Source organism: Patulibacter ginsengiterrae (assembly GCF_056269115.1).
The window spans coordinates 54,852-111,516 of record NZ_JBWDOG010000011.1; the positions used below are offsets into that span (position 1 = coordinate 54,852).

At 74.2% G+C, this 56,665-nt stretch carries 50 protein-coding genes and 2 pseudogenes (2 of these 52 only partly in view); 25 read left to right on the forward strand and 27 right to left on the reverse strand.

Going from position 1 to position 56,665, the window contains the following annotated elements; genetic code table 11:
* The 4 genes from ACVUH9_RS14990 to tmk form a co-directional block, all read right to left on the reverse strand.
* Positions 1–1,823, reverse strand: partial view of a vitamin B12-dependent ribonucleotide reductase gene (locus ACVUH9_RS14990; RefSeq protein ID WP_475758271.1) — the 5' portion only. It extends 1,039 nt beyond the left edge of the window; the window shows 1,823 of its 2,862 coding nt (coding positions 1–1,823); it begins with the start codon at positions 1,821–1,823; its stop codon lies beyond the left edge, outside the window.
* A gap of 365 nt (positions 1,824–2,188) precedes the next feature.
* Positions 2,189–2,824: a hypothetical protein gene (locus ACVUH9_RS14995; RefSeq protein WP_475758272.1), complete on the reverse strand. Its 636-nt coding sequence runs from the start codon at positions 2,822–2,824 to the stop codon at positions 2,189–2,191.
* 149 nt (positions 2,825–2,973) lie between these two features.
* Positions 2,974–3,327 (reverse strand): hypothetical protein, encoded by a 354-nt coding sequence (locus ACVUH9_RS15000; protein WP_475758274.1) that lies wholly within the window; start codon positions 3,325–3,327, stop codon positions 2,974–2,976.
* A 61-nt stretch (positions 3,328–3,388) separates the two neighbouring features.
* The gene (gene tmk / locus ACVUH9_RS15005) at positions 3,389–4,024 is read right to left on the reverse strand and encodes a dTMP kinase (RefSeq protein WP_475758276.1); all 636 of its coding nucleotides are present in this window, start codon (positions 4,022–4,024) and stop codon (positions 3,389–3,391) included.
* Between the two features lie 172 nt (positions 4,025–4,196).
* Between tmk and ACVUH9_RS15010 the strand changes: the two genes are divergently transcribed.
* A complete protein-coding gene (locus ACVUH9_RS15010) occupies positions 4,197–5,348 on the forward strand; it encodes a DNA polymerase III subunit (RefSeq protein WP_475758278.1) in 1,152 nt (383 codons plus the stop codon).
* Between the two features lie 181 nt (positions 5,349–5,529).
* Positions 5,530–6,789 (forward strand): hypothetical protein, encoded by a 1,260-nt coding sequence (locus tag ACVUH9_RS15015; RefSeq protein WP_475758280.1) that lies wholly within the window; start codon positions 5,530–5,532, stop codon positions 6,787–6,789.
* A gap of 443 nt (positions 6,790–7,232) precedes the next feature.
* On the opposite strand, the gene ACVUH9_RS15020 is transcribed toward ACVUH9_RS15015, so the two are convergent.
* The 6 genes from ACVUH9_RS15020 to ACVUH9_RS15045 form a co-directional block, all read right to left on the reverse strand.
* On the reverse strand, positions 7,233–8,045 hold the full coding sequence (locus ACVUH9_RS15020) for an undecaprenyl-diphosphate phosphatase (protein WP_475758282.1): 813 nt from the start codon (positions 8,043–8,045) through the stop codon (positions 7,233–7,235).
* A gap of 125 nt (positions 8,046–8,170) precedes the next feature.
* Positions 8,171–9,049, reverse strand: a complete 879-nt coding sequence (locus tag ACVUH9_RS15025; RefSeq protein ID WP_475758284.1) for a PHP domain-containing protein — start codon at positions 9,047–9,049, stop codon at positions 8,171–8,173.
* A 144-nt stretch (positions 9,050–9,193) separates the two neighbouring features.
* A complete protein-coding gene (locus tag ACVUH9_RS15030) occupies positions 9,194–9,892 on the reverse strand; it encodes an MIP/aquaporin family protein (RefSeq protein ID WP_475758286.1) in 699 nt (232 codons plus the stop codon).
* Positions 9,893–10,076: 184 nt separating this feature from the next.
* Positions 10,077–11,894, reverse strand: coding sequence for a bifunctional adenosylcobinamide kinase/adenosylcobinamide-phosphate guanylyltransferase (locus tag ACVUH9_RS15035; protein WP_475758288.1), 1,818 nt, complete (start codon positions 11,892–11,894; stop codon positions 10,077–10,079).
* Positions 11,891–12,541, reverse strand: a complete 651-nt coding sequence (locus ACVUH9_RS15040) for a precorrin-8X methylmutase (RefSeq protein ID WP_475758424.1) — start codon at positions 12,539–12,541, stop codon at positions 11,891–11,893. Before ACVUH9_RS15040 ends, ACVUH9_RS15035 begins: the two co-directional genes overlap by 4 nt.
* A 26-nt stretch (positions 12,542–12,567) precedes the next feature.
* The gene (locus ACVUH9_RS15045; RefSeq protein ID WP_475758290.1) at positions 12,568–13,269 is read right to left on the reverse strand and encodes a DUF362 domain-containing protein; all 702 of its coding nucleotides are present in this window, start codon (positions 13,267–13,269) and stop codon (positions 12,568–12,570) included.
* A 50-nt stretch (positions 13,270–13,319) separates the two neighbouring features.
* Between ACVUH9_RS15045 and ACVUH9_RS15050 the strand changes: the two genes are divergently transcribed.
* Both ACVUH9_RS15050 and ACVUH9_RS15055 read left to right on the forward strand, forming a co-directional pair.
* On the forward strand, positions 13,320–14,045 hold the full coding sequence (locus ACVUH9_RS15050; protein WP_475758292.1) for a histidine phosphatase family protein: 726 nt from the start codon (positions 13,320–13,322) through the stop codon (positions 14,043–14,045).
* An 83-nt stretch (positions 14,046–14,128) separates the two neighbouring features.
* Positions 14,129–14,791: a TetR/AcrR family transcriptional regulator gene (locus ACVUH9_RS15055; protein WP_475758294.1), complete on the forward strand. Its 663-nt coding sequence runs from the start codon at positions 14,129–14,131 to the stop codon at positions 14,789–14,791.
* Here the strand turns inward: ACVUH9_RS15055 and cbiE are convergent.
* Positions 14,748–16,010, reverse strand: coding sequence for a precorrin-6y C5,15-methyltransferase (decarboxylating) subunit CbiE (cbiE, locus tag ACVUH9_RS15060; protein WP_475758296.1), 1,263 nt, complete (start codon positions 16,008–16,010; stop codon positions 14,748–14,750). The genes ACVUH9_RS15055 and cbiE overlap by 44 nt on opposite strands.
* 137 nt (positions 16,011–16,147) lie before the next feature.
* A complete protein-coding gene (locus ACVUH9_RS15065) occupies positions 16,148–17,140 on the reverse strand; it encodes an NAD(P)H-dependent flavin oxidoreductase (RefSeq protein WP_475758298.1) in 993 nt (330 codons plus the stop codon).
* Positions 17,141–17,261: 121 nt separating this feature from the next.
* Between ACVUH9_RS15065 and ACVUH9_RS15070 the strand changes: the two genes are divergently transcribed.
* Entirely contained in the window at positions 17,262–18,848 is a 1,587-nt protein-coding gene (locus tag ACVUH9_RS15070) for a S1 family serine peptidase (RefSeq protein WP_475758300.1), read from the forward strand.
* 68 nt (positions 18,849–18,916) lie between these two features.
* Here the strand turns inward: ACVUH9_RS15070 and cobI are convergent, their stop codons facing one another.
* The 3 genes from cobI to ACVUH9_RS15085 form a co-directional block, all read right to left on the reverse strand.
* Entirely contained in the window at positions 18,917–19,672 is a 756-nt protein-coding gene (gene cobI, locus ACVUH9_RS15075) for a precorrin-2 C(20)-methyltransferase (protein ID WP_475758302.1), read from the reverse strand.
* Positions 19,673–19,773: 101 nt separating this feature from the next.
* The gene (locus tag ACVUH9_RS15080; protein WP_475758304.1) at positions 19,774–20,361 is read right to left on the reverse strand and encodes an LOG family protein; all 588 of its coding nucleotides are present in this window, start codon (positions 20,359–20,361) and stop codon (positions 19,774–19,776) included.
* 65 nt (positions 20,362–20,426) lie between these two features.
* Complete coding sequence (locus tag ACVUH9_RS15085) at positions 20,427–20,813, reverse strand: MarR family winged helix-turn-helix transcriptional regulator (RefSeq protein WP_475758306.1); 387 nt, start codon at positions 20,811–20,813, stop codon at positions 20,427–20,429.
* A gap of 89 nt (positions 20,814–20,902) precedes the next feature.
* On the opposite strand from ACVUH9_RS15085, the gene ACVUH9_RS15090 reads away from it, so the two are divergent.
* On the forward strand, positions 20,903–22,435 hold the full coding sequence (locus tag ACVUH9_RS15090; RefSeq protein ID WP_475758308.1) for an MFS transporter: 1,533 nt from the start codon (positions 20,903–20,905) through the stop codon (positions 22,433–22,435).
* A 100-nt stretch (positions 22,436–22,535) separates the two neighbouring features.
* On the opposite strand, the gene ACVUH9_RS15095 is transcribed toward ACVUH9_RS15090, so the two are convergent.
* On the reverse strand, positions 22,536–23,900 hold the full coding sequence (locus ACVUH9_RS15095) for an MFS transporter (protein WP_475758310.1): 1,365 nt from the start codon (positions 23,898–23,900) through the stop codon (positions 22,536–22,538).
* Between the two features lie 18 nt (positions 23,901–23,918).
* Between ACVUH9_RS15095 and ACVUH9_RS15100 the strand changes: the two genes are divergently transcribed.
* The gene (locus ACVUH9_RS15100) at positions 23,919–24,593 is read left to right on the forward strand and encodes a GntR family transcriptional regulator (protein WP_475758312.1); all 675 of its coding nucleotides are present in this window, start codon (positions 23,919–23,921) and stop codon (positions 24,591–24,593) included.
* 82 nt (positions 24,594–24,675) lie between these two features.
* On the opposite strand, the gene ACVUH9_RS15105 is transcribed toward ACVUH9_RS15100, so the two are convergent.
* Both ACVUH9_RS15105 and ACVUH9_RS15110 read right to left on the reverse strand, forming a co-directional pair.
* The gene (locus tag ACVUH9_RS15105) at positions 24,676–25,503 is read right to left on the reverse strand and encodes a shikimate 5-dehydrogenase (RefSeq protein WP_475758314.1); all 828 of its coding nucleotides are present in this window, start codon (positions 25,501–25,503) and stop codon (positions 24,676–24,678) included.
* A gap of 42 nt (positions 25,504–25,545) precedes the next feature.
* Complete coding sequence (locus ACVUH9_RS15110) at positions 25,546–27,141, reverse strand: cobyrinate a,c-diamide synthase (protein WP_475758316.1); 1,596 nt, start codon at positions 27,139–27,141, stop codon at positions 25,546–25,548.
* Between the two features lie 411 nt (positions 27,142–27,552).
* Here ACVUH9_RS15110 and ACVUH9_RS15115 point away from each other — a divergent pair, with 411 nt between their 5' ends.
* The gene (locus ACVUH9_RS15115) at positions 27,553–28,032 is read left to right on the forward strand and encodes an N-acetyltransferase family protein (protein WP_475758318.1); all 480 of its coding nucleotides are present in this window, start codon (positions 27,553–27,555) and stop codon (positions 28,030–28,032) included.
* Between the two features lie 17 nt (positions 28,033–28,049).
* Here the strand turns inward: ACVUH9_RS15115 and ACVUH9_RS15120 are convergent, their stop codons facing one another.
* The 5 genes and pseudogenes from ACVUH9_RS15120 to cobA form a co-directional block, all read right to left on the reverse strand.
* A complete protein-coding gene (locus ACVUH9_RS15120; protein WP_475758320.1) occupies positions 28,050–28,649 on the reverse strand; it encodes a DsbA family protein in 600 nt (199 codons plus the stop codon).
* Positions 28,650–28,889: 240 nt separating this feature from the next.
* Positions 28,890–29,924, reverse strand: a complete 1,035-nt coding sequence (locus tag ACVUH9_RS15125) for an alkaline phosphatase family protein (protein WP_475758322.1) — start codon at positions 29,922–29,924, stop codon at positions 28,890–28,892.
* Positions 29,921–30,502, reverse strand: a pseudogene (gene cobO / locus ACVUH9_RS15130) (cob(I)yrinic acid a,c-diamide adenosyltransferase); the annotation flags it as partial. The pseudogene cobO and the gene ACVUH9_RS15125, both read right to left, overlap by 4 nt.
* Positions 30,503–30,672: 170 nt before the next feature.
* On the reverse strand, positions 30,673–31,563 hold the full coding sequence (locus ACVUH9_RS15135; RefSeq protein WP_475758324.1) for an energy-coupling factor ABC transporter permease: 891 nt from the start codon (positions 31,561–31,563) through the stop codon (positions 30,673–30,675).
* Entirely contained in the window at positions 31,550–32,365 is an 816-nt protein-coding gene (gene cobA, locus ACVUH9_RS15140; protein ID WP_475758326.1) for a uroporphyrinogen-III C-methyltransferase, read from the reverse strand. The genes ACVUH9_RS15135 and cobA overlap by 14 nt, the downstream gene beginning before the upstream one ends.
* 353 nt (positions 32,366–32,718) lie before the next feature.
* Between cobA and ACVUH9_RS15145 the strand changes: the two genes are divergently transcribed.
* Positions 32,719–34,200: a DNA polymerase III subunit gamma/tau domain-containing protein gene (locus ACVUH9_RS15145; RefSeq protein WP_475758329.1), complete on the forward strand. Its 1,482-nt coding sequence runs from the start codon at positions 32,719–32,721 to the stop codon at positions 34,198–34,200.
* 57 nt (positions 34,201–34,257) lie between these two features.
* Positions 34,258–34,992 (forward strand): precorrin-3B C(17)-methyltransferase, encoded by a 735-nt coding sequence (cobJ, locus tag ACVUH9_RS15150; protein ID WP_475758331.1) that lies wholly within the window; start codon positions 34,258–34,260, stop codon positions 34,990–34,992.
* 10 nt (positions 34,993–35,002) lie between these two features.
* Here the strand turns inward: cobJ and ACVUH9_RS15155 are convergent, their stop codons facing one another.
* From ACVUH9_RS15155 to ACVUH9_RS15170, 4 genes and pseudogenes are all read right to left on the reverse strand, one after another.
* A complete protein-coding gene (locus ACVUH9_RS15155) occupies positions 35,003–37,276 on the reverse strand; it encodes an intein-containing Rv2578c family radical SAM protein (protein ID WP_475758333.1) in 2,274 nt (757 codons plus the stop codon).
* Positions 37,277–37,355: 79 nt separating this feature from the next.
* Positions 37,356–38,105, reverse strand: coding sequence for an energy-coupling factor ABC transporter ATP-binding protein (locus tag ACVUH9_RS15160; protein ID WP_475758426.1), 750 nt, complete (start codon positions 38,103–38,105; stop codon positions 37,356–37,358).
* 288 nt (positions 38,106–38,393) lie between these two features.
* Positions 38,394–39,146 (reverse strand): annotated as a pseudogene (locus ACVUH9_RS15165) (sirohydrochlorin chelatase); the annotation flags it as partial.
* Between the two features lie 46 nt (positions 39,147–39,192).
* Positions 39,193–40,617: an aldehyde dehydrogenase family protein gene (locus ACVUH9_RS15170; RefSeq protein WP_475758335.1), complete on the reverse strand. Its 1,425-nt coding sequence runs from the start codon at positions 40,615–40,617 to the stop codon at positions 39,193–39,195.
* Between the two features lie 383 nt (positions 40,618–41,000).
* Here ACVUH9_RS15170 and ACVUH9_RS15175 point away from each other — a divergent pair, with 383 nt between their 5' ends.
* The 15 genes from ACVUH9_RS15175 to ACVUH9_RS15245 all read left to right on the forward strand — a co-directional run.
* Positions 41,001–42,365 (forward strand): aspartate aminotransferase family protein, encoded by a 1,365-nt coding sequence (locus ACVUH9_RS15175; RefSeq protein WP_475758337.1) that lies wholly within the window; start codon positions 41,001–41,003, stop codon positions 42,363–42,365.
* On the forward strand, positions 42,362–43,462 hold the full coding sequence (locus ACVUH9_RS15180; RefSeq protein WP_475758339.1) for a Gfo/Idh/MocA family protein: 1,101 nt from the start codon (positions 42,362–42,364) through the stop codon (positions 43,460–43,462). Before ACVUH9_RS15175 ends, ACVUH9_RS15180 begins: the two co-directional genes overlap by 4 nt.
* Positions 43,459–45,219, forward strand: a complete 1,761-nt coding sequence (locus ACVUH9_RS15185; RefSeq protein WP_475758341.1) for a thiamine pyrophosphate-binding protein — start codon at positions 43,459–43,461, stop codon at positions 45,217–45,219. Before ACVUH9_RS15180 ends, ACVUH9_RS15185 begins: the two co-directional genes overlap by 4 nt.
* On the forward strand, positions 45,216–46,628 hold the full coding sequence (locus ACVUH9_RS15190; protein ID WP_475758343.1) for an aldehyde dehydrogenase family protein: 1,413 nt from the start codon (positions 45,216–45,218) through the stop codon (positions 46,626–46,628). Before ACVUH9_RS15185 ends, ACVUH9_RS15190 begins: the two co-directional genes overlap by 4 nt.
* The gene (locus ACVUH9_RS15195) at positions 46,625–47,503 is read left to right on the forward strand and encodes a sugar phosphate isomerase/epimerase family protein (RefSeq protein WP_475758345.1); all 879 of its coding nucleotides are present in this window, start codon (positions 46,625–46,627) and stop codon (positions 47,501–47,503) included. Before ACVUH9_RS15190 ends, ACVUH9_RS15195 begins: the two co-directional genes overlap by 4 nt.
* A gap of 273 nt (positions 47,504–47,776) precedes the next feature.
* Positions 47,777–48,616, forward strand: a complete 840-nt coding sequence (locus ACVUH9_RS15200) for an IclR family transcriptional regulator (protein ID WP_475758347.1) — start codon at positions 47,777–47,779, stop codon at positions 48,614–48,616.
* A gap of 14 nt (positions 48,617–48,630) precedes the next feature.
* Positions 48,631–50,154: a dihydroorotase gene (locus ACVUH9_RS15205; protein WP_475758349.1), complete on the forward strand. Its 1,524-nt coding sequence runs from the start codon at positions 48,631–48,633 to the stop codon at positions 50,152–50,154.
* Positions 50,151–50,912, forward strand: coding sequence for an isochorismatase family protein (locus tag ACVUH9_RS15210; protein ID WP_475758351.1), 762 nt, complete (start codon positions 50,151–50,153; stop codon positions 50,910–50,912). Before ACVUH9_RS15205 ends, ACVUH9_RS15210 begins: the two co-directional genes overlap by 4 nt.
* On the forward strand, positions 50,909–51,475 hold the full coding sequence (locus ACVUH9_RS15215) for an amino acid synthesis family protein (protein ID WP_475758353.1): 567 nt from the start codon (positions 50,909–50,911) through the stop codon (positions 51,473–51,475). The genes ACVUH9_RS15210 and ACVUH9_RS15215 overlap by 4 nt, the downstream gene beginning before the upstream one ends.
* A gap of 1 nt (position 51,476) precedes the next feature.
* Positions 51,477–52,643 (forward strand): amidohydrolase family protein, encoded by a 1,167-nt coding sequence (locus tag ACVUH9_RS15220; RefSeq protein ID WP_475758355.1) that lies wholly within the window; start codon positions 51,477–51,479, stop codon positions 52,641–52,643.
* Positions 52,640–53,275, forward strand: a complete 636-nt coding sequence (locus tag ACVUH9_RS15225; RefSeq protein ID WP_475758357.1) for a DUF1989 domain-containing protein — start codon at positions 52,640–52,642, stop codon at positions 53,273–53,275. The genes ACVUH9_RS15220 and ACVUH9_RS15225 overlap by 4 nt, the downstream gene beginning before the upstream one ends.
* Positions 53,254–53,961: a class II aldolase/adducin family protein gene (locus tag ACVUH9_RS15230; RefSeq protein WP_475758359.1), complete on the forward strand. Its 708-nt coding sequence runs from the start codon at positions 53,254–53,256 to the stop codon at positions 53,959–53,961. The genes ACVUH9_RS15225 and ACVUH9_RS15230 overlap by 22 nt, the downstream gene beginning before the upstream one ends.
* Before the next feature lie 38 nt (positions 53,962–53,999).
* On the forward strand, positions 54,000–55,043 hold the full coding sequence (locus ACVUH9_RS15235) for an ABC transporter substrate-binding protein (RefSeq protein WP_475758361.1): 1,044 nt from the start codon (positions 54,000–54,002) through the stop codon (positions 55,041–55,043).
* A 6-nt stretch (positions 55,044–55,049) separates the two neighbouring features.
* Entirely contained in the window at positions 55,050–55,844 is a 795-nt protein-coding gene (locus ACVUH9_RS15240) for an ABC transporter ATP-binding protein (protein ID WP_475758363.1), read from the forward strand.
* Positions 55,841–56,665, forward strand: the 5' portion of a protein-coding gene (locus tag ACVUH9_RS15245; protein WP_475758365.1) for an ABC transporter permease. Its footprint extends 81 nt past the window's final position; 825 of the gene's 906 nt are visible here — the first part of the coding sequence; its start codon is at positions 55,841–55,843; the stop codon falls past the right edge of the window. Before ACVUH9_RS15240 ends, ACVUH9_RS15245 begins: the two co-directional genes overlap by 4 nt.

Consider the following 56,665-nt stretch of genomic DNA (forward strand, 5'->3'; position numbering starts at 1 on the left):
TTGGTGTAGGCGATGATCTGGTCGACTTCCTCGGGCGAGTACCCGAGGACCTGCAGGGCCAGCGGCACCGTGCGGTTGACGATCACCATGTTGCCGCCGCCGACGAGCTCCTTGTACTTGACGAGCGAGAAGTCCGGCTCGATGCCGGTCGTGTCGCAGTCCATCAGGAAGGAGATCGTGCCGGTCGGGGCCAGCACCGTCGCCTGGGCGTTGCGGTAGCCGTGCTCCTCGCCGAGCTTGACGGCGTCGTCCCACGAGCGGCGCGCGGCGTCGAGCAGCGGCTGGTCGTTGGCGGCGTCGTCGGCGATCTCGTAGGAGGCGTCGCGGTGCATCCGCATGACCGCGTTGTGCGGCTCGCGGTTCTCCTCGTAGGCCTCATACGGGCCGATCGCGGCGGCGATCTCGGCCGAGCGGCGGTAGCCGCGGCCGGTCATCAGGGCGGTGATCGCGGCGGCGGTCGCGCGGCCCTTGTCCGAGTCGTACGGGACGCCGTTGGACATCAGCAGCGCGCCGAGGTTGGCGTAGCCGAGGCCGAGCTGGCGGAAGCGGCGGGCGTTCTCGCCGATCTGCTCGGTCGGGTAGCTCGACGGCCCGACGATGATCTCCTGCGCGAGCAGCAGCACGTCGACGGTGTGCTCGAAGGTGTCGACGTCGATCGTGCCGTCGGCACGACGGAACTTCATCAGGTTGATCGACGCCAGGTTGCAGGCGCTGTCGTCGACGTGCATGTACTCCGAGCACGGGTTCGACGCGTTGATCCGGCCCGAGTTCGGGCTGGTGTGCCACTTGTTGATGATCGTGTCGTACTGGATGCCCGGATCGGCGCAGCGCCAGGCGGCGCGGGCCATCTCGTCCATGACCTCGCGAGCCTGGTACTTCGGCGTCACGACCTCCTGGGCGTCGGGGTTGCGGGGCGTGGTCTGCCACTCGCCGCCGTCGACGACGGCCTGCATGAACTCGTCGGAGACGCGGACCGAGTTGTTCGCGTTCTGGTACTGGATCGAGGTGAAGCCGTCACCGTCGATCGACATGTCGAAGCCGGCCTTGGCCAGGGCCTCGGCCTTGTCCTCCTCCTTGGCCTTGCACTGGATGAACTCCAGGATGTCCGGATGGTCGACGTCGAGGACGACCATCTTCGCCGCACGCCGGGTCTTGCCGCCGGACTTGATCGTGCCGGCCCAGGAGTCGGCACCGCGCATGAAGGAGACGGGGCCCGAGGCCGTGCCGCCCTTGGACAGCGGCTCCATCGAGCCACGGATGTTGGAGAGGTTGATCCCGGAGCCGGAGCCGCCGCGGAAGATCCGGCCTTCCTTGGTGTTCCACTCGAGGATCGAGTCCATCGAGTCGTCGACCGAGAGGATGAAGCAGGCCGAGCACTGCGGCGACTCTTCGAAGCCGACGTTGAACCAGACCGGCGAGTTGAACGCGGCGAGCTGGTTGAGCAGGATGTAGGTCAGCTCGGCCTCGAAGGCGTCGCTGTCCTCGGTCGTGGCGAAGTAGGCGAGCGAGCGGCCCCAGTCGGCGATCGTGCCGGCCACGCGGCCGATGATCTGGCGGACCGAGGTCTCACGCGCGGGGGTGTCGACCTGGCCGCGGAAGTACTTCTGGGTGACGATGTTGGTCGCGTTCTGCGACCAGGACTTCGGGAACTCGACGTTGTCCTGGCGGAAGGCGGGGTTCTCCGGGTTGCCGATGACGGCGTCGCGCAGCTCCCACTCGATCGCGTCGAACGGATGCACGCCCGGCTCCGTGAACCGACGACGCACGGTCAGCGCCTGGTCCGCGCGGTGGTCACTGATGAGGGGCGAATTCGCCGAATCCATGCGTGCCTACGATCCTCTGGGGTTGCTCAACTGGTACTGGGCCCGGGAGGTCGGTCAGCGTCCTGAAACATGACGCTGGCCGCCCGGGCGAAGTTCGAATCCCCCCGCCTCGCGCTTGGCGCGTGGGCGACGGAAAGACACCATGACGCAGGCTCCTGACGGAACCAACCCGTTGGTCCGGGCCGGAGCAGGAAAGGCCTGCAAATCGCCGAGATAAAGAATTCTCGGAGGGGCCGGAAGCCGGCCCGCGAAGGGGCGGCGTGCCGGCCGGTCGGCGAGCGGTCCGGAGGGTCGGCCGGCCCGTGGTCGACCGGCGAAGGGTAGCGGCCCCGACGGGATCTGGTCGGGCGGTTGCGAGCGGGGCGTCAGCGCCCGCTGCCGAACCGCATCCAGTCGCTGAACTCGGCCCAGCGGGCGCTGATCCGCCAGCCCGCCTCGCCCATCGCGTGGCCGACCGGCGCGAGCCAGCGGATCCGGCCCGTCGCGGCCACCATGGCCCATCCGAGCAGGGCGGCCAGCACGATCCCGCCCGCGATCGCGGCCCACAGCCAACGGTCGCGGGTGCTCTCGGTCTTGGCCGGCGTCGCGGCCGGGATCGCGCTCGGCTGCGCGGGGGCGGGCTGCGCCCCCGCGGCCGGGTCGGGCGTCTGGGCGGCGCCCGCGGGCGGGGTGGTCACGGCGCCGGGGGTCGTCGGCGTCCCCGGGGCGGTTGCCGCGCCCGCCGGTGGCGTCGCGCCGGCCGCGCCGGCCGCGGGGTCCGGGGTGGTCGTGGTCGTCCCGGCCGCCGCGGCCGCCTGCTCGGCGGCGGCCTTCTGCGCGGCCTTGGCGGCCGCCGCGGGGTCGGCCGCCGCAGCGGGGGGCGGCGTGGTCGTGCTCGCGGGCGCCGCGCTCGCTCCGGTCGCGGGAAGCGCGAGCAGCGGGAGCAGGGCAAGGGTCGTCACCAGCAGCCGGCGCGCCGAACGGACGGGCGCTGCACCTCCGGGACGGGCCTGAGCGGTCATCACTCCGCGATGGTAGCGGCGGATCCTGCGGCACACGCCGGCCGCCGTTGGCCTCGCGGGTGCCGGAGACCGGCGGTGGCGGTGGGCAGGGTCGCTCCGGTCGGCTGCGCGGTACCGCGACGATGCTGCGTCGGTCGACCGGCCGATGGTCAGCCCGGAGGATCGCCCTGCCGTGGGTGGGGCGGGGCGGAGGGGCCGGACCGCGCGGCGTCGAGCGCCTCCCGCTGCGCCTCGGCCACCTGGGCCAGACGGGCGTCGTGCTGCGCGTCACGGCGCTCCAGCTCACGGGCGTGGGCGCTGGCCAGCCGGGCCAGCGTCTGCTCGGCCTGCGTCTGGGCCTCGGCCAGCTCGCGCGCGAGCGCCTGACGTTCGGCGGTGGCCCGTTCGAGCCGGGACTCCAGTCGTGCGACCGCGGCCCGCAGCCGTGCGACCTCGGCCACCGGGTCGGAGCCGGCGTCATCGGTCGGATGCGCGCCGCCGGGGGACGGGGGTCCGTCGTTCACGGTGGCGGCGCTCCCGGCACGAGCGCGATTCTAGGCCGGAACCGGCGCGATCGGGGGTCGATCACCCTCGAGGCAGCAGATCGCCGAGCGCCTCCAGCGCGGCGTCGAGGACCGCGGCCGGGGGCGCCGCGGCGTCGAGGACCCGGAACCGCGCCGGCTCGGCGGTCGCCAGGGCATCGTAGGCGGCCTCGACCCGGGCGAAGAACGGGTCCTGCTCGCGCTCCAGCCGGTCCTGCTCCTCACCGCGGGTCGCCAGCCGTTCGCGGCCGGTCGCGCGGTCGAGCCGCAGCAGCAGCGTCCGGTCGGGGCGGCAGTCTGCGGTGGCCAGCTCGTTGATCTGCGCGACCGCCTCGATCCCCAGCTGGCGTCCGCCGCCCTGGTAGGCCAGCGAGCTGTCGACGAAGCGGTCGAGCAGCACCCAGTGGCCGTCGGCCAGCAACGGGACCAACCGCTCGGCGCAGAGCTGGGCGCGGGCAGCGGCGAACAGCAGCGCCTCGGCCCGCGGGTCGACCTCGAGCGCGGGATCGGCGACCAGCGCCCGGATCCGCTCGCTGAGGGCGACGCCCCCCGGCTCGCGTAGCCGCACGACGGGCAGGCCGCGTGTTGCCAGCGCGTCCTCGAGCCCGGCCGCGAGGGTGGTCTTGCCGGAGCCGTCGAGGCCCTCGATCGTGATCAGTCGTCCCGCGCCGGCCTGCATCGCGAGAGACGGTACTTGCAACCGCAGCCGCGGACCGCGGCGGACCGCGCGATCCCGGTGCCGGACGAGCCGCGGCCCCCGTCGCGGGGTGCCGCCGGCGATCGGCGCTCGCCCGGCTGCGGTGGGCCGGCGGCGATCCCTGCGGCACCGGGGGATCTCTACCATCGGCCGGGTGAACGTCCTTCCCGGCACCGAGCACCAGCCGCACGCGCGGGCGGTGCTCGCTGGTGCCCTGCCCGCCGAGGCGGGCGGAGCCGGCAACCCCTCGCACGCCTACCTCTTCCAGGGCCCGCCCGGCTCCGGCAAGCGGACGGTCGCGCGGGCGCTGGCCGTCGCGCTGCTCAGCGAGCGGGATCCCGGCCAGCCGGCCGATCCGGTCGACGTCGCGACCCGGGTCGCCCGCAACTCGCACCCCGACCTGACCTGGGTCCGGCCGACCGGTGCCGGCGAGATGCGCGTCAACGACGTCAAGGAGGCGGTCGTCGAAGCGGTCTCCCGGCGCCCGTTCGAGGCCCGCCGACGGATCTTCGTGCTCGAGCAGGCGCACACGATGAACGACCAGGCGGCCAACCGGCTGCTGAAGACGCTGGAGGAGCCGCCCGACTACGTCTGCCTGATCCTGCTGTCGGATCGGCCCGGCGAGCTGCTGACGACGATCCGCTCCCGCTGCCAGTCGGTCCGCTTCGACGCCCTGCCGGAGGCGGAGCTCGTCGCACGGCTGGTCGCCGAGCACGGGGTCGATCAGACGACGGCGCTCGCCTGCGCTCGGCTCGGCCTCGGCGACGCCCGCCTGGCGGGGACGTTGGCCGGGCAGGACGGGACCCATCTGCGGGCCGCGGCCGAGGCGGTCGCCCGTCACGCGCTCCACGGCGCGGCCGGGATGCCGCCGTGGAAGACGATGTCGGAGGCGGCGGCCGCCCGCGGCAAGCTGGCGGGGACGGCGGTCGAGGAGGCAGCGGCGGCGACCGCCGAGCGGCTGCCCGACCGCGAGCGCAAGCGGATCGAGCGCGACGCGAAGGACGACGCCAAGCGCGCCGTCCGCCGCGAGCGGACGGCGGCACTCGACCAGGCGCTGCGGATCTGCGGGCTCTGGTTCCGCGACGTGGCGACGGTCAAGATCGGCGCCAGCGCCCACGTGCACCACGCCGATCGGCTCGAGGTCCTGCAGGCCGACGCGGCGGTCGTCAGCGATCCGCACCGGGTCCTGCGCTGCGTCGACCTCGTCGACGAGACCCGCCGGAGCCTGCGGGTCAACGCCAGCGAGGATCTCCAGCTCGACGCGCTGAGCGTGCGCCTGGACGCGGCGCTCGGGTCGCGCCGGTAGCGCGCCTGGTGGGCGGGACCGGCTCGACGCAGCTCGGGCGGCGCGGCGGGGCCGCTGCCGGGTAGGACGGCCGGCGGTCGTGCCGGAGGCAGCTGTCCCGGCCTGGCGCCGCGCGGATCCGACGGTCGGGGCGCGTAGGCTGTCCACAACCCGTTCGGCCTGTGCCTCGGGGTGACACACGATGAGGCGAATCTGGCGCGAAACCTGGAGCTGGCGAGGCGCTCTGGCGCTCGACGAGGTCGAGTACGTCCCGATTCCGGCGGACGCGACCGCTGGCCCGATCGTTCGATCAGCGAGGAGCGACTGGCCGCTGCTGGTCTCGGTCGTCGACGTCGTCGCGCTGCTCGGACCCGAAGCCGGCGGGCCCGACGTCACCACGAGCGTCGCGGCCCTCTTCCATCTGCTCGCGGCACGGACCGGCGGCTACCACGCGCGTCTGCCGCTCGCCCTGCCCGAGGTCCGGCGGGAGCACGCCGCGCTCGAGCAGGAGCACGGCTTCGCCGACTACGCGATCGCGATGGCGCAGTTGGAGGCCACGGGGCTGATCGAGCGGAGCACCTCGCAGCTGGTGCTCGTGCGGCCGTCGTCGCCGACCCCGGCCGAGCTGCTGTGGGCCCGCGACCACATGGATCGGGTCGCCCAGGACCACACCCGGAGCGCGATCGACCGTCACCTGACCCGGATGGCCTGGCAGGTCGAGCGGGGTGGGATCCTGGCCGCCCGCTTCCGCGAGCTGGCGCGCTTCGGCCGGCTGCGGGCCCGGATCCACGACCAACCGGGCGACCCGGGCGACGACGGGCTGTTCGACGTCGGGCCGACCTCGCTGCCGCCGCTCGATCGAGCCGTCAATGCGCTCGCCGACGAGCTGCACGCGGTCCGCGGGTGGGTCAGCGCCTACGGCGTCCGGCAGTCCGACGGCGCGGCGGGACTCCCGTTGACGGCCTACGAGCTCGGCGCCCTGCTGCTCGGGTGGGGCGTCGGCGCGAACGCGGTCCGCCGGGCGACCCGGGCCTCGGGCCTCTGGCTGGTGCTGCTCGGGCACGCCGGAGAGGACGCGGCGCCGTTCGACAGCTCGGTCGCGACCCTCGCGGCCGAGTTGGCGCCGCACCTCGGGCTCGCCGCCGACGGCGACCACCGGGCGACGGTGGCGGCGCTGCTGGCCGATCTGGAGCGGATCGGGGCCGTGGTCTGCGAACGGCCGACGCGCAAGACGCTGCGGGTCACGGTGCTCCGGCCGCCGGCGCCGGGCGACGACCGCGTGCGCCACTTCCTGCGTCAGTGGTCCGCCTGGCGGCTCTCGGCCGACGGCGATCCGGCCGCCGGGATGGGACGGCTGATGGACCTCTCCGGGATCCAGCTGGACCGCGTCCGCAGCTCGTGGGTGGCGCTGCTGGAGCGCCGGCGGCTGAGCGTGACGGTGCTCGCCGACGGTCGCACCTGAGCCTGAGCCGGAGCCGGGTCGGGGGAGGAAGTTCCCGCAGATTCGGGGTGAAATAGTCCGGAACACCCCGAATCCGGTCCGTAGACTGGGGACGACAGAGCGCCGCGCTTCTCCGCATTCGCCCGGGACGTAGAGGGCTGGTTCCGGCGGCTCTGGTGTGGTTCGTCCCGTCCGTCGCCTGTCGCTCCCGCCGCCTGCTCGTCCCGTTGGCGGCGGCGGGACGCGACCTGCGAGCGAGGCCCGGATGATCGATTCCACGAATCCGTGGAATCACCCGTCTAGATGATGGAGTCCACGACCTCGCGGCGTGGTGCGCGTCCGGGACGGCACCTGACGCCACCCGGCACCTCGGTCAGGCTTCCCAGCCTGGCTCTCGGCACCGCGCGACGCCAGGACACCGCCCCGAACGCACCCCACATCCACGAATTCGCGGAATCACCCGTCTAGCTGATCGCGCCGGCCCCGGCCAGGACCAGGACGCCGATCCCGAGGATCACGCGGTAGCCGGTGAAGACCGCGACGGTGTGGCTGGTCAGCCACTTGAGCATCCAGGCGATCGAGGCGTAGCCGGAGACGAAGGCCACGATCGTGGCCACGACCGTCGGACCGAGCGGCAGTCCGCCGTCGCCGATCTTGCGCAGCTCGAAGAGCCCCGAGAGCACGACCGCCGGCACCGACAGCAGGAACGAGTAGCGGGCGGCGGCGGCACGGTCGAAGCCGAGCATCATCCCGGCGGTCATCGTCGCGCCGGAGCGGCTGACGCCCGGGACCAGGGCCAGCGCCTGGGCGAGGCCGATCAGGAGGCCGTCGCGGATCGTGAGGTCCTCGACCTCACGGTCGTGGCGGCCGAAGCGGTCGGCGACCAGCAGCAGGATCCCGAGAACGATCAGCGTCGAGCCGATCAGGTACAGGTTGCGGGCCTCGTTCTCGATCTGGTCCTTGAAGACCAGGCCGAAGATCCCGATCGGGATCGTGCCGAGGAGGATGTACCAGCCCATCCGGTACTCGAGGGTCTTGCGGAGGGTGTCGTCCCGCAGGCCGGCGAACCAGCCGGCCACGATCGACCAGAGGTCGCGCCGGAAGTAGAGCAGCACCGCCAGCATCGTGCCGATCTGGATCACCGCGGTGAAGGCGGAGCCCGGATCCTCCCAGCCGGCCATCGCCGGAACGATCCGGAGGTGGCCCGAGGAGGAGATCGGCAGGAACTCGGTGAGGCCCTGAACGAGGCCGAGGACGATCGCCTGGAAGAGGTCCATTGGCGGGCAAGGCTACTCGGCGGGCCGGGTACGGCGTCACCGGGCCGTCACGCGACGAAGGATCTGCGGACACTCCTCACCCGCGCCCGTCGTCGGCACCCGAGCGGGGCCGCTCGTCGCGGGCGCTAGCCGAGCAGGTCGGCGATCGGGCCGAGCCGCGGCTCGAGCCCGTAGGTGCTGAACGCGCCGAACCGCGAGAAGACCGGATGCTCGGGACCGTGGAAGTCGGCCGAGCCGGTGGTCAGGAGCCCGCGCGAGACGGCGGTCTCGTGGAGCAGCCGCGTCTGGGCCTCGTCGAAGGTGGCGTAGTAGGCCTCGACGCCGTCGAGCCCGAGCCCCCGGAAGCGGTCGATCATCGCGACGACGTGCTCCGGCTGCTCGACGTCCCAGAACGGGTGGGCCCAGATCGCCAGGCCGCCGGCGCGGTGGATCGCGTCGATCGCCTCCCCGATCGTCGGCGTCGTCCGCAGCACGAAGGCCGGGGCGCCCGGGGTGAGGTACGCGACCAGCACGTCGGTCGGCGTACGCAGTCCCTCGGCCGCGATCCGGGCGGCGTTGTCGGGGTGCTCGAAGGCGGCCGCGGCGAGGTGCGGACGGCCGATCGAGCGATCCGCCGCCTTCAGGGCCTTCAGCGCGGCGACGTCGATCGCCCAGCCGCAGTCGCGCATCGCGTCGACCATCGCCGACGCCCGCGCGACCCGGTCCGCCCGCCAGTCGGCGAGCGCGGTCGCCAGCTCGGACGACGTGTGGTCGACGAGGTAGCCGCAGACGTGGAGGTCCTCGCTGCGCTCGTCGAGCGCCGAGACCTCGAGCGCCGGGACCAGCGTCAGGTCCGGCAGTGCGGCGGCGGCCTCGAGGGCCTCGGGCACGCCGCTGACCGAGTCGTGGTCGGAGAGCGCGAGCAGCCGGATCCCGGCCGCGTGGGCGGCCTCGACGACCGCGGCGGGCTCGAGGGCTCCGTCGCTGGCGGTCGAGTGGGACTGGAGATCGAAGGAGGAGGGCATCGCCGCGGACCGCGATCGCGTGTGCCGGCCGGCACACGAATCCGGTCACGGTAGTGCAGGCGACGCCCTCGGCGTCGGACGCGTCCCCTTCGAAGGGGACGCGTCCGGGGGACCGGCCCGTGCACGCGGGCCGGCGACGAGCTCCTAGTCGCGGTCGGGGCGGACCAGGTTGTAGATCAGCGCGCCGACCGGGCCACCGACGATCGGGCCGACGACGAAGATCCAGAAGCCGCTCCACTCGCCGGTGACGAGGTCGGGGCCGAACGTCCGGGCCGGGTTGACCGACGTGCCCGTGACGCGGATCGCGACGAGGTGGATCGCGGCGAGGCTGAAGCCGATCGCCAGCGCGGCGAACCCGGGGGTCACCCGGCGGTCGGTGGCCACGGCGACGATCACGAACAGGAAGACCGCCGTCAGGATCGCTTCCAGCAACAGCGCCGAGCCGTCGGAGAACCCGGGCGAGACGCTGTTGTTGCCGAGCGTCTCGGCGCTCGTCCAGACGCCCTTGAGGGCCAGCGCGGCGAGCGTCGCGCCGACCAGCTGGGCGACGATGTAGGCGGGCAGATCGGCAGCGCGGAAGCGGCCGATCACGGTCAGGGCGACGCTGACGGCCGGGTTGAGGTGGCCGCCGCTGATGTGGCCGGTGGCGTAGATCGCACCGGCGATGCCGAGGCCGAACGCGAGCGCCGTGCCGACCACGCCGGCTGGGTTCGCGACGCCTGGGGCAAGCGCTACCGCGGCGCCGCAACCGAGGAAGACCAGGATGAACGTCCCGACCAGCTCGGCCAATGCACGCTTGGCGATCGGGACCTCGACTGGCTCTTGTTCTTCGATGGTGCTCACGGGACTCCTCCGGGGGGTTCAAGGCGACCGGGCGTACGGTCGTTCAGTGATACCCCGGTTGTGGCCGGCGGAACACGGTTCCTGGTCGTTGCAAGCAGCCGTGCAGTGGCGGAGCCGACGGCGATCGCGCCGTTGCGACCCTCGTCAGGGACGGACGGCCGACCCGGCGGTCGCCCGTTCCGGCTCAGCCGTCGCGCTCGGCGCTGCTGATCACCGCGGCCAGCGACGTCGCCAACCGGGCGTGGAGCGCCGGCGTCCGGACGGCGATCCGCACGTAGCGCTCGTCGAGCGGCGGGAAGCTCGCGCACGGCCGGACGGCGAGCCCCTGACGGTGCAGCCCGCCGACGGCGTCGACGCCGTCGGGCACCCGCACCAGCACGAAGTTCGCCGCCCCGTCCCAGACCTGGACGCCGGCCAGCTGGCGGAGCCGGGCCACGAGGTCGTCGCGGTGGGCGGCGGTCCGGGCGGCGATCCGGGCGCAGGCGTCGGGCCGCTCGGCGTAGGCGCGCAGCAGCTCCAGCGACGGGCTCGGGCAGCTCCACGGCGGACCGGCATCGCGGACCCGCGCGACCAGCGCCGGATCGCCGAGCAGGTACCCGCAGCGGAGGCCGGGCACCGACAACGACTTGGTCAGGCTGCGGAGCACGACCAGCTCGCCGGGACCCTCGTCGCCCTCGTGGAGGTCGGCGAGCGCATCGGCCTCGTCGGGCACGAAGTCGGCGAACGCCTCGTCGACGAGCAGCGTCCGGCCGGGACGCCGCAACCGCAGGATCGCCTCGCGCGGGTCGAGCACCCCGGTCGGGTTGTCAGGCCGGCCGATCGCGACGAAGTCGCACTCCTCGGGGACCGCGGTCGGATCGAGGACCCAGTCGGCCTTCGCCTCGCGCGGGACACGGACGATCTCCGCCCCGACCGCCTGCAGCGCGGCCTCGGCCTCGCTGAAGCCGGGGACGAGCACGGCGGCCCGGCGCGGGCGGACCGCGAGCGCGAGCCGCCAGAACCCCTCGACGGCACCGCCGAGCGGCAGCACGCCGCCGACCGGGCGGCCGTGGCGGGCCGCCAGCGCGGCGGCCGCGGGGCGGTCGTCGGGGTAGCGGCCGGCAGCATCGAGGCCGAGCTGGAGCGCGTTCCGGGCCCAGCCGGGCGGCTCGCCCTGGACCACGTTGACGGCGAAGTCGATCGTGCCGGCCGGGATCATCCGGTCGCCGTGCGGGCGCGGCGCCGGGATCGGCGCGTCCGCAGCCGGCCCGGGGCGCGGCTCGTCCGCGGTCGCGACGGCGTCCGTGGTGGCGCTCTCGGGGATCGGATCGTCGGCGGCCACGGGCTCGCCGGTCATCCTCTCCGGTGCGGAGGACGTTACGGCCGTCGCGGCGGTCGCGGTCGATCCAGCCGACGGCATCGCGGCGACGGCGTCGAGGTCGCGGGGCAGCTCGATCGCGCGGCCGGCGACGACGAGCAGGACCCGATCGGCGCGGGCGGCCAGCGCCTGGTGGGCGGTGCCGATCAGGTCGACCCAGCGGCGGGTCCCGCGGTCGCCGGCGACCGGGGCCATCCCGGCCTCCTCGCCGACGACGACGGTCAGGCCGTCGCGGCCGGTCGCGGCCTCGGCCAGCGCGGCGACGGCGTGCTGGGCGCTCGCCAGCGCGGCGGCCCCGTCGATCGCGTCGGCCGGATCGGGCTGCTCGCCGTCGTCGTCGAGCAGCTGGGCGGCGTGCAGCAGGCCGGCGAGCCAGGCGCCGAGGCCGTCGAGCAGGACCGTCGCGTCGCCCGCGCCGCGCACGCTGGCGGCCGGATCGTGGTCGCCAGCCAGCTCGAGCGTCTCCCAGCTGGCGGGGCGGCGCTGTTGGTGGGCGACGATCCGGGCGGCGTCGCCGTCGGGGCCGGAGGGCGCGGTCGCCAGGTAGTGGACGGGACGCCCCGGCTCGGCGGCCAGCCGTTCGGCCAGCTCGCTCTTGCCCGAGCGGGTGCCCCCGAGGACGAGGACCAAGCGGGGAGAGCTCATGGGCGGGACGGTTCCTCGGCGGAGTGGAAGAGCAGGGCGTGGATCGCGGCGACGGTCACCGGGGTGCCGCCACGCTCGCCGCGGTTGGTCAGGCACGCTACCCCGCTGGCGGCGAGCGCGGCCTTGCTGTCGGCGGCGCCGACGAAGCCCACCGGCAGCCCGATCACCAGCGCGGGGCGGACGCGACCGGCCTCGATCTCGGCCAGCAGCGCGAACAGCGCGGTCGGGGCGTTGCCGATCGCCCAGACCGCGCCGTCGGGGTGGTCGGCGGCGGCGAGCCCGAAGGCGGCGGCCGAACGGGTGCTGCCGGTCGCGCGGGCGACCTCCGCCGCGCGCGGGTCGGCCAGCGGCACGATCGTCTCGCGCGCGGTCAGCCCGGCCGCGGCCATCCGCGTGTCGACGATCAGCGGGGCCCCGGCGAGCAGTGCGTCGCGTCCGGCCCGCAGCGCGTCCTCGTCGAGCACCAGGGTCTCGGCGAAGCTGACGTCGGCGACCGAGTGGACCGTGCGCTCGGTGACCGCGCGCGAGAGCGGCGGCAGCCCCGAGGTGTCGATCCGGGAGCGGAGGATCCGGTAGCTCTCGAGCTCGATCGGGTGCGGCGTGCGGCGCGGACGGCCGCTGGCCGCGCGCTCGGGCGAGCCTGGCAGCGGGGCAGGGTTCTTCGGCGGGAGGGTCACGGCAGGCTGACCTCGATGAAGGCGTCGACGGGGCAGATCTCGAGGCACTCGCCGCAACCGGTGCAGCGGTCGGCCAGCGTCAGCAGCGGGATCCCGCCGGTGACCGCGAACGAGCCGTCGCCGCGGCGAGCGCCGACGGGGACGAGCGCGTGCTCGGGGCAGGTGCCGATGCAGCCGCCGCAGCCGCGGCAGTCGTCGGTCGCGGTCACGATCCGGCGGGCGGCGGGCCGGCCGTCGGGGTCCTCGGCGTCGGCGGCCGGAGCGGCGATCGCGCAGGTCGCGTGGGCGCTGCGGCGCTTGGTGAGCAGCAGTCGCCCGCAGCGGGCGTCACCGTCGCCGGCCACGATCAGGGCCGAGGCCTCGGCGACCGACGGCGTGCCGACGGCGGCGGCCACGACCGCGGACGGGGTGGGGACCGTGACCGCGGCCAGCGCCTCGCCGGGCAGGAACCGCACGGGAACGCCGAGGCGGGCGGCCAGCTCGAGCACGGCGGGCTCGTCGGCCTTGATCTCGGCCGAGACGACCGTCCGTACCTGCGCTCGTCCGTGTCCGGTCTCGGCGAGGCTGGCGTCGACCAGCGCGAGCAGCTCGGCGGGTGGGCAGCCGCGGCTCGCGCCGACGCCGACCGTCAGCGGGATCCCGGCCGGCACGGTGCCGTCGGGGGCGCCGTTCCCGGGGTGGCTGTGGCGGTCGCTCACCGGCCTATCGTGACGGGTCGCCGGTCCGCCGGGTCTGCGAACCTCTCGGCGTGAGCTCCAGCGACGCCCAGCAGCCCCGGCCCGCCGGCCACCCCCAGCGCCTGTTCGAGCTGCCCCCGGACGCCACCGAGATCGTGCTCGTGCGGCACGGATCGTCGGCCGCGGCGATCGAGGGCGAGCCGTTCGCGCTCAACGCCGAGGGCCACGGCGATCCGCCGCTCGCGCCCGAAGGCCACACCCAGGCGCGGTTCGTCGGCGAGCGGCTGGCCGACGAGCCGCTCAAGGCGATCTTCGTCACCTCGCTCCAGCGGACGCACCAGACGGCGGCGCCGCTGGCCGAGCTGACCGGCCTCGAGCCGACGGTCGTCCCCGACCTGCGCGAGGTCCACCTCGGCGACTGGGAGGCCGGCGAGTACCGGGCCCGGATCGCCCAGCGCGACCCGCTGATCGTGCGTTCGTTCCTCGAGCAGCGCTGGGACATCATCCCCGGGGCGGAGAGCAACGAGGCGTTCGGCCAGCGCGTCCGCCGCGGCTTCGACCACGTGGTCTCGATGGTCGGCCCGGGCACCGCGGTCGCGGTCGTCCACGGCGGCGTGATCGCCGAGCTCTGCCACCAGGCGACGTCCAGCGAGCCGTTCGCCTTCCTCGGCGCCGACAACACCTCGGTCAACCGGCTGATCGTCTTCAACGACGGCCGCCTGCGGCTGCGCAGCTTCAACGACACCGCGCACCTCGACCACTACCGTGCGCAGCGGGCCCACGAGCCGCTGATCTGAGCGCGGCGAGCGCGGCCCGGGAGTCGCTTTCAGGATCGCCGAATCGTGAGCGTCGGCGGGGGCCGGCGGGCAGGATCGGGGCGATGCCCCGCACCATGCGCCGCTACTACGGTGGCCTCAGCGCCGAGCAACGCCAGGCCGCGCGCCGCGTGCAGCTGCTGGACGCGGGCCTCGAGCTGCTCGGGACGGCGGGCTGGGCGGCGACCACGATGACGGCGGTCTGCCGTGAGGCCGGCCTGACCGAGCGCTACTTCTACGAGAGCTTCGCGGACCGCGACGCGCTGGCGGAGGCGGTCTTCGATCGGCTCGCGGCGGGCGGGCGCGAGGCGATCGTGGCGGCGCTTGCGGTCGGTGGCGAGGCGCCGCGGGCCCGGGCCGAGGCGGCGATCGGCGGTCTCGTCCGGTACCTGGTCGACGATCCCCGGCGGCTGCGGATCGTCTGCCGGGAGACCCTCTCCAGCACCGTCCTGAAGGACCGACGGCACGAGCACCTGCGCGGGCTGGCGGTGCTGCTCGCCACGCTCGGGCGCGAGGTCTACGGCGAGCATCCGCCGGATCCCGAGGCGGTCGAGCTGCTCGTGCTGATGCTGGCCGGCGGCCTCTCGGAGGCGTTGATGGCGTGGGCCGACGCGCGCACGGCGATCACGCCCGCGCAGGTGACGGTGCGCGCCGCCGACTTCTTCATGGCCGCGGCGGCCCTGATCAGCTACCCGATCGACGCCCGCAGAGGACCGCCACGGGGTTGACCGGCTGGAGCCGGTGGGCGTCGGCGAGCGGGACGATCCGCGAGCAGTGGACGAGCGTCGCCTCGGTCTCGAGCCCGGCGGCGGCCAACGTCGCGAGGACCGGGCCGATCCGCTCGAGCGTGGCGAGGGTCACGACGACCGCCCGCCGGACCCGACCGGCCGCGAGCGCGACGATCGCGTCGAGGTCACCGCCACCGCCGCCGACGAACGCCACGTCGGGGTCGGGCAGCGCGGCCAGCGCGTCGGGAGCGGCGCCGACGAAGGCGGCCAGCTCGACCCCGTGGGTGGCGGCGTTGCGGCGGGCCAGCTCGACCGCGGACGGCTCGTGGTCGAGCGCGATCACGCCCGCGCCGAGGCGGGCGCACTCGACCGCCACCGAGCCGCTGCCGCAGCCGACGTCCCAGACCAGGTCGCCCGGTCCCGGGCCGAGCTGGGCGAGCGCGGCGGCGCGGACCTCGCGCTTGGTGATCATCCCGTCGCGGTGGGCGAAGGCCGCTTCGGGGAGGCCCCAGGCGAGCGCCCCGCGCGCGGGTTGGAGCGCCGTCCGGCGCGCGGCGATCGGGCGATCGGGCGGCCAGGCCAGCAGCACGTTGGGGTCGGCGAAGCTGCCGGCGGCGATCAGGTCCGGGGCGCCGACCGTGATCCGCTCGGCCGGAGAGCCGAGCCGCTCGGCGACGGCGAACGTGCGCGCGGGGGCACCCGGAATCCGCAGGTAGGCGCAGGCGAGGAAGGCGGGGTCGCAGTCGGGCGCGGTCAGGACCGCGACCTTCGGCCCGGCGAGCAGCGCGGCGAGCACGGCGGCGACGCCCTCGGGGCCCCGCGAGTGGGCGGAGACGACCCGGGCGTCGTCCCACGGCAGGCCGACGCTCGCCCACGCGCGCGAGACCGACGACGGAGCGGGGTGGACCACCAGCCGCTCGCTGGCGACCCGCTCGCCGAGCGTGCGGACGATCCCGAACCAGCCGGGGTCGCCGGAGGCGAGCACCACGACCGGCCCGTCGTGCTCGGCGATCCGGTCGAGGACCGGGCCCAGCGGGGCGGTCAGCGCGATCGTCTCGGGCGGGGCCTCGCGGGCCTCGAGCTGCTCGCGGAGCGCGGCCAGGGTCGTGATCCCGGCGGCGACGAGCGTCGCGGCGTCGAGCGCGGCGAGCCCGTCGGCGGTCGCTGGGCGGTCCCCGGCGAGGCCGACGACGTGGATGGCGTTGCGGGGCGCGGTCACGTGCGGGACATGATGACGCCCGGGCGCGGGGCAGGGCCGGACTCGGGGCAATCGCGGACGGCCGTGGTCCGGCCCCGCGGCGCCGCGCTCCGGTCGGGGAGCGCGGACGGCCGCGGCCGCGGCGGGGCCGGCCGCGGTCAGGCCGGCGCGCCCGCGGTGAGCAGCCCGGCCAAGCGGCCGCGGATCAGCTCGTCGGCCTCGGCGACCATCCGGTGGACCAGCTCCTCGACGGTCGGGACGTCGCGGATCAGGCCCTGGACGAGGCCGACCGACCAGACCCCGCGCTCGGGGTCGCCCTGCTCGTAGACCTCGCGCCCACGGGCCCCGGCGACCAGCGCCTGGACGTCGGGGAACTGGCCGCCGGCGTTCAGGATCTCGACGACCTCGCGCGAGACGGCGTTGCTGGCCACGCGGGCGGTGTTGCGCAGCGGGCGGAACATCAGCTCGGTGTCGAGCTCGCTGTTGGCGACGATCTGGTCCTTGACGTTCTGGTGGATCGGCGACTCGACGGTGCAGAGGAACCGCGAGCCCATGTTGACCGCGTCGGCCCCCAGGGCGAGGGCGGCCACGAGACCGCGGGCGTCGCCGATCCCGCCGGAGGCGATCATCGGGATCGTCAGCTTGTCGGCGGCGGCGGGCAGCAGCACGAGGTTGGGGACGTCGTCCTCGCCGGGATGCCCGGCGCACTCGAAGCCGTCGACGGAGACCGCGTCGACGCCGAGCGCCTCGGCCTTCAGGGCGTGACGGACGGAGGTCGCCTTGTGGATCACCTTGATCCCGTGGGGCTGGAAGTCGGCCAGGTGCTCCTTGGGGTTGGAGCCGGCGGTCTCGACGATCTTGACGCCCGACTCGATGATCGCCTGGCGGTACTCGGCGTACGGGGGCGGGGTGATCGCGGGCAGGATCGTGAGGTTGACCGCGAACGGCTTGTCGGTCAGCTCGCGGGTGCGGGCGATCTCCTTGGACAGGTCCTCCGGCGTCGGCTGGGTCAGCGCCGTCAGGCAGCCGAGCGCGCCGGCGTTGGCGACCGCGGCGACCAGCTCCGCGCGGCCGACCCACTGCATGCCGCCCTGCACGATCGGGTGCTCGATCCCGAACGTCTCGGTGAACCTCGTCTTCAGTACGCCCATGCTTCCCTCTCGTGGTGACTGGCTAGTCAGCCAGTATGCGGCATCGTGCGCTGGAGGCGTTGGGCGCTGGCCCTCGGGGGTGATGGCGAGCGGACGCCGGGCAAGCGGTAGGGTCGCGAGCGTGCTTCGCGTGCTCCCCCACTCGCTCTCCCGGCACTCGCTCCCGCTGGCGCTGCTGACGGCACTCGCGGTCTCGGCCGCGCCTGCCGCGGCCGGTGCGGCGGTGCCCTCCGGCGGACCCGGCGTCGTCTTCCGCGCGGCCCCGGCGAAGCCCGACCGGCAGGCGAAGCCGCGGATCGTCGGCGGCCAGGAGGTCCAGATCGCGACCGTCCCGTGGCAGGTGTACCTGCAGATCGACCCCGACAACAACCCCGGCAACGGCTACTTCGAGTGCGGGGGCTCGATCATCGACGCGACCCGGATCGTGACGGCCGCGCACTGCACCTTCGACAGCCGCACCAACAGCCCGTTCGCGGCGAGCGCGTTCACCGTCGCCGCCGGCCGCTCGAACTCGCGCGGGAACCCGGAGGCGGGGGACACGCCGCAGGTCCGGCAGGTCAGCCAGATCCGCCGTCACCCGTACTACGTCTCGCCCGCGGGCGGGGTCGGCTCGCTGACCCAGTTCGCCGACGACGCGGCGGTCCTGACCCTCAGCGCGCCGCTGGCCTTCAACGGCAACGTCCAGCCGATCGCCCTGCCGGCCGCGGGCACCGGCCCGCTCGAGGGCACCGGGATCGCGGTCAGCGGCTTCGGGCTCCAGGCCGACGGTGCCTCGTCGTCCAACAGCAACCTCTACCGCGTCGACCAGACGCTGCTGGACACGTCGGATCCGAACGCGGCCGGGCCGGTCAACGCGCTCTGGCTGGTCGCCAACGGCGCCGGGTCCTCCTGCCAGGGCGACAGCGGCGGGCCGGTCGTGAGCGGCGCTCCGGCGGCGCTGGTCGGGATCGTCTCCAACGGTGCCCGCTGCGGTGCGGGGCAGCTCGACAACTTCACCAACGTCTCCGCGCCGGAGATCCTCGACTTCATCCACGGCAACGATGCGCCCCCGCGGGCGCCGCGCGGGGGCCAGGACGTGCTGCTGTCGGCGCCGCGCACGCCGATCCAGACGGGGGACACCCTGACCTGCAAGGCGGGCACCTGGACCAACGGCCCGAGCTTGGGCTACACCTTCGCCGACACGCGGGCCGGCACCGGGCTCCAGAGCGGTTCGTCGGCGACCTACCGGCTGACCGCCGCCGACGTCGGGCGCACGGTCAGCTGCCGTGGGGTGGCGGCGAACGCGGGCGGGATCGGCCGGACCGCCTGGACGATCGCGACCCCGGCGGTGGTCGCGGCCCCGAAGGTGCGAGTGGCGGCCAAGAAGGGGCTCTCGGCCAAGCTCCGGACGAGCCCGAGCCGGGCTCGCGTCGGGGGCAGCGTCGGCTTCCGGCTGAGCGTCCGCAACACCAACGTCGCGCGGGCGACCAAGCTGCGGGCCTGCGTGCGGATCCCGGCCGGCTTCAAGGTCACCAAGCGTGGCCGTGGGTCGCTGGCCAAGGGCCGGCTCTGCTGGTCGGTCTCGAGCCTCAAGAACACGGTGGCGAAGCGGTTCACGGTGCGGATCGGCCGCACCGGCAAGCGCGGCAAGGTCAAGGCGACGGCGAGCGTGACCGCGAGCGGCTTCAAGTCGGTCTCGGCCCACCGGACGCTGAACGTCGGGCGCTAGGCGATCGCGCGGTCGGGGCGCCACCCGGGCCGCTCGGCACGGCCCGGGTGGCGCGCCCGGTCCCGGGGTCAGATCGCGCGGCCGGTCTCGTCCCGCAGGCGGTCGCCGCGGGTCGCGGTCCGGCGCGGCGGGACGATCACCGTCGAGAGGTAGGGCCCCTGGCGCTCGGCATCGGTGCCCGCCGCGGCGACGGTCTCCCCGTCGACCCCGAGGTGCTCGCCGTAGATCGCCTCGTCGATCCGGCCTTCCTCGGCCAGGATCTCGCGGACCCGCGGCATCCTCCGGCCGCCCTTGTACGCGACGACCGTGTCGGCGCCCCGGAGCGCCGCCCGCAGGGCGTCCTCGCCGGCGGTCAGCGGCATCAGGGTCAGGGTCTCGTTGCCCTCGGTCAGGACGACGCCCGAGCGTGCGGCCAGGTCCTGCATCGCGGTGATCCCGGCGACGGTCTCGATCGTCACCTCCGGGTGCAGGGCGCGAACGGTGTGGGCCATGTACGTGAACGTCGAGTAGACGTTCGGGTCGCCGAGGGTGCAGAAGGCGGCGGTCCCGCCGTCGGCGACGATCGTGGCGATCGCGGCCCCGGCGCGGTCCCAGTTCTCCTGGCGGAGCGAGGCGTCGCGCATCGAGAAGCCGAGCCGCTCGATCTTCGCCGGATCGACGTGGGGGGCGACGACGTGCTCGGCCCGCCCGACCTCGCCCGCCGCCTCGGTGACGGGCACGAAGACCCGGTCCGCCCGCTCCAGCGCCTTCAGCGCCTTGAGGGTCAGGTGGTCCGGATCGCCGGGGCCGACGCCGATGCCGATCAGGGTGCCGGGAGCGCTCATGCCGTCGAACTCTGACGGGCCGGGGCGGACGGCGGCGCGTGGGTGCGGGCCCGGCCGCCGTCCTCGACGGTCAGGGGCGACGCCGGGGCGGGCGCCGGGCCTCAGCGCTCGTCCAGCTCCATCCACTTCTGGACCTCGACCGGCTGCCACGCCTGGAGCCGGGCGACCAGCGACTCCGGGTCCTCGACGCGGATCATCGCCTCGCGGTGCTCCGCGCGCAGGAAGCCCTGGTCGACGGCGTGGTCGAGCAGGACCTCGAGCGGCCGCCAGAAGCTCCCGCTGTCGAGCAGGCCGACGGGCTTGCGGTGGATCCCGAGCTGGGTCCAGGTGGCGGCCTCGACCAGCTCCTCGATCGTGCCGAGCCCGCCGGGCAGGGCGATGAAGGCGTCGGCGCGATCGGCCATCAGCGCCTTGCGCTCGTGCATCGACGCGACGACGTGCAGCTCGGTCAGGCCGGTGTGGGTGATCTCGCGTTCGTGGAGGCTCTCGGGGATCACGCCGACGACCGTGCCACCGGCCTCGAGCACGCTGTCGGCGATCACGCCCATCAGGCCGACCCGGCCGCCGCCGTAGACGATGCCGATCCCCTGGGCGGCCAGCAGCCGCCCGAGGCGCTCGGCCGCGACCGCGTGGGCGGGGTCGCTGCCGCGGTTCGATCCGGCGTAGATGCAGACGGTGCGGAGGGCCATGCCGCCATCGTGGCAGAGCGTCGCCGGAGCGCGGCCGGACCCGGCGATCGGGGCCTGCCGGTCGGTCAGGCGGGAGCGGCCGCGGGGGCGGCGAGCAGCTCGTCGAGCACCCGCCGCTGGGTCGGGCAGGCCTCGGCGTGGCGGGTCCGGCCGGCGTCGGTGATCACCGCGTAGACCCCGCGGCGGTCGTTCGTGCACATCGTGCGGGTGACGAGGCCGTCGGCTTCGAGTCGCCCGACGACCCGGGTCGTCGCGCTCTGGCTGAGGTGGACCGCGTCGGCGAGGTCCTGGATCCGCTGCTTCTCGCTCGCCTCGGCCAGTCGCTCGAGGACCTCGTACTCGCTGACGGAGAGGCCGTGGCCCTGTTGCAGCTCGCGCTCCAGGGCACAGGTGACCGACGCGTGCTGCGCCAGGAGGACACGCCAGGCCTGGACCGTCGGATCGCTTGTCATCGCGACCGCGATTCTACCAGGAGCGGCGCGGTCAATGCGTTCACATTATATTCGCGCCAAGCTAATGCGTCTGCATATACTTCCATCGCATGGCTTCGCTTCCCGACTCCGCTCCACCGGGCGCCGCCGTCGCTGACGGTGGCGCCCGCAACTCCTCTCCCTCCGACGAAGGCATCCACTGGGATGCCCGCACCTGGGGCGCCCTGATCGTCCTCTGCGGCGCGCTCTTCCTCGACGGACTCGACGTCTCGATGGTCGGCGTCGCGCTGCCGTCGATCGGCGCCGACCTCGGCCTCACGGCCGGCACCCTCCAGTGGGTCGTCAGCGGCTACGTGCTCGGCTACGGCGGCCTGCTGCTGCTCGGCGGCCGCGCCGCCGACCTGCTCGGGCGCCGCCGGGTCTTCCTGATCGCGCTCGCGGTCTTCGCCGTCGCCTCGGTGCTCGGCGCGATCGTCGAGGACGGCACGCTGCTGATCGTCACCCGCTTCATCAAGGGCGTCAGCGCCGCGTTCACCGCCCCGGCCGGGCTCTCGATCATCACCACCAGCTTCAAGGAGGGATCCGAGCGCAACAAGGCGCTCTCGATCTACGCCGCCTGCGGCGCCAGCGGCTTCTCGCTCGGCCTCGTCTTCGGCGGGCTCCTGACCGAGATCGGCTGGCGCTTCACCTTCCTGCTGCCGGCCCCGATCGCGATCGTGCTCGTGATCCTCGCCGCGCGCTTCATCGCCCGCGACGTGCCCGATCCCGACGGCCACCGCCACTACGACCTCGCCGGCGCGGCGACGGTGACCGGCTCGATGCTGCTGCTGGTCTACGCGGTCGTCGAGGCGCCGATGCGCGGCTGGACCGACCCGCTCACGCTCGCGACGTTCGCCGTCAGCGCGGCGCTGATGTGGGCGTTCATCACGATCGAGCGCCGGACGAAGCACCCGCTGGTCCGGCTCGGGATCCTTCGCTCCCGTCACATCGCGCACGCCAACCTCGGCGCGATGGCCGTCTTCGGCAGCTACGTCGGCTTCCAGTTCATCGGCACCCTCTACCTGCAGGACGCGCTCGGCTGGTCCCCGCTCCAGACCGCCCTGGCCTTCCTGCCGGCCGGGCTGCTGGTCGCCTTCGGCGCGCCCCGGACCGGCGCGCTGGTCGATCGCTTCGGGTCGCCGCGGGTGATCCTGGTCGGCTTCCTCGGCTTCGCCGGCGCCTACGCGCTCTTCCTGCGGGCCGGCGAGGACCCGAGCTACGTCTCGATCCTGCTGCCGACGATGCTGCTGCTCGGCGTCGGGTTCGCGCTCTGCTTCCCGTCGCTCAACATCCAGGCCACGGCCGGGATCGACGACGACGAGCAGGGCCTGGCCTCGGGGCTGGTCAACACCAGCTTCCAGATCGGCGGGGCGATCGTGCTCGCGCTGGTGACCGCGGTGGTCAGCGCCAAGGGCGCCGAGGGGGCGACCGACCCTGCCGCCGGCGTGATCGCGGCCCTGCACCCCGCGACCCTGCTGGTGATGGGCGTGGCGCTCGCCGGCCTGCTGCTGACCGCCGCGGTGCTGGTGCCGCGCCGTCGGCCGGCCGAGGCCCCGGCCGCCGTCGGCGTCGGCGCGCTCGCCGTCGGCGACCGGGTCGACTGACCGGTACTCGCCGCTCCGGACCCGCCGTTCCTGCCCGCGGCGGACCCCGGAGTCGGCTCCGGACGTCCCGTGTGCTCGCCGCTCGTGCCCGCGGCGGGCGTCAGGCGTGGCGGTCGGCCAACGGCCGGCGGTTGAGCCAGGCGCTGCCGACCAGCCCGATCACGGCGAACGCCAGCACCGGCAGCATCGCGTGCTGGGTGTGGGTCGGGCTGCCGCCGCCGGGGCCGATCAGGGCGCCGACCGCCAGTGAGCCGAGGACCGCGGCCGAGAACCCGCCGCAGTTGACCAGCGCTCCGGCGCTGCCCGTCGCCACCGGCGGGGCCTCGCGGCGGGCGATCTCGAAGGCGAGCATCGACCCGCCGGCGGCGATCCCGGTCGCGACCAGGCCGAGCAGCAGCAGCAGCCGCGGGACCGTCCCGCCCGGCCACAGCAGCAGCACCGCCCAGGCGGTCGTCGAGAGCCCGGGCAGCAGCACCGAGGCGCGGGCCTGCCGGCGGACGTCGCTGCCGACCACGAGCCCGATCGTCGGGCCGGCGACGGCGAAGGCCACGACGGCGGCCAGCAGGTAGCTGGCGGCGGTGCCGCGGCTGAGCGCCTGGGCGTCGACCATGTACGGCACGCCCCAGACCGCGGCGACGATCGTGAACGGCGCGAGCGCGCCCATGTGGAGGAAGAACCCGTGGCGGGTCCCGGGCCGGCGCCAGGCCAGGGCGAGCGTGCGCGCGATCGGCTCGTGGCTGTGACGGGCGGGTGCCGGCACGTGCGGCGGGCGGTCGCGGACGAGCGCCAGCGGCACCAGCACGAGGGCGGCGGTGACGACGCTCGCGAGCAGGAAGGTCGGCGTCCAGCCGAGCTGGGTTAGGCCGGCCTCGAGCGGGACGGTCGAGACCAGCTGGCCGAGCGCGCCGGCGAATCCGGTCAGGGCCGCGAGCAGCGTCTGCATCCGCCCCGGGAACCAGGCGTGCGCGAGCCGCAGCACGTTCAGGAAGGTCAGCGCGTCGCCGATCCCGACCAGGGCGCGACCGGCGAGTCCGGCCGGCATGCTGGTGGCGAAGGCGAAGATCAACTCGCCGGCCGCCATCAGGCCGAGGCCGATCGCGAGCGTGCGCCGCGGGCCGAGGCGGTCGGCGGCGAGCCCCGCGGGGACCTGCATCAGCAGGTAGAGCACGAGCTGGACCGAGGTGAAGATCGCCAGCGAGCCCTGCGGGACCGAGAACCGCTCGGCGGCGTCGAGGCCGGCGACCCCGAGCGCCATCCGGTGGAAGAAGGCGACCAGGTAGGCGGAGGCGGCGACCGCCCAGATCCACCAGGCGCGGCCGAGCTGCTGCCGGAGCCGGACGTCGGCGGCCGACTCCGGGACGGGTGGGCTGGCGGCACCGCCGGCGGACGCGTCCTCCGGGCCGTCCGCGTGGGGGTCGGCGGTGGCCGTGGGGCGGCCATCGCCGATCTGAGGTACAGCTTGCATCTATGTTGGATCTATAGCATGCGGAGCGTGTCGACCCCGCCTGTCCCCGCCTCCCGGAAGGTCTACGAGCACGTCAAGCAGCGGCTGCTCGACGGGACCCTGCGCGACGGCGAGCTGCTCAGCGAGGGGGCCGTCGCCGACGCCGTCGGGGTCAGCCGGACCCCCGTCCGCGAGGCGTTCCTCCAGCTCGAGTCCGAGGGGTTGCTGGCGCTCTATCCGAAGCGCGGGGCGCTGGTCGTGCCCGTCTCCCCGCGTGAGGTCCGTGACATCTACGAGGCCCGGATGCTGGTCGAGGGCCACGGCTTGCGGCGGGCCCTCGAGGGCCCGGTCGAGCGGCTGCTGGGCGAGCTCGACGCGACCCTCGACGAGCAGCGGCGGCTGCTGGAGCGCGACGACCTGGTCGCGTTCACCGCCGCCGATCGGCGCCTGCACCGGGCCTGGGTCGCCGCCGCCGGCAACGACGTCCTGCTGCAGTTCTTCGACCAGCTCCGCGACCGCCAGCAGCGGATCGCCGTGACGATGCTGCTGCACCACGGCTCGCGGGCCCAGCAGCTGCTCGAGGAGCACGAGCGGTTGGTGGCCGCCGTCCGCGAGCGGGACCTCGACGGCTTCCTGGTCCTGCTCGACCGCCACTTCGACGCGGCCCGGGCGGCGCTCGACCGGCCGGCGGTGCTGCTGCCCGAGGTGCGCTAGCCGGGACGATTCCCGCCGGTTGCCCGGTTGCCCGGTTGCCCGGTTGCCGGTCGCCCGTCGGGGGTCGCCGGTCGGCGTCCGGCTAGGTCGCTTCGCGGGCGACGGCCGCAGCCCGCGCGACCTGCTCGTCGCTGGGCCGGATCCCGGTGTAGAGCACGAACTGCTCGACGGCCTGGAGCGCGATCACCTCGGCCCCGGTGATGACCGCCCGGCCGGTCTTGCGGGCGTGGTGGATCAGCGGCGTCTCGGGCGGCTGCGCGACCACGTCGAAGACGGTCTCGGCGGCCTCGATCGCCGCGGCGGGGAAGGCCAGCTCGTCGGCCTCGGGAGCGCCCGCCATCCCGATCGGGGTGACGTTGACCAGCAGCTGCGGGCGGAGGTCGTCGAGGTTCCGGCGCCAGGGGTAGCCGCACGCGGCGGCCAGGGCCGGACCGGCCTGCGGGTTGCGGGCGACGATCGTCCCGTCCGCGAAGCCGGCGTCGCGGAGGGCGGCGGCGACCGCCTTGGCCATCCCGCCGCTGCCCCGGACGACGACCGACGACCCGGGGTCGACGGCGTGCGCCTCCAACAGCCGGGCGATCGCCACGTAGTCGGTGTTGTAGGCGGTCAGGTGGCCGTCGTCGTTGACGATCGTGTTGACCGAGTCGATCGCCGCCGCCGACGGGGCCAGCTCGTCGACGAAGGCGATGCAGGCCTCCTTGAACGGCATCGAGACCGCGCTGCCGCGGATCCCGAGCGCACGGATCCCGCCGATCGCCGCCTCGAGGTCGCGGGTCGTGAAGGCCTTGTAGACGTAGTCCAGCTCGAGCGCCTCGTAGAGCGCGTTGTGGAAGCGGGTCCCGAAGTTCCCCGGTCGCCCCGAGAGCGACATGCAGAGCTGCGTGTCCTTGCTGAGCGGCGGACGGGGCATGCCGACACCGTTGCAGACGGCCGGGAGGCTGTCGACGGCGGATCAGCCCGGGTCGACCGCCGCCCGCACCAGCCGCGACGCCGCCTGCGGGAACGCCGCCCAGTGGGTATGGAGGTAGCTGGCGTGGACCGTCGCGGTCGCGATCCCCTCGGCCCGTTCGCGTCCGCGGGAGCGCAGGGTCCAGGCCGCCGGGTCGGAGGCCTCGGGAGTTGCCGTCGAGTAGTGGAACTCGTGGCCGCGGACCTCCTCGCCGGCCCGCCAGAGCGGCGAGTCGGCCCCGGCGGTCGCCTCGCGGTAGCCGAGCGTCAGCCGCGTGCCGAGCTGGCCGACGCCGTCGAGCACCCCGCACATCGGGCGGCCGTCGAGCTCGCGCCCGAGGTACAGCAGCCCGCCGCACTCGGCGACGACTGCGCGCCCGGCTGCGGCGTGGGCGGCGACCGCGGCTCGCATCGGTTGGTTGGCGGCCAGCGCCTCGCCGTGCTCCTCCGGGAAGCCGCCGCCGAGGTAGAGCGCGTCGGTGCCCGCGGGCAGGGCGGCGTCGTGGAGCGGGTCGACCGGGATGAGGTCGGCGCCGGCGGCCCGCAGCAGCTCGAGGTTCTCGCTGTAGCGGAAGCTGAAGGCCGCCCCGGCGGCGTAGGCGATCAGCGGCCGACGACCGTCGGCGTGCAGCGGCGGGTCGGGGACGGCGGCGAGCCGACGGGTGGCGGCGGGCTCGCGGGGCAGGGCTCCGTCGGCGGGGCGGGCTCCGGTCGGCGGGGGGCCGGCGTGGGCGGCGGTCGGCGGAGCGGTGGTGCCCGCGAAGGCCGCGCCGCCGGGGAGGACAGCGGCGCCCGCGATCGCGGCGACCGGATCCCAGGCGGTCGCGCCGAGCGGCGGCGCGCTGCGGGCCAGCGCGTGCAGGGCCTCGAGGTCGCACTGCTCGGCGACCCGCTCGGCGAGCACGGCCAGCGCCTCGCGGGCTCGGGCGTCGCGCTCGTCGACGGGGACCAGCCCGAGGTGGCGGGAGGGGGTCTCGATCCGGGCGTCGCGGACGAGCGCGCCGAGCACGGGCACGCCGATCGGCTCCAGCGCCTCGCGCAGCAGGTCGGCGTGGAACGGCGAGCCGACCCGGTTGAGGATCACCCCGGCGACGTTCACGGCGAGGTCGAAGTTGCGGAAGCCGAGCACCAGCGCGGCGACCGAGCGGGCCATCGCGGCGGCGTCGACGACGAGGACGACGGGGCTGCGGGTGAGCTTGGCGACGTGGGCGGTCGAGGCCAGCTCGCCGCGGCCGGAGGCGCCGTCGAAGAGCCCCATCACGCCCTCGACGATCGCCAGGTCGGCCGGGCGCCCGCCCGGGCTGGGGCCGGAGAACGGGCCGTTCGGGGCGAGGCCGGCAAGGCCGGTGGACGCCCCCACGTCGGCGATCGCGTGGCCGAGCAGCGGCGCGACCAGCTCCGGGCCGGAGAGGAACGCGTCGAGATTGCGGGCCGGGCGGCCGGTCGCCAGCGCGTGGTAGCTGGGGTCGATGAAGTCGGGGCCGACCTTGGCTCCCTGGACGGTCAGCCCGGTCGCGGCGAATGCGGCCATCAGCCCGCTGGCGACGGTCGTCTTGCCCGCACCCGAGCTGGTTCCGGCGATCACGAGGCGGGCGGTCACCGCGCGGACGCTACTAGGCGGGTGCGTGGGCGAGCGGGCGGCGGCGGTAGAGGGGGGCCGACCCGACGGGGGACGGGACGTGGCGGTGGGGAGGTGGCGCCGGCGGCGACGGGGTGCGCGGGCTTGGTGTCGGGTCCTGGGGTCACTGCGCGGTGGGCCCCTGGTCCTGGAGTCATCTTGCGTCACTGGGCGACGCAAGATGACCCCAGGCCGGCAGCCCGACGCAGAATGACTCCAGGTGCTCCCGGTCCCCCGTGTCGCCCGCGTCCTCCCCGTGTCCCCCGCGTCCTCCCCGTGTCCCGGGGTCCCCCGTGGCCCCCGTGGCCCCCGTGCCCCCGTGTCCCGCCGGGCACCGCAGGGACTCCCCGGCGGAAGCGGGCCGGCCGCCGCGCTGTGGCAGGATCGCCGGCCATGGCCGAACAGACCTCGTCGCCCTCCGCGAGCCGCTGGACGGTGCGCCCGCTGCGCGCCGACGACCACGACGCCTGGCTGCCGCTCCGCGAGGGCTACGCCACGTTCTACGGCCGCAGTCACACGCCCGAGCAGATCGAGCGGCTGTGGGGCTGGCTGCTCGACCCGGCGCACGAGAGCGAGGGGCTGGTCGCCGTCGGCGAGGACGACCGGCCGGTCGGGCTCGCCCACGTGCGGCTGTTCGCGCGGCCGCTGGCGGTCGAGACCGGGCTCTTCCTCGATGACCTCTTCGTCGACCCCGCCCAGCGCGGGCAGGGGATCGCCCGCGTGCTGCTCGACCACCTCCGCGAGCTCGCCGCCGAGCGCGGCTGCGACGTCGTCCGCTGGCTGACCGCCGAGGACAACGCCACCGCCCGCGGGCTCTACGACCAGGTCGCGACGGCGGGGCACTTCGTCACCTACGACATGGCGGCGCGCTGACCGCGGGGACCAGGCGGCTACCCGGCCTGGGCGGCGAGGATCGTCGCGGCGTCGTCCAGGCGGTCGTCGCCCCACAGCCGGAAGGCGCCGATCGCGACCGTGGGCACGCCGAAGACCCCGTCGGCCGCCGCGGCGTCGGTGGTCGCCCGCAGCTGCTGCTTGGTCTCGTCGCTCGTGGCCCCGGCGAGGCCGAGGTCGGGATCGAAGCCGGCGGCGGTCAGCGCGCGGCCGACGTTCCCGGGCTCCCCGAGCGAGCGGCCCTCGGCGAACTGGGCCCGCATTGCGGCGAGCGCGTAGCGGCGGGCACCGTCCTCGTCCTGAGCCGCGGCCCAGGTCGCGGCGCGCATCGCCAGCAGCCCGTCGTTCGGCCATGGCTCGGGCCAGCGGACGGGCGGCAGGCCACCGGCGACGGCGCGGCGCTCGACCTCGGCGATCCCGGCGCTCCGGTCGCCGACCTGCGACCACGACGCCCGCCCGGTCGCCCGGAAGATCCCGCCGAGCAGCGTCGGCACCCAGACCACCGGCCCGAGCGCACGCTCGATCCGCTCGGCCGTCAGGTAGGCGTACGGCGAGCCGACGTCGAAGAAGAAGCGGGGCCGGGGCGCAGGGCTGGACACGTCGACGATCCTATATCCGTGCCGCCGCCGCTCGGGGCAGTTCGGGGCGCTGGGCCGGCCGCTTGGGCCGGTCGGGCCTGCTGATGCGGGGCCGGTGGGGCCGGTCGAGGTAGGGCCGGGGTGGGGGCTCGGCGAGGGCGGGCTCGGGCGGGGGGCTCGGGCGGGGGCTCGGGCGTTCTCTTTGAGGTTGACCACCGTAGAGGTGGCAAAGCTCAGTGAGAACGCGTGGCCCCGTCTCGCCTAGGCCGTCCCGAGCAGCCAGGGGCTGGCGACGGCCGGCTCGCCCGCGACCGCGGTCTCGGTCAGCTGCTCCGGGCCGCTCCGCGGGACGCCCGGGCCCCACAGCACGGCGGGCACGGGATCGGCCGTGTGGCGGCCGGTCCGGGGGTCGGTGCCGTGGTCGGGACAGACGGCGATCGTGGCCCCGAGATCGAGGACCAGCGCGGCCAGCGGGGCGACCAGGTCACGGTCGATCCGCTGGACCTCCAGCCGCTTGGCCTGGGGATCGTGGTCGTGGCCGGCCTCGTCGGGGCTGCCGAGGTGGACGACGACGGTCGCCGTGCCGTCGCGCAGGAGCGCGGTCGCGGCGCGCGCCTTGGCCGCGACGTCGGTCCCGGGCCGGCCGGTCGCACCGGTCGGGTGGACGGTCTGGGCCCCCATCAGACGGGCGACGCCGGCCATCGTCGAGCGGGGCGCGCAGACCACGACGGTCTCCTCGTTGAGGATCGGCGGCGGCGTCCCGCCGTCGGGCCAGAGCTTGAAGTAGGGCCGGTCCGCGGGATCGTCGGCGCCGAGCACGCCGCGCGCCGCCCCGGCCGCGGCCAGCTCGTCGTCGGCGGGCAGCTGCGGCTCGCCGCTGCCGACGGTCAGCAGCCGGTGCCCCGCGAGCGCGTGGACCATCGTGTCGTCGCCGACCCGGCGGGAGGCCGCGACCAGCAGCGTGTGCGCGGCCTCGGCCAGCTCCGGCCAGGGGCGGCCGTCGGCGTGGCGGAGGTCGACACGGTGGACGATCGCCTCGTCCGGCGCCGGCACCCCGTAGGCGGCGGCGTCGACCCGCCCGCGGGAGACGGGGCCGGTGGGCGTCCAGCCGAGCAACAGCGGCAGCCCGGTCTCGCTGCCGGCGTGGAGTCCCTCCGGGGTGACGGCGACGCGGCCGACGGCACCGCGGCGGGCGAGCGCGTCCAGCCCGAGCGGGCGCACCGACTCGAGCGTGGTTGGGATGTTGCCCGGCGCCTCGGCGGCGCCGTCGGGGATCACCAGGATCCGTTGGCTCACCACTCGATCCCCTGCTGCGCCCGGATGCCCTGCTTGATCGGGTGCTTGACGTTCTCGACCTCGCTGACCAGGTCGGCCAGCTCGATCAGCTTCGGGTCGGCGTTGCGGCCGGTGATGATCACGTGCTGGAAGCCGGGCCGGTCACGGATCGTCGCGACGACCTCGTCGACGTCGATCCAGCCCCAGTTGATCGGGTAGGTGATCTCCTCGAGCAACAGGAACTCGTAGCGCGCGTCGGCGATCCGGCGCTGGACCTCGGCCCAGCCCTCCTTGGCGATCTCCTCCGACTCGGTCATGTCGCGCTGGATCCAGGTCCAGCCCTTGCCCATCGTCTCCCAGTCGATCGAGCCGCCCTCGTCGGAGGCGTCGAGGACCTCGGCCGCCTTGCGCTCGCCGACCTTCCACTTGCCGCCCTTGACGAACTGGAAGACGCCGCAGCGGTAGCCGCGGGCCCACGAGCGCTGGAGCATCCCGAAGCTGGCCGTCGACTTGCCCTTGCCGGGTCCGGTGATCACCGCGACGAGCGGGACGTCGCGCTTCTTGCGCCGGACCGGCTCCTCGCTGCCCTGGTCCTCGGGACGGTGGGGGAGGTCGGCGGTCGCGTGGCGCTCGGCGGCCTCGAGGCCGGGGGCGGTCGTCGGGTCGGCGGCGGTCGCGCCCGCGTCGGGGACGACGTTGCCGGGCTGGGCAGCGCCCGCGGACCCGTCGGTGCCGGGGGCCTGCGGGTCGGGAGCCTGCTGGTCGTCGGTCATGCGGATCCTTCGGGGCTGGGGTGGGGCACGTCGGTGGGGCCCAGGCGACCGTGGTCGGCGGGCGTCCGCTTCGGCTCGCAGCCGGGCGGGGGAGGAACGGGGGTCTGCTTCGGTTCGCAGCCCGGCGGGGGCGGAACGGGCGTCCGCTTCGGCTCGCTTCCGGCCGGCGGCGGGACGCTGGCGACGGGCGCCCGTGGCGTGGCCCGCCGTCGTCGGACGGGCCGCAGCTCGGGCGGGGCGATCCGGACCAGGTCCGGCCGGCGCGCCAGCAGCGCGCGCACGATCACGGCGGTCGCGACGGCCTCGATGATCCCGACCAGGGCGTAGACCCCGATCGTCGATCCGGCGACCGTCTTGCTGTCGATCCCGGCCTTGGCCCCGATCTGGAACTCGGCGACGAACAGGACCGCCGCCAGCAGCACGTTGAGGTAGGCCGCGACCGCGCAGGCGAAGGCCAGCCCGCCGGCGGTCGGACTCCCGCGCAGGCGGGTGACGATCCGCTGGACGGCCCGCAGGACCGGCCAGCCGATGAAGGCCGGGACCAGCGCCGCGTTGACGATGTTGAGTCCGAGCGTGGTGATCCCGCCGTCGCCCTGGACCAACGCCTGCAGGATCGTGACGACGCTGATCGTGAGCGCGCCGAGCCACGGCCCGAGCAGCGCGACGGCGAGCGTCCCGCCCAGCAGGTGGCCCTGGGTGCCGACGCCGATCGGGATGAAGGGCGAGTCGCCGACGAGGAAGAAGGCACCGGCGAGCCCGGCCAGCGGCAGCCGTCCGTCGTCGCCGCTGATGTCGGCGCGGCTGACGCAGTAGGCGAGCCCGGCGACGGCGATCAGGCTGCCGGCGCCGGTCACCTGGCCGGAGAGGAAGCCCTCAGGGATGTGCACGGAGGCTCCCCTGGGTCTCGTCGACGACGGCGATCGGGGCGACCGAGCCGGTCTCGGCGACCGTCTCGACGGTGCCGTCGGCGAACCAGCCGAGGTCGATCGCGGCGACGTCGCCGATCACGAACGTGACCGGCGGGTCGAGCCGTGGCGGCAGCGCGGCGAGGGTCCCGCGGACGGTCCGCTGGCGTCCGGCCCGCCCGGCGGCGCTGATCGCGGCGACGGGGGTCTCGGGGGCCAGTCCGCCGGCGATCAGCCAGCCGGCGATCCGGCGGATCCGCGAGCGGCCGGTGAGGACGACGATCGTCCCCCCGAGGCGGGCCAGGGCGGCCCAGTCGACCTCGCCGGGGTACTCGGGGTCGCTGTTGCCGGCGAGCACGGTGACCGTTCGCGACTGCTGGCGGACGTGGACGGGGATCCCGGCGAAGGCCGGCGCGGCGAGCCCGGCGCTGATCCCGGGGACGACCGTGAACGGGACCCCGGCCGCGGCCAGCGCCAGCGCCTCCTCGCCCCCGCGGGCGGCGACGAACGGGTCGCCGCTCTTGAGGCGCACGACCTCGCGTCCGCTCCGGCCGAGGCGGACGAGCAGGGCGCAGACCTCGTCCTGGGGGAGCGCCGGCTGCCCGTCGGGACCGGGCACCTTGCCGACGACGATCCGTTCGGCACCGGGCGGGGCGAGCGCGACGACCGGGTCGGCCGAGGGCCGGTCGCTGACGACGACCTCGGCCCGCTCCAGCAGGGCGGCCGCGCGGACGGTCAGCAGGTCGGGATCGCCGGGCCCCGCACCGATCAGGTGCACGGTCATCGCGGCGGTCCCGGGGCGGGGGCGGGGCGCCGGCGGGCGCGGAAGAAGATGTGGTCGTGCTCCATGGGATGAACGTCCCGTGCGGCTCCGTGGCGGCGCCGTTCCCGACTTCCGGTCGTTTGGTCGACTGGCTGTCGGAGCTCCTGCACCTGTGCGACCGGGCGCAGCGGCACGGTCGCTCCGGGCGTCGACCGGGTGCCCGCGCACCGTCACCGGCATCGCACGGTACCGGACGAGCAGGGCCGTCGCGGTCGGCCGAGATCCCCTTGCGGGCTCGACGAACGTCGGATTCGAACGTCTGGAAGGTCAGATCGGGCTCATGGAAACCGCTCGAGGTGCCGATGTACAGAGGGATGACTTTTGTGGCCCGGCAGGACGTGATGGTGGCGACGGCGGTTGCGACCGCTATCGCCGCAGGAGCGCTGCTGGTCGGTGCCGTCTTCGATCCGGCCCGTCCGGCGCTCGTCGACGGCCGGACGGGCTCGGGCGAGGGACGCGATCTGCTCATGCCCGGCGCGCCGGCCGAGCGCTTCCGGGCCGTGAGTCAGGGAGTCGATGGCGAGGGCCTGCAGGCGTCGATCGCGCTGCCCCCGGCGATCGGTCGCGATCGCGACGCCGATGCCGGTGCCGACGGTGCCGACGGTGACGCTGGAGCCGTCGACGGGCCGCAGACCGACGGTGGCACGCGTGACGTGCTGCGGGACGCCAAGGCGTCCGCGTCGGGCACGGCGTCGGTCAAGGCTCCGTCGGCCGCCAGCGGGACGACGACCCCGGCGGCGGTCGACAACGGCCCCGCCGCGAGCGCGATCACCCCGGCGGCTAACCAGGATCCGTCCCCGGCCGGATCGTCGAGCCGTGTGCGGCTGCGCGTGATCGGGGTCGCGGTGACCGGTGCGAACGGCGGCCAGCTCCAGCCCGGATCGCAGGTTCGCCTGCGGCTGGCGACGTCGAGCACGCCCACGGGCGACCCCGCCGCCGATCAGACGGCGAACGCCAAGGGGGCGAACGTCGACGAGTCCGCCGCACCGTTGCCCGAGCATCTCGACGTGCGGCTCGGCCTCGACGCTGCGGCGGTCGCCGCGTTGCGGGCGGACACGCGCGAGACCAACGGCGCCCTCGCCCTGCGGGCCTCCGTCGACCTCGTCGACAAGCCGAGCGACAACCCGGCCGGGCGCGCCCCGTTCGCGCTCCGCGTCCGGATGCGCCTGCTGCCGGCCGACACCGGCTCGAAGGCGGTGACCACGGCCGAGCAGGAGCACGGCGACGGTGCGAGCAACGTCGTCGAGGTGACTGCGCCGATCGGCGACGACCAGACCAAGCCCGGCACCCCCAGCACCCCCGGCACCGGGACGCCGGAGACCCCCGGAACCCCGGGCACGCCGACCGAGCCGGGGAAGCCGCCGGTCAAGCCGGGCACCCCCGGCACCCCGACCGATCCGAGCACGCCGACCGACCCGGAGACCCCGGGCGGGACCGACGGGGCCCAGCCCGGGACCGGCGAAGGCGGCGCGACTACCGATCCGGTGACGCCCGCCGAGCGTCAGCCGGTCGAGGTCGTGCTGGCGCTGCCCTCGTCGGGCACCGGGACGATCGGCGACGGTGGCGCCAGCGTCGACGTGCCGCTGCCCGACCGCCCGGCCTCGAAGCCGGACTCGTCGGCGGGCGTCGACGTGGTCGTGCACCTGCCGGAGGCGGAGGAGCCGCTCGACCAGGACGCGCCGACCCCTCCGGCGACGCCGAGCGAGCCGGAGACCCCGGCGCCCGGCAGCTCGACGGCGACGCCCGGCACGAGCGACCCGGAGCCGTCGACGACGGCTCCCACCACGACCCCCTGAGCACCGGTCGGGCTGCGGGCACGGCCCGCGCGACGGGGCGTCCGTAGAGTGTCCGCGATGCCCGGTGCGCTCCTGATCGTCGGCCTCGGTCCCGGGGGAGCGGACCTCCGTACCGGTCGCGCGGCGACCGCCGTCCGCGAGGCCGACGTCGTCGTCGGCTACGGGCCGTACGTCGATCAGTGCGCCGACCTCCTGCGCGCCGACCAGCAGGTCGAGCGGAGCACGATGGGGGCCGAGCAGGAACGCGCCGAGCGAGCCGTCGCGCTGGCGGTCGAGGGCCGCCGGGTCGCGATCGTCTCGTCCGGCGACGCGGGGATCTTCGGGATGGCCGCCCTGGCGCTCCGGGCGGTCGCCGCGCTGCCGGAGGAGGCCCGGCCGACGACCGAGGTCGTCCCGGGGGTCACGGCCGGGACCGCCGCGGCGGCCCTGCTCGGCGCGCCGCTCGGCGACTTCGCGACGGTCTCGCTCTCGGACGTGCTCGTGCCGTGGGAGCAGGTCGAGGCACGGCTCTCGGCGCTCGCCGCGACCGACCTCGCCCTGACGCTCTACAACCCGCGTTCGCGCACGCGGCAGTGGCAGCTCGACCGCGTTCGCGAGCTGCTGCTGGAGCACCGCGACCCCGAGACGCCCGTCGCGCTGGCCACCGACGTCGGTCGCGAGGACCAGCAGGTCGAGATCTCGACGCTCGCCGGCTTCGACGCCGAGCGGGTGGCGATGCGGACGGTCGTGCTCGTCGCCGGGCCGACCGCCGAGCGGATCGGCCCCTGGCTGGTCACCGCCCGCGGGCGCTGACGGCCGACGCTCAGAACAGCGACTCCTGGACGACGCTCGGGCGGACCGTCCGGGGGCTGCGACGGGTCGCGCGACCGCTGCTCCAGGAACGGTCGTCGAAGCGGCCGCTGTCCGGCCGTCGCTGGTCGTCGGTGCGCCCGTCGCCCGCGCCACGGGCCGTACGGTCGCCGGCCGTCGTGGTCGGGCGGGAGCGCTCGCGCCCGGTCCGGGGGCCGCGCGCCTCGCCCCGCTGGACCAGCTGCGACAGGCGTGCCGCCTCCGCCCGCGGCAGGTACGGCCCCTCGGCGTAGAGCTGCTCGTAGAGCGGGATCAGCTCGGGGCGCTCGTCGGCGAGCCAGGCGAGGAAGACGTCGCGGGTGCTGCCGCGCAGGTGCAGGCCGATCCCCCGCACGCTAGTTGCCCCGGCCTCGCTGCAGGCCTCGAGCAGCGCCTCGATCTGGTCGGGCGCGTCGTTGATCCCCGGCATCAGCGGGGCGGCGAGCACGGCCGTCGGGATCCCGACCCGGTTGAGCTCGGCGACCGCCGCCAGTCGCGTCTTCGGGTGGGGCGTGTGCGGCTCGGTCGACCGCCAGGCGCGCTCGTCGAGGCTCGGGATCGAGAGCGCCGCCTCGAAGCCGCCGGCATCGCGGACCTCCAGCATCAGGTCGAGATCGCGCAGCAGCAGCGGCGACTTCGTCAGCACCGAGGCGGGCACGCGGGCGTCGCGCAGCGCCGCCCAGATCCCGGGCATCAGCCGGTACCGCGACTCGACCCACTGGTACGGGTCGGTGTTGGTGCCGAGCGCGACGGTCTCGTCCCAGGCGGCGGTGCGGGCCCGCTTGGCCAGGTCGGCACGCAGTCGTTCGGGGGCGTTGACCTTGACCACGATCTCGCGCTCGAAGTCGCGCCCGGCGTCGAAGCCGAGGTACTCGTGGGTCGGGCGCGCGAAGCAGTTGTGGCTGATCACCCCGGCGGCGATGAAGTCGCCGGTGCCGGTCGTGATGTCGCAGAGGTCGCGCTCGCCGAGCGGCTGGATCGAGACGACCCGGAGCAGCGAGCGGCCCTCGACCGCGCGCCCCGTGAGCGCGTCGTGGTCACGGACGGCCGGGTCGACGGTGAGCACGAACCGCAGCCGCTCGGCGAGCCCGCCGAAGAAGCGGATCGCGACCGCCCCGTCCTCGGCCGTGCCCTCGGGCTGGACGTCGAACCCGAGCGCGTGCGCGGCGGTGGTCGTGCGGCGCAGCAGCTCGTCGTCGCGTCCCACGATCCGCAGGTCCGGATCGTTGCCGGCCGGACCGACGCCGTCGAGGTCGAACGCGCCGTCCGGGCCCGGGTCGACGTCGAGCCCGCCGCCCGGGCGCGCGCGGCCGAGTCGGTCGGTCACGCGCGTGCCGCCGAGGTCGAACATCCCGGCGAGGAAGCCACGGTGCCAGCCGTGGTCGGGCTCGTCGGGCCACTCGATCAGCTCGCGGATGTGGTCGACCGTGGTCCGCAACGAGGCGTCGATCGCCTGCGTCGACGGGCGGCCGGCGGCGGCCGGCGGGAAGACCAGGGCCTCGGCCGAGGCCCCGAGCGCGGCGAGGAACGCGCGGGTGCGGGTGAGGATCGCCCGGCCCTCCGCCGCGAGTCGCGAGCGGTGGACGATCCGGTCGCCGGCGGGCGTCTGGTGGTAGGCGTAGCGGCCCGGGCGGGCGCTGCCGCGGGCGGTCGCGCAGACGTACCCGCGACGGTAGGCGGCGTCGGGCTCCGGCGTCGGTGCGCATCCGCCCGGCCCGAGCAGCAGGCTCCCCGGCATCAGGTGGGCGCGTGGCGCGGCGCCCGGCGCGGCGTCGGCGACGTGGGACCAGCCGTCGGCGGTCAGGAACCGGTGGTCGCCGCTGGCGACGAGCCGGGTGCCGTCCTCCAGGCGGATCGCGAACGCCGGCTTGCGGGTGCTCCAGCGGTCGACGACGACGGTCTCGACGTAGCGGCGGACGGCGCCCTCGCGACGGGTCCCGTAGATCGCGTCGCCTGGTTCCAGCTGTCCGATCGGCGCGGTCCGCCCGTCGGCGAGCAGCACGGGGGTGGCGGGATCGAGGCAGTAGGTGCACGCGTGCGAGCAGCCGCGGTAGGGGTTGACCGTCCAGCCGAAGGGCATCGCCGAGCGGCCCGGGACGCGGTTGAGGACCGTCTTCGCCTGGATCTCGTAGAACCGCATGTCGAGCGCCTCGGGGGCGTCGAAGCGGCGCAGGACGGCTGGGTCCTGCATCCCGGGAAGGGCGTGGGACTCGCGGTCGGTGTCGTGGTGCAGGTGATCCCAGCGCATGCGAACGTATGTTCGCATGCGGGGCGGTCGGGACGCAAGCGGGTGTCTGGCCCGTCTGTCCGCCTGCCTGTCTGCCCGGCTACGCCGCCAGCGGGTTGAAGCCGGCCGGCAGCTCGAGCCGGTGGGCGCGCATGAAACCCTCGTCGGCGAGGATCTCGCGGGTCGGGCCGTCGGCGACGACCTGGCCCTGGTCCATCACGATCGCCCGTGGGCACAGCTCGAGCGCGTAGGGCAGGTCGTGGGTGACGAGGATCGTGGTGGTCGGCAGTCGCCGGATCACGTCGGCCAGCTCGCGGCGGGCGGCCGGGTCGAGGTTCGACGACGGCTCGTCGAGGACCATCAGCTCCGGCTCCATCGCCAGTACCCCGGCGACCGCCGCACGGCGTCGCTGGCCGAGCGAGAGCTGGTGCGGGGCCACCGAGCGCAGCTCCTCGAGGCCGAAGGTCCTCAGCGCCTCGGTGACGCGCGTCTCCAGCTCGGCGCCGGTCAGGCCGAGGTTGGCCGGGCCGAAGGCGACGTCGCTCTCGATCGAGGGCATGAAGAGCTGATCGTCGGGGTCCTGGAAGACGATCCCGACTCGCCGCCGCAGCTCCCGCGCGGTCTTCTTGGTCAGCACCACGTCGCCGATCCGGACTTCGCCCTGCTGGGGCTGGAGGACCCCGTTGAGGTGCAGGATCAGGGTCGTCTTGCCGGCGCCGTTGGGTCCGAGCAGGGCGACCCGCTCGCCCTGGCGGATCTGCAGGTCGACGCCGCCGAGCGCGTCGGAGCCGTCGGGGTAGCTGAAGGCGAGGTCGCGGACCGAGATCGCGACGGGGGTGTCCTCGCTGATCCCGCCCGGCCCGCCGACGACCCCGGTCCGCACGCGCGAGCGGGTGCCGCCGCGGCCCTCCTCGGCCTGGGCGAGGGCGAGGTCCGGCGCCTTCTGCGGGGCACGGGTCGCCCGGCGGTTGCCGCGGCGACCACGCGCCGGGCCGTCGCCGTGCGGGGTCAGCGAGATCGGCAGCCCGACCTTCTCCTCGTAGCCGGGCAGGGTCACCCGGTAGACGCAGAGGTCGCAGTTCATCCGCACGTCGCCCTGGTAGCCCTCGCGGTAGCGGTCGAGCGCGGTCCGGGCGAGGCGGCGGTCGGCGCCGAGGTGGGGGCCGCCGCGGACGGTCAGCTCGGGGTGGCCCTGGGCCCAGGCAGCGGCCTGCTCGTAGATCCGCTGGAGCAGGACCCCGGTGAAGAGGAAGAAGGGGACGACGGCGATCGTCGTGGCCCCGAGCCGGCGGCAGCGTTCGAGCGCGTCCGGCACGCGCGGCTCGGCGACCGAGATCCAGGCCGGCTCGACGATCGGCAGCCCGCGGCGGTCGCTGAGCAGGCGGGCGACCTTGGCGAGGTCGCCGGAGGCGTCGGGGTCGCTCGACCCGCGGGCGACCAGGACCACGCCCGACTGCTCGGGCGGGGCGTCGCCGAGGGTGGCGGAGATCCGGTCCTCGGCGACCTCCAGGACCCGCGGGTCGATCCCGAGGTCGCGGCCCATGTGGAAGGTCACGCCGGGGTGCTTGATCCGCGCGCGGGCGAGCGTCGCCGGGCCGTCGTTCTTGAGGTGCCCGGCCGCGAGCAGGACGATCGGGACCGAGACGATCTCGGTCGCGCCGTCGGCGACCAGGCGGTCGATCGCGGCGTCGGCCGAGGGCTCGGCCAGCTCGATGAAGCCGCCCGCGTGGTGGAGGTCGGGGTCGATCTCGCCGACGAAGCGGACGAGGTCCCAGAACTCCTCGACGTGGTCGGCGTCCCGCGACCCGTGGCCGATCAGGACCAGCGAGGGGCGGTCGGGGGACGGATGGCCCGCGGTGCCGGCGCGGGCGTCGGTCGGACGGAGGGCCACCCCTGGAGGGTAGCCGGGGTGGTGGCCCGTCCGCCGACGTCCCGGCTCAGGCGTCCGGGTCGATCGTGCCGGTGCGGAAGCGGCGGAGCACGATCGACTTGACGGTCGACAGCTCGTCGATCGTGTAGCCGATCCCCTCGCGCCCGCTGCCGGACATCTTGACCCCGCCGAAGGGGATGATCGGCGGTCGGTAGTTGTCGGTCCCGTTGAGGACCACGCCGCCGACCTCGAGCCGCTCCGCGACCGCCATCGCCCGCTGGACGTCCGCGCTGAAGACGCTCGCCATCAGGCCGAACGACGAGCGGTTGGCCAGCTCGACGGCCTCGGCCGCGCTGTCGATCGGGATCAGGCAGAAGGCGGGACCGAAGATCTCGTCGTCGGTCGCGAGCGCGGCCTCGTGCGGGACGTCCGTCAGCAGCACGGGACCCAGGTGGGCGCCGTCGGCCTCACCGGTCCCGGCGGCCAGCTGGGCGCCCTGGGAGCGGGCGAGCGCGATCTGTCCGGCGACCCGTGCGGCGGCGGCCGGGGTGATCAGCGGGCCGATCGTCGTCGCCGGATCGGTCGAGGCCCCGACGACGGCGCCGGCGACCGTCGCCCGCAGGCGCTCCGCGAGCGCGTCGTGGAGCCGGTGGTGGACGAGGATCCGCTTGCTCGCGGCGCACGCCTGGCCGTTCATCAGCAGGCGCCCGTAGGCGACCTCGGCGGCGACCAGGTCGAGGTCGGCGTCGTCGAGCACCAGGCAGGCGTTGTTCCCGCCCAGCTCGAGGTGGAGCCGGCGGAGGCGGTCGGCGGTCGCCCGCGCGACGGCGATCCCGGCCCCGGTCGAGCCGGTCAGCGAGACCGCGTCGATCCCGTCGCCGCCGGCCAGCGCGGCGCCGACGTCGCGGTCGCCGTGGACCAGTGCGAGCACCTCGTCCGGGACGCCCGCCTCGATCAGGGCGGCGTGGAAGCGGGCGACGGTCAGCGGGTCCTCGAGCGGGGCCTTGACGACGACGGCGTTGCCGGCGACGAGCGCGGCGGCGCACTTCTCGACGAACAGCTCGACCGGGAAGTTGAACGGGAGCACGACCCCGACGACCCCGAGCGGGACCCGGCGGGTGAAGGCGATGTCGTGCTCGGTGCCGTGCTGGCCCTCCGTCGGCAGCAGCTCGCCGGTCATCCGGCGGCCGACCCGGGCGTTGGAGCGGAGCAGGTCGACGGCCCAGCGGGTCTCGTTGCGGGCCTGCTGGATCGGCTTGCCGGACTCGGCGCTGAGCAGGAGCGCCAGCTCGTCGAGCTGGGGCTCGAGCCGGTCGGCGGCGGCCTCGAGCAGGTCGGCGCGGTCGGCGAGGGTCCGGCGCGACCACGCCCCCTGGGCGGCACGGGCGCGGTCGATCGTCGCCGCGACGTCGGCGACCGGGGTGCGGGTGACGGTCCCGAGCGGGTCGCCGCCGTTGGGGCCGGTGATCGTGACGGGGGCAGAGCCGGTCATGCGGACGGCCGTGGTTCGGTATCTCGAATTTGATTCTGCATGCTGAACCTATGCTAGTCTGCCGCCCCGTCGGGGGTCAAGCCGGCCGTCGTCGGAGGTGGGGAGTGGGGCATGGGGAGGAGCCGTGGCGAGCGCGGAAGCGCTGTTCGCAGCAGGGGATCGCACCGGGAGCGCGCGGCTCGGTCGCGGCGTGGGGCGACCGGACGTCTGGTCGATCGGCTGGCGGTCGGTCGGGGTCGGCGACGGGCCGGGAACGCCTCCTTGACGCCGCGTCAGTCAGCCGCTAGCTTGGCGGCCGACGTGTGGCATGTCACATGTCACGTGGCCTCTGGCCGCTCATCCGGGCCACCGAACAGGCCACCAGTGAACGAAAGGAACGTGGCATGGAGCCGCACGCTTCGGATCTGTCCCAGGGCGACATCAACGCCCTGACCGACCGCTTCCAGATCAAGCCGATGGGCGACGAGCCGATCGTGATCGACGACGCCCAGGGCTTCCGCGTCACCGACAAGGACGGCCGCGAGTACCTCGACGCGATCTCCGGCGAGTGGGTCCTGAACCTCGGCTACCGCCACCCCGAGATCGCCGAGGCGGTGATCGCCCAGGTCAACCGGGCCGATTTCACCGCCCCGATGTACAACTCCGAGCCGCGCGCGGTGCTGGCCGAGAAGGTCATCTCGCTGGCCCCCGGCAAGCTCAGCAAGCTGCTGTTCGGGATCTCCGGCGCCGACGCCGTCGAGGGCGCGATGCACATGGCGATGCGCTCGACCGGCCGCGACGAGTTCGTCTGCCTGTTCCAGGCCTACCACGGCCGGACCTTCGCGACGACCGCGATGTCCTACACGTTCCCGAACATGTACGAGGGCGGCAAGAAGGGGCTCGAGCGCTACCTCACCAAGCAGATCCGGGTCCCCAACTTCAACTGCTACCGCTGCCCGTTCGAGCTCGAGCCCGGCAGCTGCGACACGTTCTGCGCCCGCTTCGTCGACAAGATGATCGTCGAGGGCTCCGAGGGCGGCGTCGCCGGCGTGGTGGTCGAGCCGTTCCAGGCCAACGGCGGGATGGTGCCGGCGCCGGACGACTACTTCCCGCGGCTGCGCGACATCTGCGACAAGCGCGACGTCGCCCTGATCGTCGACGAGGTCCAGACCGCCTGGGGCCGCTGCGGCGAGTTCTTCGCGATCGACCACTACGGCGTCGAGCCGGACATGATCGTGCTCGGCAAGGCCTTCGGCGGCGGCTTCCCGATGTCGGGGGTGCTCGTCAACGACCGCTTCTCCGACCTCGCCGAGTGGGAGTACGGCTTCACCGAGATCGGCCACCCGGTCGCCAGCACCGCGTCGCGGGCGATGATCAACGTGATGGAGCGGGACGATCTGCCCGGCAACGCCCGGCAGATGGGGGAGCGCTTCGCCGGCCACCTCGCCGAGCTGCAGGAGCGGCACGCGATCATCGGCGACGTCCGGATCCTCGGCCTGATGATCGGCGTCGAGCTGGTCAAGGACCGGGTCACCAAGGAGCACGCCTTCGAGGAGACCGACTGGATCGTCCACCGCTGCCTCGAGCGGGGGCTGATGGTCGGCAAGACCGGGCCGACCTTCGGGCCGCCGGCGGGCAATGTCGTCAAGTTCAAGCCGGCGGTCAACATCACCCCCGGCCTGGTCGACGACATGTGCGCGATCTTCGGCGAGGTGCTGGCCGAGGCGGAGGCCGAGTTCGGCTACGCCCGCACCCCGGTGGCGTCGTGAACGGCAGCAACGGCGCCGGCCCCGCGAGCACCGCTCGCCCCGGTCGCTCCGGTGGCGTCCGGCCCGACCCGGCGCCGCTCGGCGTCGGGGTGATCGGGCTCGGCGAGATCGGCCAGTTCCACCTCCGCGGCTACGAGCACGCGCCCGGCGCGCGGATCGTCGCCGTCGCCGAGCTCGACGCGACGCTGCGGACGGCGACCACGAATCGGCTCGGCGCGACGGGCTACGACGACTACCGGCGGCTGCTGGCCGACCCAGCGGTCGACCTGGTCAGCGTCTGCCTGCCGCACCACCTCCACCGGCCGGTGACCCTGGCCGCGATCGCGGCCGGCAAGGCCGTGCTGGTCGAGAAGCCGCTGGCCCTGACCGTCGCCGAGTGCGACGAGATCATCGCCGCGGCCGATGCGGCCGGCGTGACCGTCGGCGTCCAGCACAACCAGCTCTTCCACGGCCCGCACGTGCGCGCCCAGCAGCTGATCGACGGCGGCGCGATCGGGCGCCCCGTCCACCTGCGCTTGCGGCTCGGGATCGGCGGCAAGCTCGACGGCTGGCGGGCCGATCCGCGGGCGACCGGCGGCGGGATCCTGTTCGATGCCGGCGTCCACCGCTTCTACATGGCGCGGGCGCTGTTCGGCGAGGTCGCCGACGTCCGTGCGCTCGTCGATCGCGGCGCGGCCGAGGGCGAGGACCAGGCGATCGTCGCGCTGCGGTTCGCCAACGGGGCGCTCGGCGTGATCGACGCCGGCTACCACGGCCCGCCCGGGATGTTCGACGACGCGATCGAGATCGTCGGCAGCGCGGGCGCGCTCTACCTGTCCGGCTGCGAGGCCGAGTTCGAGTCGTTCCGGACCGGGCCGGCGCTGCGCCGGTTCGACGGAGCCTGGCACGACGAGCGGGTCCCGCAGGGCGACTGGGCCGACTCGGTCGTCGCCAGCGTCGGCGCGTTCGTGAGCGCGGTCGCCGACGGCAGCGCGCCCCCGGTCAGCGCCCGCGAGGGGCGCCGGATCGTCGAGCTGATCCACGAGGTCTACGCGGCCGCCCGGCCGGGCGACCGCGCCACTCCTTCTTCCAGCACCACCAGCCCGGAGCCATCATGACTTCCCGTACCGGCGGCGAGATCGTCGCTGACCACCTGATCGACGAGGGCGTTCCGTACGTCCTCGGCATCCCCGGCCACGGCGACATGGGCGTCTTCGACGCCTTCAAGGACCGCGCCGACAAGATCGAGACGATCCAGGTCCGGCACGAGCAGTCGGCCGGCCACATCGCCGACGCCTACTACCGGGTCACCGGCAAGCCGCTGGCCACGATCACCTCGATCGGGCCGGGCTCGGCGAACATGGCGATGTCGCTCGCGACCGCCTACGTCGACTCGCAGGCGATGATCTCGATCACCGGCGGCGTGCAGACCTACATGGACGGCTGCGGCGTCCTCCAGGAGCTGGAGCGCCAGCGCGACGCCGACTTCTCGAGCGTGCTGCGCCCGGTCACCAAGCGCGGCTTCTATCCGCACCGGGTCGACCAGGTCCAGCGGGTGATGCACCGCGCCTTCAACGTCGCCCTGACCGGCCGTCCCGGTCCGGTCCACATCGAGCTGCCGATCGACGTCCAGTCGCACGCGGCCGAGACGATCCCGATGGACGTCGGCAACCACCGCGCGACGCACACCGTCGTGCGCCCCGACCCGGACGGGATCGAGGCGATCGCCGCCTGGCTCGCCGGCGCCAAGCGCCCGGTGATCCTGGCCGGCGGCGGTTGCATCGCCGCCCGGGCGCACGCCGAGCTGCGGGCCGTCGCCGAGCTGCTCGGGGCCCCGGTGATCACCACGATGATGGGCAAGGGCGTGTTCCCCGAGGACCACCCGCTGTGCGCCCAGCACACCGGCGCCAACGGCACCGCCTGCGGCAACCACGTCGCGCGGACCGCCGACGTGATCCTGGCCGTCGGCACCCGCTTCGCGGAGCAGACCTCGTCGTCGTTCCTCGACGGGGCGTCGTTCTCGATCCCGCCGACCAAGGTCCTGCACATCGACATCGACCCGCGCGAGATCGGGAAGAACTACCCGACCGAGGTCGGCGTCGTCTCCGACGCGCGCACCGGCCTGGCGGCCCTGCTCGACGCGCTCGGGGAGCGCACGCTGCCCGACCACAGCGCCTACCAGGCCGAGGTCACGGCCGAGCGCCTGAAGTGGGACCAGGCCGTTCGCGGCCGCTGGACCGCCGACGGGCTCTCGCTGACCAAGACGCTGGCGACCCTGCGCGCCGCGATGCCGCGCGAGGGGATCGTGATCGCGTCCGCCGGGCACCCCCAGATCCAGGCCTTCCAGGAGTACCCGGCCTACGAGCCGCGGACCTGGATGACCCCGGGCGGCTACTCGACGATGGGCTTCACGGTCCCCGCCGTGATCGGGGCGAAGCTCGCGGCGCCGGACGTGCCGGTCGTCGGGGTCGCCGGCGACGGCGACTTCCTGATGACGATGCAGGAGCTGGCGCTGGCCGTGCAGCTGGGCATCGACGTCGTCTACGTGGTGATGAACAACGCCGGCTGGACCTCGATCCGCGACTTCCAGCGCGGCCTGTTCGGCGAGGACCGCGCGTTCTTCACCGAGTTCCGCGACCGCAAGGGCGAGCTGACGACGCCCGACTTCACCGCGATCGCCAAGGGCTTCGGCGCCAACGCCGAGAAGGTCACCTCGGTCGACGGCCTGGGGCCGGCGATCGCTCGCGCCCTGCAGACCGAGGGCCCGTCGGTGGTCGAGGTGATGCAGGACCGCGACCCGGCCAACACGACCGGGATCAACAGCGGCCACTGGGACCTGCCGAAGCCGGCCTACCTGCTGGAGGGCGCCCGGTGAGCGCGGTGATCGTCTGCCGCGACCCCGCCGACGAGCGTGAGGTCGTCGCGACCTACCGCGTCAACACGGCGGCCGAGGTGCGGGTGGCCTGCGACCGGGCGACCGCGGCGAGCAGCGCCTGGGGTGCGCTGCCCGGACCCCGCCGGGCGGCGGTCCTGCACCGCGCGGCGAACGTGATCGAGGAGCGGGCCGAGGCGACCGCCCAGGCGATCACCCGCGAGGAGGGCAAGCTGCTGGCGGACGCCCGCGGTGAGGTCCTGCGGGCTGCGGCGGTGCTGCGGTTCCACGCCGGCGAGGCGGAGCGGCTGGCCGGCGAGGCCGCCGACGCGGGTGACCCCGGCACGCTCGCCTACACCCGCCGCCGGCCGCTCGGCGTGGTCGCGCTGATCACGCCGTGGAACTTCCCGATCGCGCTGCCGGCGTGGAAGCTGGCTCCGGCGCTGGCCGCCGGCAACGCGGTCGTGATCAAGCCGTCGTCGCGGGCTCCGGGCGGCGTGCTCGCGCTGGTCGAGGCGCTCTACGAGGCGGGGCTGCCCGCGGGCACGGTCGAGGTCGTGCTCGGCGGTCGCGAGGTCGGCACCGTGCTGGCCGACGATCCGCGGGTCGCGGCGCTCTCGTTCACCGGCTCGAACGCCGTCGGCGACGCGCTCCGCGACCGGGTCCAGGCTCGTGGGGCGCGCTTCCAGGGCGAGCTGGGCGGGAACAACCCGCTGATCGTGCTGGCCGACGCCGACCTCGACCACGCGATCGCCACGGCGGTCGCGGGGGCGTTCGGCGCCGCCGGCCAGAAGTGCACCGCGACCCGGCGGGTGATCGTCGAGGCGCCGGTCTACGAGCAGGTCGTGGCCGGGATCGCGGCGGGCGCCGCGGCACTGCGCTGCGGCCCCGGGCTCGACGCCGACGCCGGGCTGCCGCCGCTCGTCGACCGCGACGCCCAGGCCGAGGTGCTGGAGGCGATCGCCCAGGCGACCGAGCGCGGGGCGACCGTCGTCGCCGGCGGCGGCGCTCCCGGCGGCGCGCTGGAGCACGGCGCCTACGTCGAGGCGACGGTCCTGACCGGCACCGGTCCGGGCATGACCGTGATCGACGACGAGGTCTTCGGGCCGGTCTGCGCGGTCCTGTCCGCGGCCGACGCGGACGAGGCGCTGGCGCTCGCCAACGCGACCCCGTACGGGCTCTCCGCCTCGGTCTGCACCAACGACCTCGCGCGCGCGTTCCGCTTCGTGGAGGGGATCGACGCCGGGATGGTCCACGTCAACCGGCCGACGCCGGGCGCCGACCCGCACCTGCCGTTCGGTGGCGTGAAGGGGTCGTCCGGTTCCGGCTACCGCGAGCAGGGCCACGCGGCGCTGGAGTTCTTCACCCAGGGGCAGACGGTCTACGTCCACCACGCGGTCGGTGGGGCATGAGCCGGCAGGGGACGAACCCGATCGGCTACGTCGCCGCCGACGTCGAGGGGCAGACCGCCGAGCAGGTCGTCGCGCTGGTCGCGGCGGCCGGCTACGCCGCGGTCGACTGGACGATGGAGCAGTTCGACCCGCTCGAGCAGCCGCCGGAGGAGCTGGTCCGGATCGCCGGCCTCGCCCGCGCGGCGGGCCTCGCGACCCCGCAGCTGATGGTCCACCAGGACTACGTGACGCCCGATCCCCGGGAGTGGGAGCGGCGCGTCCGGCGCAGCGAGCGGGCGGTCGAGGCCGCCGCCGCGGCGGAGATCCCGTCGATCGGGGTCGTGACCGGGCCGAACCGCTGGGTCGACGGCTGGACGCCGGTCGGGTCCGCGGGCGGGGTGACCGCGGCCGAGGCCTGGGGCCTCGCGCGCAGCGCGCTCGAACGGGTGCTCGCGCGCGGCGAGGCGTGCGGGGTGACCGTCGCCCTCGAGCCGTGTTGGGGCACGCTGGTCCACGACCGGGCGAGCGCCGACCGGGCGCTCGCGGAGCTGGCCTCGCCGGCCCTCGGCCTGACCCTCGACCCGTCGCACTTCGTGCTGACCGGCGACGACCTCGCGGCGATGGTCGACTCCTGGCGCGCGCGGCTGACCCACGTGCACCTGAAGGACGCCTTCGGGCGGGCGGGGGCCGAGGGCGAGGACTTCCTGTTCCTGCTGCCCGGCGAGGGCGCGGTCGACTGGCCGGCGTTGCTCGGGGCGCTCGAACGGGTCGGCTACGCCGGCGCGATGTCGGTCGAGTTCGAGTCGTTCCGCCTGCGCGAGCGGGTCCTCGGCGGCGATGTCGCCCGTGGGGCTGAGCTGGCGCGTCGCTTCGTCGCGGGGCTGCTCGGCGGCTGACGCGACGCCGGCCCGCGCGGGCCGTCTCCCGGGGCCGCTCGCGAGGCTGCTCCTGGACCTATGGGCCACCCGCCGTGGGCCTCGCGTCGCTCTCCGTGGATCGGCGCGATCGCCGTCTGTGACTGGGGATCGGGGCCGTCGAACGACGGTCCCGACCACCCCTGTCCGGACCTGCCGAAACGTATACAGCAAACGCTCGTTTTGCTGCTTGACATGGGTCACAGTGCGGGCTACGTTGGTCCTGCATACGGAACCTGGTTCAGTATCTAAGACATGAACGCTCCCGCCGACCGCTATCTCGTCCCCTCCGTCGTCTCCGCCGTACGCGTCCTGAACGCGCTCGCCGAGCCGACCCGGACGGACACCACCCAGGTCGAGCTCGCTCGGGTCCTGGGGTTCTCCAAGAGCACGATGCACAACCTGCTCGCGACCTTGGAGCACCTCGGCCTCGTCGCCCGTGAGGGCGACACGCGCAAGTACTGCCTCGGTCCGGCGCTGGTCGCCCTCGGGCGCGCCGCTCAGGGCGAGATGGACCTGCTGACGCTCGCCTCGCGGCGGATCGTCGAGCTGGCGGCCGAGACCGGGCTCTCCGTCGCGATCGCCCGGGTCACCGACGGCACCCGGGTCGAGGTCGTCGACCGGGCCTACCCGTCCGACTCGCTGTTCGTCGGGATCGCCCTCAACGGCGAGTTCGGCAGCTTCGACGGCGCGATCGGCAAGTGCCTGCTGGCGGAGCTCGATCCGAGCGAGGCCGAGCGCCTCGTCCGCGAGGCCGAGATCCCGGCCCGGACCCCGGCGACCCTGACCGCCACCGAAGCCGTCCTGCGCGAGGTCGCGAGCGTCCGCGAGCAGGGCTGGGCCACGGCGGTCCAGGAATTCAACGACAACCACGCCGTCGCGGCACCGCTCTACGGGCCGTCCGGCGATTTCGAACTGCTGCTGTTCGCCCTGGGTTTCCCAGGCCAGCTTCCCGAGGCGAACATCGGTGACGTCGGCGCCCTGCTGCGGCAGAGCGCCGACGAGGTGTCGATCGCGTGCGGGGGGAGCCCTCGTGGCCCCCGCGGCGACGACCGGCACCAGAGCACGATGACCAACGGCCCGAGCCAGGCCTAGGAGCTCATGAGCACATGACCGATACACGCATGGTCGACCTCGTCATCACGGGTGGCACCGTCGTCACCCCGAGTGGCCCCCGCCGCGCCGGCATCGCCGTCGACAACGGCAAGATCGTCGCGATCGCCGACGACGCGCTGCTGCCGCCGGCCCGGACCACCCGCGACGCCACCGGGCTGCACATCATCCCGGGCCTGGTCGACACCGAGTCCCACCCCGGCTGCTACGTGCCGCTGCGGGAGGACCTCGAGTCCGAGAGCCGCGCCGCCGTCGCCGCCGGCGTCACGACCTGGGGCATCCACGCCCCGATGACCCGGATGGGCCAGCCGGACTGGGTCGAGTTCGTGCAGAAGGAGGACGTCCGCTCCTTCCACGAGTCGATGCCGCACTTCATCGACACCGTCGAGGAGGTCTCGGCCGTCGACGTCTTCGCGACGTACATGATGGAGACCGACCTCCAGGCGCGCGAGATCCCGGAGTACGCCAGCGAGTACGGCGTCACCAGCTTCAAGCTCTACCTCCAGGCGATGAGCCCCGAGGCCGAGCCGCACTGGCCCGGCCGCCGCGCCGGCCTCGGCCACGGCTTCGACGACGGCGTCGTCTACCAGGTGATGGAGGCCACGGCCGCCCTCGGGGATCCGGGGATCGTCGCGCTCCACTGCGAGAACTGGGAGATCGCCCGCGTCTTCGACGAGCGCCTGCGCAGCCAGGGCCGCACCGACTGGGCCACCTGGTCGGACCGCTCGCCGCACTTCCTCGAGGCGCAGCACCTGCGCCAGTACGGCCACTTCGCGGAGTACCTCGGCTGCCCGATCTACGTCCAGCACGCGACGACGCCCGAGACGTACGACGAGATCCTCGAGCTGCGCGGTCGCGGCGTCACGGTCCACGCCCAGACCGGCCCGCACTGGCTGAACTTCGGCAAGGAGGAGAGCAACGCCTGGCGGATCAACGTGCCGCTGCGTTCGCGCGAGAACAACCCGAACATCTGGAACGCGCTCGCCGCCGACATCATCAACGCGGTCGGCTCCGACCACGTCACGCCGTGGGGCGACGTCGACTACGACGCCTGCTACAACGAGAACATCTGGGAGCTGAAGACCGGCTTCACCTCGCGCGTCGAGATGCTGCTGCCGGTCCTGCTCGAGGGCGTCCACCAGGGCAAGCTCACGCTCGAGCGTCTGGTCGAGGTCGCCTGCGAGAACCCGGCGAAGATCTTCGGCCTGTTCCCCCAGAAGGGCTCGATCCAGGTCGGCGGCGACGCGGACCTGGTGCTGATCGACCTCAACCGGACCCGCAAGGTCAGCAACTCCCAGCTGCTGACCCGGACCGGCTGGTCCGTGCTCGACGGGCACACCGTCCACGGCTGCGGCGTCGCGACCTACCTCCGCGGCAAGCTGATGGCCCGCTGGGAGGAGGGTGCCCCGAAGCCCGAGTTCCTCGGTGACAACGCCGACGGCAACTACCTGCGCCGCGTCGCCGGTCGCCCGCGGGTCCCGCTCGCGGCGCCGGACGAGGCCGCCGGGGTGACGGCATGACCGACGCCCGCCCCTGGGACGACGTCCTCGGTGACGAGGATCGTCAGGTCTTCGAGACGGCGGGCTGGGGCAAGGACGCGGGCTTCGGCCAGCGTCCGGTCCTGCTCGTCGTCGACGTGATCTACAACTTCGTCGGCGACAAGCCCGAGCCGATCCTCGAGTCGATCAAGCGCTGGCGCTACTCCTGCGGCGAGCGCGGCTGGGAGGGCATCAAGCACCTCCAGCGGCTGATCGCCGTGGCCCGCGAGCAGCAGATCCCGATCGTCTACACCGGCATGGACCGGCGTCCGGACGGCTTCGACCAGGGCGCCTGGAACTGGAAGAGCCACCGCTCCGGCGAGGCGAGTGACGTCAAGGGCCACCTCGGCAACGAGATCGTGGCCGAGGTCGCCCCGCAGCCGGAGGACATCTACTTCGTCAAGGACAAGCCGAGCGCCTTCCACGGCACGCACCTGCTCGACTACCTGATCCTGCTCGGGGCCGACACGGTCATCACCACCGGTACGACCACCAGCGGTTGCGTGCGGGCCAGTGCGGTCGACGCGGCGCAGTACAACTACCGCTCGATCGTGCCGCACGAGTGCGCCTGGGACCGCTCCCAGATCTCGCACAAGGTCAACCTGCTCGACATCCAGATGAAGTACGGCGACGTCAAGTCGACCGACGACGTCATCGAGTACTTCCGGTCGCTGCCGCAGCGGCCGTGCGGCGAGCACACGCCGACCGGTGAGCCGAACTACGTCGAGGCGTCCGCATGAGCCTCGTCGTCCGCAAGATCGTGACCGCCTACGAGGAGATCTTCTTCGAGGGCGGGCGCAACGACGGCGAGCCGCTGCGCAAGGCCGCGGCCGCCGCCGTGGTCAAGAACCCGTACGTCGGTCGGCCGTTCTCGGACGACCTCTCCGAGCTGATCGATCCGAGCGCGGATCTCGGGCGCGAGCTCGGGACCCGCGCCGCGGCGCTGCTCGGCGTGCCGGCCGAGAGCTACGGCAAGGCCTCGCTGGTCGGGGCCGACGGCGAGCAGGAGCACGCCGTCGCGATCAAGACCTCGGTCTTCGGCGACGCGTTCCGCGAAGCGATCGGCGGCGCCACGGCGTGGCTGCCGTCGGTCAGCAAGCGGGCCGCGCCGGGGGCGACGGTCGACGTGCCGCTCTGCTTCAAGGACGAGGTCTGGGTCCGCTCGCACTACGACGCGGTGACCCTCCAGATCCACGACGCGCCGCTGGCCGACGAGGTCGTGCTCGTGGTCGCGGTCGCCTCCCGGGGGCGCATCAACGCGCGTCTCGGTGGGATGACGAAGCAGCAGGCGCTCGGGACCTGAGATGCCCACGCTCGAGATCGTCAACCTGGGTGGCCTCGTCACAGGCCGACTCGGGGACTCCGTGCTGCCCGTCTCCGGCCTCCGTTGCGAGGACGGACGGGTCGTGGCGCTGACCGCAACCGGCTCGGCGGACGTCGTGATCGACGCCGCCGGGGCGGTCGCCGCGCCCGGCCTGATCGACACGCACGTCCACGTCGTCTTCGGCGACTGGACGCCGCGTCAGTCGGCGCTGGGCTGGATCGAGTCCTCGATGCACGGGGGCGTGACGTCGATGATGTCCGCCTCCGAGGTCCACCTACCGGGTCGGCCGGTCGATCGTGCCGGGGTCAAGGCGCTCGCGCTGACCGCCCACAAGCACTTCGAGCGCTTCCGTCCCGGCGGCGTGCGGGTCCACGGCGGGTCGCTGATCATCGAGCCGAGCATCGAGCCCGAGGACTTCGCCGAGCTGGCCGCCGAGGGCGTCTGGCTGGCGAAGGTCGGCTTCGGCGCGTTCGCCCGGCAGGCCGAGGCGGCGCCGCTCGTGCGGGCCGCCCAGGCTGCCGGGTTCGTGGTCATGAACCACACCGGCGGCGCCTCGATCCCCGACTCCAGCCCGGTCACGATCGATGACGTGCTGGCGCTCGGCTGCGACCTGATCGGGCACGCCAACGGCGGCACGACGGCGCTGCCGGACGCGGTCCTGCCGCAGCTGTTCGACGCCCCCGGCGCGATCCAGCTCGTCCAGGCGGGCAACCTGCGGTCGGCGCTGCGGATCGTCGCGCTGGCCCAGGAACGGGACGCGCTCGACCGGATCGTGCTCGCCACCGACACGCCGACCGGGACCGGCGTGATGCCGCTCGGGATGCTCAAGACCGTGGTCGAGGTCGCGTCGCTGGCGGGCCTGCCCGCGACCGACGTGATCGCGCTGGCGACCGGCAACAACGGCCGCGTGCTGCGGCGCGAGGAGGGCGTGCTCGACGTCGGTCGTCCCGCCGACGTGGTCCTGCTCCAGGCCCCGCTCGGCGGTGCCGCCACGACCCCGCTCGAGGCGATCGAGCTGGGCGACCTGCCCGCGATCCCCGCCGTCGTCAGCGACGGCGAGCTGCGGGCGTTGCGCTCCCGCAACACCCCGGCCGCCTGTCGGCCGGCCCGTTTGATCCACGACAACCGCAAGGCCGTCCCCGCATGACCGACGACACCACCACCGACTTCGAGCTGGTCACGGATCTGACCGTCCCCGCCAGCCACGGCGGCGTGATCGAGGTCCGCGCCGGGGACCTGCTCGACGTCGTCGACCTCGAGGGCCAGCAGGTCGGCGACCTGATCGCCTACCGGCCCGAGGCGCCCGACGAGTACCTCTCGCCCGCCCACACCACCTCGTGCCTGACCAAGCTGGTGCCGGAGGTCGGCGACGAGCTGTTCTCGAACCGCCGGACGCCGCTGCTGCGGATCGTCCGCGACGACGTCGGCCGCCACGACTTCGTGGTCCCCTGCTGCGACCACGAGCGCTACGCCCGGGACTACGGCATCCACGACCACCGCTCGTGCCTCGGCTCGCTGCGGGAGGCGCTGACCGCCTTCGGCTCGAGCTGGGAGGTCCAGGGCGAGTGGGCGGCCAACGTCTTCATGAACAACGTCCTGACCGAGGACCTGCGGATCGTCACCCACGCGCCCGAGCACGGGCCGGGCTCGACGCTCCGCTGCGAGGTGCTCGAGGACCTGGTCGTCGGGCTCTCCGCCTGCCCCCAGGACCTCAGCGCCTGCAACGCCTTCAACCCCACGAGCATGGCCCTCCGCGCATGGCGTCCTCGATCACGCTGAGCGACGACGACGGCCGGGCGGCGGTCGCGGAGACGGCCCGGATGCTCGCGCGGATGGGCCTGGTCGAGGGCTTCGGCCACGTCTCGACGCGCCGCTCCGGCGGTGGCTTCGCGCTCAGCTCGACCGGACCACTCGGCGCCCAGGAGGCCGAGGACGTGCTGCTGCTGGACGCCGACGGCGAGGTCGTCGCCGGGGATCCGGCCCGACGCCCACTCGAGGCGCCGATGCACGCCGCGGTCTACGCGGCCCGGCCCGACGTCGGCGCGATCTGCCGCACGCACTCGCCGGAGGCGGCCCGCTGGGCCTGCCGACCGGGCCTGCCGCCGCTCGTCCACGGCCTCGGCGGCCTCGCCGGGGCGGTCGGACGCTACGACGACGTCGACCTCGTGACCACCCCTGCCGCGGGCGCCGCGGTCGTCGTCGCCCTCGGCGACGCGGCCTGCGTGCTGCTGCGCGCCAACGGGGTGCTCTGCACCGGTCCCGATCTGGCCGAGGCGACCGTCCGTGCCTGGTACCTCGAGGAACGCTGCGGCTTCGCGACGGCGCTTCCCGAATCCCCCGAGATCACCGGCGAGCCGTTCGCCCGCCGGTCCCGCCACTTCGACGCCGAGCGGCGCCGGGCGTGGCAGTGGCTGTCCGCGCGCTACGGGGCTCCGGCCCCGCCCGTCGTGGCACGTCACCGCTAGTCAGTCATCCCGAGAACCCGCTGGAGGAGAGAGAACGCATGATGAACAACAGATGGGGTCGTACATCGCTCGCGAGCGTCGTCGCCCTGCTCGTCGCGTTGGTGGTCGCCGGTTGCGGCTCGTCGGACGGGTCGTCCGACGGCCCATCCGCGAAGGCCGGAACCGACGGCAAGCTCGAGTCGATGACCAAGGCCACGCTCGTGCTCGACTTCGTGCCGAACGCGCTGCACACCGGCATCTACCGCGCGATCGCGGCCGGCTACTACAAGCAGGAGAACATCGACCTGCGCGTGATCCAGCCGACCTCGAGCGCGGACACGCTGCGGCTGCTCGACGCCGGCAAGGCCGACTTCGGCCTCGCCGACGGCTACGACATCGGCAACCAGATCACGATGGGCCGCGACGTCAAGGCGTTCCTCGCCGTGACCCAGGCGCCGCTCGGCGGGATCATCACCCTCGCCAAGAACAACCTGACCGGCGGCAAGGACTTCGAGGGCCAGCGGATCGGCACCACCGGCGTCGCCTCCGACGAGGCGATCCTCGACACCGTCGTCAAGTTCGGCGGCGGCGACCCGTCCAAGGTCAAGACCGTGACCGTCGGCTTCAACGGCGTCCAGAGCCTCCAGGGCGGCAAGGTCGCCGGCTTCATCGGCTTCTGGCCGTCGGACGGCGTCCAGGTCGAGCACGACGGCCAGCCGGTCAAGACCTTCCGCCTCGACGAGAACGGCGGACCGAAGTACCCCGGGATCGTCGCCTACACGAGCGGCGGCCGGCTCAAGACGGACACCCCGCTGATGCAGGCCTTCTCGCGCGCCACGGTCAAGGGCTACGACGACACGATCGGGGATCCGGACGCGGCGCTGAACGACCTCCTGAAGCAGAACCCGAGCCTCAAGCGGGACCTGATGAAGCAGTCGCTCGACGCCTACCTGCCGATCTTCCAGGGCGACGCCCCGCAGTTCGGGACGATCCGGCCGGAGGCGATCAAGGCGCTCTCCGACTGGATGGTCGAGAACAAGCTGTCGAAGCAGCCGATCGCCTTCGACCGCTACGCCGCGAAGAACATCCTGCCCGCGGAGTGATGCGCGATGCCCAACTGCAAGTTGTCGGTGGAGCAGGTCAGTAAGACCTTCCCCGGCCCCGACGGAAGCCGCGTCGCCGCGCTGGCCGGTCTCGACCTCGAGATCGGCGAGGGCGAGTTCGTCTCGCTGATCGGCCCCAGCGGCTGCGGCAAGTCGACGCTCTTCAACATCATCGCGGGCCTCGCGCAACCGTCCAGCGGCACGCTCCGGCTGGACGGCGAGGTCGAGCGGTCGCTGCTGGGGAAGGTCGGCTACATGCCGCAGAAGGACCTCCTGATGCCGTGGCGGTCGGTGCTCGACAACGTCACGCTCGGACTCGAGATGCGCGGCGTCAGCCGCCGCGCCGCGCGGGTCCAGGCGATGGAGCAGATGGGCCGCTTCGGGCTGCACGGCTTCGAGAAGCGCTGGCCGAGCAAGCTCTCCGGCGGGATGCGGCAGCGTGCCGCGCTGCTGCGGACCTTCCTCGCCGGGCGCGAGATGATGCTGCTGGACGAGCCGTTCGGGGCGCTCGACGCGCTCACCCGCCAGCGGATGCAGGCGTGGCTGCTCGACATCTGGCAGGCCGACCGCAAGACCGTCCTCTTCATCACCCACGACGTCGAGGAGGCGGTCTACCTCTCCGACCGCGTCTACGTGATGTCGGGACGGCCGGGCAAGATCGACCTCTGCGTCGACGTCGAGCTGCCGCGCCCGCGGCAGCCGGAGGTCGTCGCGACCCCCGAGTTCATCGCGCTCAAGCAACGGTTGCTGGAGCCGCTCAACGAGGCCTCCCGCCGCCAGCTCGAGGAGGTCGCCGCATGAGCTCCCCGTCGAGCTCCGCCGCGGCCCCCGTGGCGGCCCCCGGTCCGTTGCTGCCGACGCCCGATCCGGCGTCGGCTACGGCGCGCCCCTCGCTGGGCGATCGGATCACCTCGCTGGCCGCGGCGATCCTGCCGCCGCTGCTGTTCCTCGTCGCCGTGCTCGTCGTCTGGCAGGTCGGCGTCTCGGCCGCCAACGTCCGCGAGTCGACGCTGCCGGCGCCGACCGGGATCGTCGACGCGCTCTGGGCCGAGCGCAGCCTGCTCGGCTCCAACGCCTGGGTCACCGTCAAGGAGATCCTGATCGGCTACGTCGCCGCGATCCTCCTCGGCGTCGGGCTCGCCGCGATCATCTGCACCTCGCGGTGGGTCGAGCGGGCGCTCTACCCGTGGCTGGTCGCCTCGCAGATGGTGCCGATCCCCGCGATCGCCCCGATCATCGTGATCTGGACCGGGTTCGACATGCGCCCGAAGATCATCGTGATCGCGCTGGTCAGCTTCTTCCCGATCGCGGTCAACACGATCGACGGCCTCAAGTCGACCGAGCCGGAGCTGGTCAACCTGCTGAAGACGCTCGGCGCCGGGCGCTGGAAGCGCTTCCGGACCGCGCTGCTGCCGGCCGCGATGCCGTTCCTGTTCTCCGGGCTCAAGATCGCCGCGGCGCTCTCCGTGATCGGTGCGGTCTTCGCCGAGTGGGTCGGATCGGACGCCGGGCTCGGCTACCTGATCCTGACCTTCAACAACCAGTCCGCGACGCCCGAGATGTTCGCGGCGATCGTCCTGCTCGCCGGCATCGGCATCGCCCTCTTCATGGCGATCGGTCTG

Coding starts and splice junctions, on each gene's coding strand:
- ACVUH9_RS15205 (WP_475758349.1), top strand. CDS start 48,631: ATGACCGATACACGCATGGTCGACCTCGTCATCACGGGTGGCACCGTC.
- ACVUH9_RS15035 (WP_475758288.1), bottom strand. CDS start 11,894: ATGAGCTCTCCCCGCTTGGTCCTCGTCCTCGGGGGCACCCGCTCGGGC.
- ACVUH9_RS15240 (WP_475758363.1), top strand. CDS start 55,050: ATGCCCAACTGCAAGTTGTCGGTGGAGCAGGTCAGTAAGACCTTCCCC.
- ACVUH9_RS15230 (WP_475758359.1), top strand. CDS start 53,254: ATGGCGTCCTCGATCACGCTGAGCGACGACGACGGCCGGGCGGCGGTC.
- cobA (WP_475758326.1), bottom strand. CDS start 32,365: ATGACCGTGCACCTGATCGGTGCGGGGCCCGGCGATCCCGACCTGCTG.
- ACVUH9_RS15080 (WP_475758304.1), bottom strand. CDS start 20,361: ATGGCCCTCCGCACCGTCTGCATCTACGCCGGATCGAACCGCGGCAGC.
- ACVUH9_RS15020 (WP_475758282.1), bottom strand. CDS start 8,045: ATGGACCTCTTCCAGGCGATCGTCCTCGGCCTCGTTCAGGGCCTCACC.
- ACVUH9_RS15175 (WP_475758337.1), top strand. CDS start 41,001: ATGGAGCCGCACGCTTCGGATCTGTCCCAGGGCGACATCAACGCCCTG.
- ACVUH9_RS15235 (WP_475758361.1), top strand. CDS start 54,000: ATGATGAACAACAGATGGGGTCGTACATCGCTCGCGAGCGTCGTCGCC.
- cobJ (WP_475758331.1), top strand. CDS start 34,258: ATGCCCGGTGCGCTCCTGATCGTCGGCCTCGGTCCCGGGGGAGCGGAC.
- ACVUH9_RS15215 (WP_475758353.1), top strand. CDS start 50,909: ATGAGCCTCGTCGTCCGCAAGATCGTGACCGCCTACGAGGAGATCTTC.
- ACVUH9_RS15100 (WP_475758312.1), top strand. CDS start 23,919: ATGCGGAGCGTGTCGACCCCGCCTGTCCCCGCCTCCCGGAAGGTCTAC.
- ACVUH9_RS15195 (WP_475758345.1), top strand. CDS start 46,625: ATGAGCCGGCAGGGGACGAACCCGATCGGCTACGTCGCCGCCGACGTC.
- ACVUH9_RS15210 (WP_475758351.1), top strand. CDS start 50,151: ATGACCGACGCCCGCCCCTGGGACGACGTCCTCGGTGACGAGGATCGT.
- ACVUH9_RS15145 (WP_475758329.1), top strand. CDS start 32,719: ATGACTTTTGTGGCCCGGCAGGACGTGATGGTGGCGACGGCGGTTGCG.
- ACVUH9_RS15185 (WP_475758341.1), top strand. CDS start 43,459: ATGACTTCCCGTACCGGCGGCGAGATCGTCGCTGACCACCTGATCGAC.
- ACVUH9_RS15095 (WP_475758310.1), bottom strand. CDS start 23,900: ATGCAAGCTGTACCTCAGATCGGCGATGGCCGCCCCACGGCCACCGCC.
- cobI (WP_475758302.1), bottom strand. CDS start 19,672: ATGAGCGCTCCCGGCACCCTGATCGGCATCGGCGTCGGCCCCGGCGAT.
- tmk (WP_475758276.1), bottom strand. CDS start 4,024: ATGCAGGCCGGCGCGGGACGACTGATCACGATCGAGGGCCTCGACGGC.
- ACVUH9_RS15025 (WP_475758284.1), bottom strand. CDS start 9,049: ATGCCCTCCTCCTTCGATCTCCAGTCCCACTCGACCGCCAGCGACGGA.
- ACVUH9_RS15055 (WP_475758294.1), top strand. CDS start 14,129: ATGCCCCGCACCATGCGCCGCTACTACGGTGGCCTCAGCGCCGAGCAA.
- ACVUH9_RS14995 (WP_475758272.1), bottom strand. CDS start 2,824: ATGACCGCTCAGGCCCGTCCCGGAGGTGCAGCGCCCGTCCGTTCGGCG.
- ACVUH9_RS15225 (WP_475758357.1), top strand. CDS start 52,640: ATGACCGACGACACCACCACCGACTTCGAGCTGGTCACGGATCTGACC.
- ACVUH9_RS15090 (WP_475758308.1), top strand. CDS start 20,903: ATGGCTTCGCTTCCCGACTCCGCTCCACCGGGCGCCGCCGTCGCTGAC.
- ACVUH9_RS15065 (WP_475758298.1), bottom strand. CDS start 17,140: ATGGGCGTACTGAAGACGAGGTTCACCGAGACGTTCGGGATCGAGCAC.
- ACVUH9_RS15085 (WP_475758306.1), bottom strand. CDS start 20,813: ATGACAAGCGATCCGACGGTCCAGGCCTGGCGTGTCCTCCTGGCGCAG.
- ACVUH9_RS15105 (WP_475758314.1), bottom strand. CDS start 25,503: ATGCCCCGTCCGCCGCTCAGCAAGGACACGCAGCTCTGCATGTCGCTC.
- ACVUH9_RS15015 (WP_475758280.1), top strand. CDS start 5,530: ATGAGGCGAATCTGGCGCGAAACCTGGAGCTGGCGAGGCGCTCTGGCG.
- ACVUH9_RS15155 (WP_475758333.1), bottom strand. CDS start 37,276: ATGCGCTGGGATCACCTGCACCACGACACCGACCGCGAGTCCCACGCC.
- ACVUH9_RS15170 (WP_475758335.1), bottom strand. CDS start 40,617: ATGACCGGCTCTGCCCCCGTCACGATCACCGGCCCCAACGGCGGCGAC.
- ACVUH9_RS15200 (WP_475758347.1), top strand. CDS start 47,777: ATGAACGCTCCCGCCGACCGCTATCTCGTCCCCTCCGTCGTCTCCGCC.
- ACVUH9_RS15220 (WP_475758355.1), top strand. CDS start 51,477: ATGCCCACGCTCGAGATCGTCAACCTGGGTGGCCTCGTCACAGGCCGA.
- ACVUH9_RS15115 (WP_475758318.1), top strand. CDS start 27,553: ATGGCCGAACAGACCTCGTCGCCCTCCGCGAGCCGCTGGACGGTGCGC.